Annotated in this window: 45 protein-coding genes and 5 pseudogenes (1 of these 50 only partly in view); 26 read left to right on the top strand and 24 right to left on the bottom strand. The window is 71.6% G+C overall.

The features are described 5' to 3' along the window. Positions 1-192, bottom strand: the 5' portion of a protein-coding gene (locus AB0P17_RS19890; protein WP_365812663.1) for a hypothetical protein. 30 nt of this gene lie to the left of the window's left edge; 192 of the gene's 222 nt are visible here — the first part of the coding sequence; its start codon is at positions 190-192; its stop codon lies off the left edge, out of view. Between the two features lie 310 nt (positions 193-502). On the opposite strand from AB0P17_RS19890, the gene AB0P17_RS19885 reads away from it, so the two are divergent. Together AB0P17_RS19885 and AB0P17_RS19880 are read left to right on the top strand one after the other, a co-directional pair. Further along, positions 503-1,681 carry a cytochrome P450 gene (locus AB0P17_RS19885; protein WP_365812662.1) on the top strand — a complete coding sequence of 393 codons (1,179 nt, stop codon included), beginning with the start codon at positions 503-505 and terminating at the stop codon, positions 1,679-1,681. A gap of 69 nt (positions 1,682-1,750) precedes the next feature. Next, complete coding sequence (locus AB0P17_RS19880; RefSeq protein ID WP_365812660.1) at positions 1,751-2,542, top strand: GNAT family N-acetyltransferase; 792 nt, start codon at positions 1,751-1,753, stop codon at positions 2,540-2,542. On the opposite strand, the gene AB0P17_RS19875 is transcribed toward AB0P17_RS19880, so the two are convergent. Continuing rightward, a complete protein-coding gene (locus tag AB0P17_RS19875; RefSeq protein ID WP_365812659.1) occupies positions 2,543-2,719 on the bottom strand; it encodes a hypothetical protein in 177 nt (58 codons plus the stop codon). It lies immediately after the preceding gene. 230 nt (positions 2,720-2,949) lie between these two features. Here AB0P17_RS19875 and AB0P17_RS19870 point away from each other — a divergent pair, with 230 nt between their 5' ends. Next, positions 2,950-3,306, top strand: coding sequence for a hypothetical protein (locus tag AB0P17_RS19870; RefSeq protein ID WP_365812718.1), 357 nt, complete (start codon positions 2,950-2,952; stop codon positions 3,304-3,306). A gap of 1 nt (position 3,307) precedes the next feature. Here AB0P17_RS19870 and AB0P17_RS19865 read toward each other — a convergent pair. Continuing rightward, positions 3,308-3,615 (bottom strand): annotated as a pseudogene (locus tag AB0P17_RS19865) (hypothetical protein); the annotation flags it as partial. Here AB0P17_RS19865 and AB0P17_RS19860 point away from each other — a divergent pair. Then, positions 3,610-4,509 (top strand): annotated as a pseudogene (locus tag AB0P17_RS19860) (amidohydrolase family protein); the annotation flags it as partial. The pseudogenes AB0P17_RS19865 and AB0P17_RS19860 sit on opposite strands and share 6 nt — an antisense overlap. 193 nt (positions 4,510-4,702) lie before the next feature. Here the strand turns inward: AB0P17_RS19860 and AB0P17_RS19855 are convergent. Beyond that, positions 4,703-5,392: a DsbA family oxidoreductase gene (locus tag AB0P17_RS19855; protein ID WP_365812657.1), complete on the bottom strand. Its 690-nt coding sequence runs from the start codon at positions 5,390-5,392 to the stop codon at positions 4,703-4,705. A gap of 63 nt (positions 5,393-5,455) precedes the next feature. Here AB0P17_RS19855 and AB0P17_RS19850 point away from each other — a divergent pair, with 63 nt between their 5' ends. The 4 genes and pseudogenes from AB0P17_RS19850 to AB0P17_RS19835 all read left to right on the top strand — a co-directional run. Next, complete coding sequence (locus tag AB0P17_RS19850; protein ID WP_365812655.1) at positions 5,456-5,863, top strand: helix-turn-helix domain-containing protein; 408 nt, start codon at positions 5,456-5,458, stop codon at positions 5,861-5,863. A 206-nt stretch (positions 5,864-6,069) separates the two neighbouring features. Then, positions 6,070-7,491, top strand: a complete 1,422-nt coding sequence (locus tag AB0P17_RS19845) for a PQQ-dependent sugar dehydrogenase (RefSeq protein WP_365812654.1) — start codon at positions 6,070-6,072, stop codon at positions 7,489-7,491. Then, positions 7,481-8,425, top strand: coding sequence for a LamG-like jellyroll fold domain-containing protein (locus tag AB0P17_RS19840; protein ID WP_365812652.1), 945 nt, complete (start codon positions 7,481-7,483; stop codon positions 8,423-8,425). The genes AB0P17_RS19845 and AB0P17_RS19840 overlap by 11 nt, the downstream gene beginning before the upstream one ends. Before the next feature lie 22 nt (positions 8,426-8,447). Further along, positions 8,448-8,513: pseudogene (locus AB0P17_RS19835) on the top strand (chloramphenicol phosphotransferase); the annotation flags it as partial. 258 nt (positions 8,514-8,771) lie between these two features. On the opposite strand, the gene AB0P17_RS19830 reads toward AB0P17_RS19835, so the two are convergent. Then, positions 8,772-9,608 carry an IclR family transcriptional regulator gene (locus tag AB0P17_RS19830; RefSeq protein ID WP_365812651.1) on the bottom strand — a complete coding sequence of 279 codons (837 nt, stop codon included), beginning with the start codon at positions 9,606-9,608 and terminating at the stop codon, positions 8,772-8,774. A gap of 168 nt (positions 9,609-9,776) precedes the next feature. Between AB0P17_RS19830 and AB0P17_RS19825 the strand changes: the two genes are divergently transcribed. Then, positions 9,777-11,570: a TIM barrel protein gene (locus tag AB0P17_RS19825; RefSeq protein ID WP_365812649.1), complete on the top strand. Its 1,794-nt coding sequence runs from the start codon at positions 9,777-9,779 to the stop codon at positions 11,568-11,570. Positions 11,571-11,584: 14 nt separating this feature from the next. On the opposite strand, the gene AB0P17_RS19820 is transcribed toward AB0P17_RS19825, so the two are convergent. After that, positions 11,585-14,074: a SpoIIE family protein phosphatase gene (locus AB0P17_RS19820; RefSeq protein WP_365812647.1), complete on the bottom strand. Its 2,490-nt coding sequence runs from the start codon at positions 14,072-14,074 to the stop codon at positions 11,585-11,587. Between the two features lie 303 nt (positions 14,075-14,377). On the opposite strand from AB0P17_RS19820, the gene AB0P17_RS19815 reads away from it, so the two are divergent. Beyond that, positions 14,378-16,591: a SpoIIE family protein phosphatase gene (locus AB0P17_RS19815; protein WP_365812645.1), complete on the top strand. Its 2,214-nt coding sequence runs from the start codon at positions 14,378-14,380 to the stop codon at positions 16,589-16,591. A 7-nt stretch (positions 16,592-16,598) separates the two neighbouring features. Here AB0P17_RS19815 and AB0P17_RS19810 read toward each other — a convergent pair whose 3' ends face one another. The 4 genes from AB0P17_RS19810 to AB0P17_RS19795 form a co-directional block, all read right to left on the bottom strand. Next, complete coding sequence (locus tag AB0P17_RS19810) at positions 16,599-17,492, bottom strand: oxygenase MpaB family protein (protein ID WP_365812643.1); 894 nt, start codon at positions 17,490-17,492, stop codon at positions 16,599-16,601. Positions 17,493-17,516: 24 nt separating this feature from the next. Continuing rightward, on the bottom strand, positions 17,517-18,464 hold the full coding sequence (locus tag AB0P17_RS19805) for a 4-hydroxybenzoate octaprenyltransferase (RefSeq protein ID WP_365812641.1): 948 nt from the start codon (positions 18,462-18,464) through the stop codon (positions 17,517-17,519). Positions 18,465-18,634: 170 nt separating this feature from the next. Beyond that, positions 18,635-20,275 (bottom strand): phosphoglucomutase (alpha-D-glucose-1,6-bisphosphate-dependent), encoded by a 1,641-nt coding sequence (pgm, locus tag AB0P17_RS19800; RefSeq protein ID WP_365812640.1) that lies wholly within the window; start codon positions 20,273-20,275, stop codon positions 18,635-18,637. Between the two features lie 151 nt (positions 20,276-20,426). Beyond that, positions 20,427-21,473 carry a LacI family DNA-binding transcriptional regulator gene (locus AB0P17_RS19795; RefSeq protein WP_365812639.1) on the bottom strand — a complete coding sequence of 349 codons (1,047 nt, stop codon included), beginning with the start codon at positions 21,471-21,473 and terminating at the stop codon, positions 20,427-20,429. 193 nt (positions 21,474-21,666) lie between these two features. On the opposite strand from AB0P17_RS19795, the gene AB0P17_RS19790 reads away from it, so the two are divergent. From AB0P17_RS19790 to AB0P17_RS19730, 13 genes are all read left to right on the top strand, one after another. Further along, complete coding sequence (locus AB0P17_RS19790) at positions 21,667-22,686, top strand: asparaginase (protein ID WP_365812637.1); 1,020 nt, start codon at positions 21,667-21,669, stop codon at positions 22,684-22,686. 136 nt (positions 22,687-22,822) lie between these two features. Next, positions 22,823-23,701: a polysaccharide deacetylase gene (locus tag AB0P17_RS19785; RefSeq protein WP_365812635.1), complete on the top strand. Its 879-nt coding sequence runs from the start codon at positions 22,823-22,825 to the stop codon at positions 23,699-23,701. Between the two features lie 328 nt (positions 23,702-24,029). Then, positions 24,030-25,376: an MFS transporter gene (locus AB0P17_RS19780; RefSeq protein WP_365812633.1), complete on the top strand. Its 1,347-nt coding sequence runs from the start codon at positions 24,030-24,032 to the stop codon at positions 25,374-25,376. Continuing rightward, a complete protein-coding gene (locus tag AB0P17_RS19775; protein ID WP_365812632.1) occupies positions 25,373-26,146 on the top strand; it encodes an SDR family oxidoreductase in 774 nt (257 codons plus the stop codon). The genes AB0P17_RS19780 and AB0P17_RS19775 overlap by 4 nt, the downstream gene beginning before the upstream one ends. A 101-nt stretch (positions 26,147-26,247) precedes the next feature. After that, positions 26,248-27,024, top strand: coding sequence for an SDR family NAD(P)-dependent oxidoreductase (locus AB0P17_RS19770; protein WP_365812630.1), 777 nt, complete (start codon positions 26,248-26,250; stop codon positions 27,022-27,024). A 158-nt stretch (positions 27,025-27,182) separates the two neighbouring features. Beyond that, positions 27,183-27,680 (top strand): hypothetical protein, encoded by a 498-nt coding sequence (locus AB0P17_RS19765; RefSeq protein ID WP_365812628.1) that lies wholly within the window; start codon positions 27,183-27,185, stop codon positions 27,678-27,680. A gap of 138 nt (positions 27,681-27,818) precedes the next feature. Continuing rightward, a complete protein-coding gene (locus AB0P17_RS19760) occupies positions 27,819-28,928 on the top strand; it encodes a LacI family DNA-binding transcriptional regulator (RefSeq protein ID WP_365812626.1) in 1,110 nt (369 codons plus the stop codon). A gap of 477 nt (positions 28,929-29,405) precedes the next feature. Further along, a complete protein-coding gene (locus AB0P17_RS19755; RefSeq protein ID WP_365812625.1) occupies positions 29,406-30,575 on the top strand; it encodes an extracellular solute-binding protein in 1,170 nt (389 codons plus the stop codon). A 16-nt stretch (positions 30,576-30,591) separates the two neighbouring features. After that, entirely contained in the window at positions 30,592-31,593 is a 1,002-nt protein-coding gene (locus AB0P17_RS19750; RefSeq protein WP_365812623.1) for a sugar ABC transporter permease, read from the top strand. A 5-nt stretch (positions 31,594-31,598) separates the two neighbouring features. Further along, positions 31,599-32,426: a carbohydrate ABC transporter permease gene (locus tag AB0P17_RS19745; protein WP_365812621.1), complete on the top strand. Its 828-nt coding sequence runs from the start codon at positions 31,599-31,601 to the stop codon at positions 32,424-32,426. An 83-nt stretch (positions 32,427-32,509) separates the two neighbouring features. Further along, complete coding sequence (yicI, locus tag AB0P17_RS19740) at positions 32,510-34,822, top strand: alpha-xylosidase (RefSeq protein WP_365812620.1); 2,313 nt, start codon at positions 32,510-32,512, stop codon at positions 34,820-34,822. 127 nt (positions 34,823-34,949) lie between these two features. Next, entirely contained in the window at positions 34,950-37,247 is a 2,298-nt protein-coding gene (locus AB0P17_RS19735; protein ID WP_365812618.1) for an MMPL family transporter, read from the top strand. Between the two features lie 79 nt (positions 37,248-37,326). Beyond that, positions 37,327-38,550 (top strand): SGNH/GDSL hydrolase family protein, encoded by a 1,224-nt coding sequence (locus AB0P17_RS19730; RefSeq protein ID WP_365812616.1) that lies wholly within the window; start codon positions 37,327-37,329, stop codon positions 38,548-38,550. 73 nt (positions 38,551-38,623) lie between these two features. Here AB0P17_RS19730 and AB0P17_RS19725 read toward each other — a convergent pair. From AB0P17_RS19725 to AB0P17_RS19715, 3 genes and pseudogenes are all read right to left on the bottom strand, one after another. Further along, positions 38,624-39,835: pseudogene (locus tag AB0P17_RS19725) on the bottom strand (MFS transporter); the annotation flags it as partial. 620 nt (positions 39,836-40,455) lie between these two features. Next, on the bottom strand, positions 40,456-41,079 hold the full coding sequence (locus tag AB0P17_RS19720) for a bifunctional 4-hydroxy-2-oxoglutarate aldolase/2-dehydro-3-deoxy-phosphogluconate aldolase (RefSeq protein WP_365812614.1): 624 nt from the start codon (positions 41,077-41,079) through the stop codon (positions 40,456-40,458). Then, positions 41,066-41,653, bottom strand: coding sequence for an IclR family transcriptional regulator (locus AB0P17_RS19715; protein ID WP_365812613.1), 588 nt, complete (start codon positions 41,651-41,653; stop codon positions 41,066-41,068). Before AB0P17_RS19715 ends, AB0P17_RS19720 begins: the two co-directional genes overlap by 14 nt. A gap of 57 nt (positions 41,654-41,710) precedes the next feature. Here AB0P17_RS19715 and AB0P17_RS19710 point away from each other — a divergent pair. Next, positions 41,711-41,833, top strand: a pseudogene (locus AB0P17_RS19710) (NAD(P)-dependent alcohol dehydrogenase); the annotation flags it as partial. A gap of 136 nt (positions 41,834-41,969) precedes the next feature. Here the strand turns inward: AB0P17_RS19710 and speB are convergent. From speB to AB0P17_RS19655, 11 genes are all read right to left on the bottom strand, one after another. Continuing rightward, on the bottom strand, positions 41,970-42,983 hold the full coding sequence (gene speB / locus AB0P17_RS19705; RefSeq protein WP_365812610.1) for an agmatinase: 1,014 nt from the start codon (positions 42,981-42,983) through the stop codon (positions 41,970-41,972). Between the two features lie 94 nt (positions 42,984-43,077). Continuing rightward, the gene (locus tag AB0P17_RS19700; protein WP_365812608.1) at positions 43,078-44,574 is read right to left on the bottom strand and encodes an aldehyde dehydrogenase family protein; all 1,497 of its coding nucleotides are present in this window, start codon (positions 44,572-44,574) and stop codon (positions 43,078-43,080) included. A gap of 40 nt (positions 44,575-44,614) precedes the next feature. Continuing rightward, entirely contained in the window at positions 44,615-46,051 is a 1,437-nt protein-coding gene (locus AB0P17_RS19695) for an NAD-dependent succinate-semialdehyde dehydrogenase (RefSeq protein ID WP_365812714.1), read from the bottom strand. After that, on the bottom strand, positions 46,051-47,238 hold the full coding sequence (locus AB0P17_RS19690; protein WP_365812606.1) for a CoA transferase: 1,188 nt from the start codon (positions 47,236-47,238) through the stop codon (positions 46,051-46,053). The genes AB0P17_RS19695 and AB0P17_RS19690 overlap by 1 nt, the downstream gene beginning before the upstream one ends. After that, the gene (locus AB0P17_RS19685) at positions 47,231-48,250 is read right to left on the bottom strand and encodes a hypothetical protein (RefSeq protein WP_365812604.1); all 1,020 of its coding nucleotides are present in this window, start codon (positions 48,248-48,250) and stop codon (positions 47,231-47,233) included. Before AB0P17_RS19685 ends, AB0P17_RS19690 begins: the two co-directional genes overlap by 8 nt. Next, complete coding sequence (locus AB0P17_RS19680) at positions 48,247-49,071, bottom strand: aldolase/citrate lyase family protein (RefSeq protein ID WP_365812602.1); 825 nt, start codon at positions 49,069-49,071, stop codon at positions 48,247-48,249. The genes AB0P17_RS19685 and AB0P17_RS19680 overlap by 4 nt, the downstream gene beginning before the upstream one ends. Then, positions 49,068-50,288 (bottom strand): cytochrome P450, encoded by a 1,221-nt coding sequence (locus AB0P17_RS19675; RefSeq protein WP_365812601.1) that lies wholly within the window; start codon positions 50,286-50,288, stop codon positions 49,068-49,070. The genes AB0P17_RS19680 and AB0P17_RS19675 overlap by 4 nt, the downstream gene beginning before the upstream one ends. 50 nt (positions 50,289-50,338) lie before the next feature. Further along, a complete protein-coding gene (locus AB0P17_RS19670) occupies positions 50,339-51,367 on the bottom strand; it encodes a PDR/VanB family oxidoreductase (protein WP_365812600.1) in 1,029 nt (342 codons plus the stop codon). Between the two features lie 59 nt (positions 51,368-51,426). After that, positions 51,427-52,206 (bottom strand): coniferyl-alcohol dehydrogenase, encoded by a 780-nt coding sequence (locus AB0P17_RS19665; RefSeq protein ID WP_365812598.1) that lies wholly within the window; start codon positions 52,204-52,206, stop codon positions 51,427-51,429. Positions 52,207-52,386: 180 nt separating this feature from the next. Continuing rightward, positions 52,387-53,382, bottom strand: coding sequence for an Lrp/AsnC family transcriptional regulator (locus AB0P17_RS19660; RefSeq protein ID WP_365812596.1), 996 nt, complete (start codon positions 53,380-53,382; stop codon positions 52,387-52,389). Positions 53,383-53,525: 143 nt separating this feature from the next. Further along, positions 53,526-54,185: a TetR/AcrR family transcriptional regulator gene (locus AB0P17_RS19655; RefSeq protein ID WP_365812595.1), complete on the bottom strand. Its 660-nt coding sequence runs from the start codon at positions 54,183-54,185 to the stop codon at positions 53,526-53,528. Positions 54,186-54,514: 329 nt separating this feature from the next. Here AB0P17_RS19655 and AB0P17_RS19650 point away from each other — a divergent pair, with 329 nt between their 5' ends. Together AB0P17_RS19650 and AB0P17_RS19645 are read left to right on the top strand one after the other, a co-directional pair. Next, positions 54,515-55,978, top strand: coding sequence for an APC family permease (locus AB0P17_RS19650; protein WP_365812593.1), 1,464 nt, complete (start codon positions 54,515-54,517; stop codon positions 55,976-55,978). A gap of 27 nt (positions 55,979-56,005) precedes the next feature. Beyond that, positions 56,006-57,646 carry an amidohydrolase gene (locus tag AB0P17_RS19645; RefSeq protein ID WP_365812592.1) on the top strand — a complete coding sequence of 547 codons (1,641 nt, stop codon included), beginning with the start codon at positions 56,006-56,008 and terminating at the stop codon, positions 57,644-57,646. Positions 57,647-57,671: the final 25 nt, after the last annotated feature.

Raw genomic sequence — 57,671 nt, 5'->3', positions numbered from 1 at the left:
CTTGAACCGTGTCCCGCCCGACTGGATACCGAGCGTGAACACCCGGGCGCCCCGCGTGCCGGCCTCCGACTCGGCCAGCGGCGGGATCGGCAGCGCCCGGTCGAAGGAGATCCTGCCGACCGTGTCCTGCTGCGCGGCGGCGTAGTAGATGCCGTAACCACCGCCGGCCTTCAGCGCTGTGCGTCGTTTCATGTCGACACCGTCCCGCGCCGGAAGGCGACTTCGCGTCGGTGTGAGTTACCTGGACCGGGCGTTGCGCCGATGGCTCCGCCGACGGTCATGGACGGGGGACGGACAGGAACGTCGCGAGGTAGGTACTTCTTGCCGACGCGAAGGATCCCGACGTCGCGGGAGAGTCCTCCCAGGGGCCCTTCCAAAGGACAGTCCTCGACCCTGCTTTCGTATGTTCCTGAGGAGCCCGTCGGCTTTTCGCGCCTCCTGCCGCGCGGCGTCGGTAAGTTGTCCGTCGCGGTGTTCGCTCCACTTGTTCCCTGGAGAACTGTTGTCCCAGATACCTGTCAGCGACGTCGATCTCTACACCGAATCGGCGCGCATCGACCCGTACGACATCTATGCCGAGCTCCGGGCTCTCGGGCCGGTGGTGTACCTGTCCCGCTACGACCTCTACGCGCTGCCCCGTTACGACGAGGTGCGGGCGGCGCTGATGGACTGGCAGACGTTCTCGTCGGCCCGTGGCGTGTTCATGGATCCGGACGTCAACGCCCAGCTGGAGGGGATCACGCTGTGCAGCGATCCGCCCGAGCACACGGCGATGCGCTCGGTGCTGGGGCGGCCGCTGCGGCCGGAGCGGATGCGTGAGGTGACGCCGCGGATCGAGGCCGAGGCCGACCGGGTCGTCGAACGGGTGGTCGGCCAGGGCCGGTTCGAGGTCGTCACCGAACTGGCGGAGTACCTGCCCATGACCGTGGTGTCGGACCTGGTCGGACTGCCCGATCACGGACGGGAGAAGACGCTGGAGTGGGCCGCGGCCATCTGGAACACCCAGGGTCCCGCCGACGACCGTGCGGCCGCGGCGGGGCCGGCCGTCGAGGAGTTCATGGCATTCGCCATGCAGGACGCCGTGCCCGGAAAGATCGACCCCGACGGCTGGGCGGCGCAGCTCTACCAGGCCGCCGACCGGGGTGAGATCCCGCGCGACAAGTGCCCGGTGATGATGCTCGACTACGTCACTCCCAGCCTGGACACGACCATCCTCGCGATCGCCAACACGGTCGGGCTGTTCGCCCAGAACCCGGACCAGTGGGATCTGCTGCGCAAGGACCGCTCGTTGATTCCGCACGCGATCAACGAGTCGTTGCGCCTGGAGACCCCGGTGCCCCAGTTCAGCCGGGTGCTCACCGAGGACCACGAGATCGGCGGAGTTCCGCTGGCCGCCGGTTCGCGGGTCGCGCTGCTCTACGCCTCCGCCAACCGCGACGAGCGCCATTACCCGGACCCGACGCGCTTCGACATCACACGTCGCCCTTCGGACCACCTTGCCTTCGGGCGGGGCGAGCACGTGTGTGTCGGGATGCACCTCGCCAGGCTGGAAATGAGCGCGTTGCTGGAAAGGCTCGCCGACCGGGTCGCCTGCTTCGAGATCCTCGAACGCCGGCCGGTGATCAACAACGGGTTGCGCGGTCTCGACCACCTGGACGTGGCGATCGAAGCGGCGGCCTGACCGCGCGGTCACCGCGCCCCGCGGAGAAATCCGGTCGTGGGGGAGGGGAACGCACGGCACGATAGGGCCATGAGTGCCGATCTCCCGCTGGACCGGGCCCGGGAACTGTGGACCGAACTGGCCGCGACACCGGTGGAGTTCCGCTCGCCGGAAGGGGTGAGCGTGGTGGTCTCCCCGGACTCGCGGCTGTGTCCGCCGTCGTGGGCGGGGATCGTGGTCCTCGGTGACGCCGGGGTCATCACCGCGCCGAATGTGTGCGTGGCGGAGCTGATGGCGGGCGCGGCAAGGAAACTGTCCCCCGGGGAACTTGTCGTTGCCGGTCGCCTGATGGCGACGCTGCCCGTGGCCGAGGTCATGGGGCTCGCGTTCCTCTCCTACCTCGACCGGGCCCGCTTCCGGCCCGCGTCCGGAGGCGCTGTGGTGGAGGAAGTGCCGGGCGGCGGACTCACCGTAGGCCAGGAGGGCGGCGGCGAACTCACCGCACTCCTGGCCGGCGCCGGCGAGGAGGACGCGGAGGAGAGCGCCTTGGCGGGCATCACCTCGCCCGCATTCGTCGTCCGTGACGGTGGCGACGTGGTCGCCGCGGCCGGTTATCGGGCCTGGCCGGGGTCGGTGGCACACCTGTGCGTCATGGTCGCGCCGGACTTCCGGGGACGCGGGCCGGCCCGGGTCGTGGCCTCCGCCGCGGTGGGGCGTGCCCTGGACTCCGGGATGTTTCCGCAATGGCGGCCACGGCCACACCCGTCACGACGTGTGGCGCTCGCACTGGGATTCGAGGAACTGGGGGCCCGGCTCAGCATTCGCCTCCGCGACAACGCCACACCCGGTGCCCGGGTCCGGGAGTGTGCTTCCGGCCGGTGATCAGTAGCGCGTGTTGCGCAGGTCCGTCAGCCACGCCTGCTCGGGGTGCCGGTCCCAGTGCCCGCGCAGGGCGGTCTCCCGCTCGGCGTAGCGGCCTCGGTGACACAGGCCGGTCGCGCCGCTTCGCAGTACGTACTCAACCGGTTCGTGAGCGGAACTGTGAGGTTCTCCTGACATGAGTGTCGAGCGGCCGTCGGCTCGCCGGAATCGCTTCAGCCTGTTCGGATTCGAGGTCTTCAAGGGGGTGTTCACACCCTTCCCTTCCGGTGTGTTCGACGAGGTCGATGCGGACGTGAGCCGGACGGGCCTCGAAGACATGGCCGCGGACCTGCTGGACACCTCCGTGGTCCCTGTGTACGAAGAGGCCGGTGAGTACCGGGGCGAAACCTGTTGGCACACCGGACCGGATGTCAGGAGCCTGCGTCTGGTCACGTTCGTCCTCCACGACCGGCGACCGGACACAGACGGCGGCGCGCTGTGTGTTCTCCCCGGTTCCCCACCGGAATCCGTCCGCGTACCCCACCGGCATCGTCGCCGCCGCCGGGATTCCCGGTCATGTGCCGGACGTCGGGCCGGGCGACGTCATCGCCCTCGATCCACGGATGTGGCGTTCCGTACGGGGCGGTCAGGCGGGGCGCCGGCTCACGGTCACCTACGCGGGGAGCCCGGACGGACCGGCGGCCCGGCGGGAACTGGAATCGACCCGACTGGCCATGGTGGACCGGACGGTCGCGCCGGTGCCTCAAGGACGGTTGGTCGGATAGCCCCCATGGAGGTGAAGTACTCCGTCGTGGCCAACTCCCGGCCGTCCTCGGTCCGTACGCGGGTGAGGGCCAGGCCGTGATTGCGACCGGCGCGAACGGTCCCGCGGGGTGAACTCGGTCTGCCCGGCGGCGATGAGGTTGAGTGCGGCGATGGTGACCGGGGCGATGAGGCCGACGGTCCTGTGCAAAAGAGGTCCGCAGCGGTGTTCTCCGGTCCGACCGGGACCGCCTCCGGACGATGTCGCCCGCGTCGAGTTCGACGTCCATCATGCGCGCGGTGACGCCCACTTCGGCCTCGCCGCCGAGCAGGACCTGTTGCCGCTGCGTGTGCAGCTCATGGTCTCCGCCGACCGGCTCCGCCCGGTCGCCGCGCACGACGCCGACGCCATCCCCCGCGCCCTCGACCTCGGGCTGCGCACCGGGTTCGGCGGCGACCGCCTCTCCGTGGGCGCGCTGAAGATCTGGACGGACGGCGGCATGATGGCCAGGACCGCCGCACTCGGCGACCCGTACGAAGGGCTCGACCACGCCGGCCAGTTGCAGGACGACCCCGATGTGCTCACGGACACGATCGTGGACGGTCACCGCGCCGGCTGGCAGCTCGCCGTCCACGCGATCGGCGACCGCGCGGCCGACCTCGCCCTGGACGCGCTGGAGCGTGCCCAGCGCGACTGGCCACGCCCCGGCGCCCGGCACCGTATCGAGCACGCCGGCCTGATCCGCCCCGACCAGCTCCCGCGCTTCGCCCGGCTCGGCGTCAGCGCGGTCGTCCAGCCTCATTTCCTGCGCTCCTTCGGCGACGACTACGCGGCGATCATGGGCGAGGGACGGGCCCCGTGGCTCTACCGCGGCAAGGCGTTCCTGGCTCACGGCATCCCCCTCGTCGGCAGCTCCGACCGTCCGGTCGCCGACGGGTCCCCGCTGCGGGCCGTGCAGTTCATGGTCGAGCGCGCCTCCGAGTCCGGCCAGGTGATCGGCCCGGACGAGGGCATCACCGTCGACGAGGCCCTGCGCGCCTACACCGTCACTGGCGCCTGGGCCTGCCACTGGGAGGACACCCTGGGCAGCCTCACCCCGGGCAAGCGCGCCGACCTGGTCGTGCTCGGCGACGACCCCCGGCGCGTCGACCCGTCCCGCATCGGGGACATCGAGGTGGCGGCGACCTACGTGGACGGCAGCGAAGTGGGAACGCGGGCGTTGTGATCGTCGTCGGGCGCGGCCCGTACCCGGCACCCTTACTTCCCCGTCGGAGAGCCGCCAGGACGATCCGCCGGGCCACCGGGTTCGTCGACGTGTCCTTGGCGTCCAGAGCGGCGGTCGCGTCCGGCGCTCCGGCGATCGCGGCGGCCAGGGACCCGTCGCCCGGTCTGCCGCCGGGCCCCGGTCCGGGCGGGCGTCATGCCTCCGGGGGCTCGGCGGTCAGGCGGAGCAGTTGGGCGGCGAGCGTCTCCAGAGGCAGCGCGGCGCTCAGCGACCAGCGGCGGTTCACCACGACCGTGGGCACCCCCATGATGCCCATCCGCAGGGCCAGTTGCTGATCCCGCACCACCTCGTCGGCGAACTCGTCACCGGAGAGGACCTCTCGCACCCGCCCTCCGTCGAGGCCGGTCCTCTCGGCCGTCCCGGCGAGCGCGTCGTGGTCGGCGATCGGCAGCCCCTCGGTCCAGTAGGCGGTGTAGAGGCGCTGCGCGAGCTCGGTCTGCCGGCCCTCCGTCCCGGCCAGGTGGATCAGCCGGTGTGCGTCGGCGGTGTTGCCCGGCCGGGCCCGGTCGGCGTGGAAGGGCAGGCCGTCCGCGGTGGCTATGGCCTTGATCGTGTTCATGGCCGCGCGCCCGGCTTCGCGACTGCCGTTGAAGCGGGCGAGGTAGTCGTACAGATCGCCGGTGGGGCGCTCCTCGGCGGGCCGCGGGTCCAGTTCGAAGCCGCGCCAGCGCAGCCGGAAGAGACCCGGGTCCGGCTGCCGGGCGACCGCCCCGGCCACGCGACGGGTGCCGTAGTAGCAGTGCGCGCAGACGAAGTCGGACCACAGGTCGAGGTCGATCGTCCGGGTTCTGGACGGGTCGATGCTGACATGTCGGGAGCTCATGGGCCGACGGTAGCCCTCATGGCTAACTATTCGAAGGCGCCTACCTGGAGGTAAGCTCCGTCCATGCTGAACAGCTCTCAGCTCACGGGAGGCACGCCGCGAGACCCGTGTGACGCGTTCAACAGCGACTGTCCTGGACGGGAAGTCCTCAACCATCTCACCAGCCGCTGGGGCCTGTTGGTCCTCGTGGCGCTGCAGAGCGGCCCCCTGCGCTTCTACGAACTGCGCACCCTCGTGGACGGCATCAGCGACAAGATGCTGGCGCAGGCCCTGCGCACCCTCGTACGGGACGGACTGCTCGCGCGCGAGGTGCTGCCCAGTGTGCCGCCGAGTGTGCGCTACGAACTGACCCCGCTGGGGCGGGACGCGGCCGAGCCGCTGCAGGCGATGCTCGCCTGGGTGCGGCAGAACGCGCTCACCGTGCTCGCCGCCCAGGAGGACCACGATCACCGCACCGCCGCCGGCCCGTGATCCGCCCCGCGCCCCGGTGGGGCGCGGGCGGATCCGATGAGGCCGGTGGCCGGAATTGGCGTGTGCATCACATTTCCCGTGTCGCACCTCTTGTCGCCCCGGTCCCGGCTTTGTAGCTTGACGCAGGCGCTTGTGGAAGCGCTTTCTACGCCCTGCGAACCGATGAGGTGAGCGGAATGCCCAAGTCGGGCCGGAGCCGGTTGGTGATGTCTGCGGGTGTGCTGCTGATGGCGCTTCTCGCGCCACCGGCCTTCGCACAGGACGAAGCGCCGATCGACGACCCCTTACCGGACCCCGCGGTCTCCCGGCACGGTCTGGTGCTCAAGGAGTTCGCGACGCTCCCGAAGTCGGAGTCGGTCCCGCCTCCCACGGACGACCGGCTGAAACGCTGGGCCCGGATCAACTACCTCGGCGAAGTGCCCGACGGCTCCAAACGGTTGTACGTCCCCGATCTCAACGGCAAGCTCTATCTGCTGGACCGCGACGGCACTCCGCGCGAGTACCTCGACGTAGGGGCTGCGGCGGGGCCCGACTTCTGGTCGCACCGGGGGCTGGGCAGCGGGTTCGGCTTCGTCGCCTTCCATCCGCGCTTCAAGCAGAACGGCACGTTCTACACCGTTCACACCGAGGCGCGCGACGCGCTCACCGACAAGCCGGTGGATCTGCCGGCGCCCGCCACCACGCGCGTGCACTCCGTGATCACCGAGTGGACCGCGGACGACCCCGCGGCCGGTACGTTCAGCGGGACCCGGCGCGAGGTGATGCGCCTGGGGTTCCAGGACGTCTACCACGACATCCAGGAGATCGGCTTCGACCCGAACGCCCGCCCCGGGCAACGGGACTTCGGCCTCCTCCATGTCGCCGTCGGTGACGGCGGGGCGGGCGCGGGAGGCACGGTTCCCCAGGATCTGACCGCGCCGCAGGGCAAGATTCTCAGGATCGACCCCCTCGGCCACGACGGGCCGGGCGGAAAGTACGGCATCCCGCCCTCGAACCCCTTCGTCGGGCAGCCCGGCAGGCTCGGCGAGATCTACGCGTACGGGCTGCGCGACCCCCATCGCTTCAGCTGGGACACCGGCGGACGCCACCAGATGTTCGTCGGGAACATCGGCGAACACCGGGTCGAGTCCGTCTACGAGGTCAGGGCGGGCGACAACTTCGGCTGGAGTGACCGCGAGGGGCCCTTCACCTACCGTAAGGCCGACAACCCCACCTGCGGGGTCTTCCCCCTCCCGGCCGACGACGCCGAGAACGGCTACACCTATCCGGTCGCGGCCTTCGACCACAACCCTCCGGCGGACAGGCCCTGCGCCGACAGCGGGAACGCGCTCATCGGCGGATTCGTCTACCGCGGAGGGCGGATTCCCGAACTGCGCGGCAAGTACATCTACTCCGAGGGGGTGAGCGGGCGTGTCTTCTACTCCGAGGTGCGCGAGATGCGCCGCGGCGGACCGCTCGCCCGCGTCCACCAGCTCCAGCTCTTCGACGCCCAGGGCGCGGTGACCTCGATGCGGACGCTGGCCGGCGACGAGCGGGTCGACCTCCGCTTCGGTACGGACCGGGCGGGCGAGCTCTACGTGCTCTCGAAGGCCAACGGGAAGATCTGGAAAGTGTCCGATGCGCGGTAACCGCGGTGCACGCGCCGCGGGGGCGCTGGCGCTGGCCGTCGGGTTGCTGGGCGCCGCGCTCGCCCCCGCGCAGCAGGCGACCGCGGCCTCCGCCCCCGTACCGGCGAGCCTCCGGCCGAACCTGGTCGCGTACTACGACTTCGCCCATCCCGTACGCGGGAATCCGGACCGGGAACGCGACCGCGGCGGGTCCGGCACCGACATTCAACTCGTCAACGGCGGCCCACGGATGCGCGTGTGGGACCGCGCCCGCGGCCCCGTCCTGCGGACCGGGCAGATCTCGCCCGCCACCGCGGGCAACGACGACTGGAAGGCCGGGGTCTACGATCCGGGCGGCGTCGCCTCGCTGCGCGCGTTCAACGGCGTGCGCGAGACCACCGTCATGGGCTGGTTCAAGATGACCGGCGAGAACCCGGGCCTCAACTCGAACTCCGCCGATCCCACCGACCGTTACGGTGCGGTCGGTCTGGCCGGCGTTCTCTCCGGCACCTCACAGGGCCACGATGTGCGCGCCCTCCTCGAACTCATCACGGTGGACGGCGAGATGAAGGTGGTCGCGCTCGGCCGCCGCCTCGACGACGGAAGCTCGGCGACCTTCGCCGCCGACGCCGACTGGACGACGCTGCTGCCGCGGGGGGAGTGGGTGTTCCTCGCGGCCACCTTCGACTACGACGACGGCACGATGGCGCTCTACCGCAACGGCCGCCCGCTGCCCGGCTTCTACACTGCCACCGGCGACCCCTGGTCCGTCGAGGGCGAACCGGAGCCCGACACCACATCCCCCACCGACCCACGCGGCATCAAGATCGGCGGCAGCTATCCGCAGAACACCAGGGAGGGCAACTCCTGCGACTGCCGCATGGACGACCTGATGTTCCTCGACCGTGCCCTGACCCCGGGGGAGATCCTGGCCCAGTACCGGCGGACCAGGTGAGGAGTGCGTCTACTGTGGCGTGATGGCAACTCAGGTGATCGTGGTGAACGGCGGTTCCAGCTCGGGGAAGTCCGGCATCGTCCGGTGTAGCGGGGTGGCCGCGGGCCGCGAGGTCGCCCGCGGGGACCGGGTCCCGGGAGTCTGTTGTCGCGGAACGTGGTGAAGAGCGTCAAGAGGTGAGGAGGGACCCGGGCGCGGTCCCGTCCGTGCCGAGGGCCGACTCGACCTCCGTGCGCGGAAAGACGGTGCGCCTGCTCTCCGTGAGCGGACGGTCGTGGAACCCGTCCAGGACGACCGCCGCCCGCGCGTACCGTTCGAGGACCGTGGCGATCCCGGCCGGGCCACGTCAGGGCGTTCCGGACCGGTCGCGCGGACTCAGCGGATGGCTGAAGCCCTGCTCCGAGATCAGCCGGGCGACCTCGGTCAGATCGGCGGCGAACCGCTCGATCGCCTCGTACGGGAAACGCTGGCTCGGGCCGCTCAGGGAGAGCGAGGCGATGACGGCGCCCGACCGTCCGGTGACCGGTACGGCCACGGCGGTCAGCCCGTCGTCCCACTCCCCGCTGCTCACCGCGTACCCGCGGCGCCGCGCCTCCTGGGCCGCCGTGCGCAGCCGCGCCATGGCGGGCTCGCCGTCCGGAGAGGCGAGCGCGATGCGCCGCAGCAGCGCGTCCGGCGCGTCGCCGAGCAGGATCTTCGAGGACGCGCCGGCCCACAGCGGCTGTTCGTCGCCCACGTCGATCACATGGCGCAGCGGGTGCGGGCTCTCCTCGTGCGCGACGCACACCCGGCGCAGATCGTGCGCGACGAAGACATTGACCGTCTCCCGGGTCCGGTCCGCGAGTTCGCGCATCAGAGCGCGGGTGCCGCGGGTTACCTCCCACTGGCGGCGCGCGAGATGCGCCCATCGCCACAGCCCGGGGCCCGCGGTGTAGCCGCCCTCGGTGGACCACAGCAGCCCGCTCTGTTCCAGTGTGTGGACCAGGCGCAGCACCGTCGTCTTCGGCAGTCCGGTGGCCTCGGTGATCTCCCGGAGCGAGACGACCGGCCGGTCCTCCGTCAGGAGGGTGAGGATGTCCAGGGCCCGCCGGACGCTGCGTACCCCGCCGCCGGTGTCCCGTTCGCCGGTATCCCGCTCACCGGCGTCCTGTTCGCCGTCGGACCGCCCGGTCCCGTCGTCCACCGCCCACCGCCTCCCGCTCCTGTCGTACGCGCCCCACGGCACCCTATCCCCGCGGCGGTGGGACCCGGTCCCGGTGCGGGCGCGACCCCTTGCCGGTGCCCTTCCCGCGCCCTAGTCTCTCCGCTCAGCGGACCATTTGGTCCGTGGAGTGGACCAACGGAGGTTGTTGTGCGCAAGTCCATCGCCACCGTCTCGCTCAGTGGCTCCCTCGGCGAGAAGCTCGCCGCCGCCGCGCGCGCGGGCTTCGACGGCGTCGAGATCTTCGAGAACGACCTGCTCGCCTCCCCGCTCGCGCCGGAAGAGGTACGGGACCGCGCGGCGGACCTGGGCCTGACCATCGACCTGTACCAGCCGATGCGCGACGTCGAGGCCGTCCCGGCGGAGCTGTTCGCGCGCAACCTGCGCCGCGCCGAGCTGAAGTTCGACGTCATGCGCCGGCTCGGCGCGGACACGCTGCTGGTCTGCTCCAGCGTCTCCCCGCACGCCGAGGACGACGACGCCCTCGCCGCCGAACAGCTCCACGCCCTCGCCGAGCGTGCGCGGGAGGCCGGTGTCAGGATCGCGTACGAGGCGCTGGCCTGGGGGCGCCATGTCTCGACGTACGACCACGCCTGGCGGATCGTGGCGGCGGCCGGGCACCCCGCGCTCGGGGTCTGCCTCGACAGCTTCCACATCCTGTCCCGGGGCTCGGACCCGCGGGGCATCGCGGACATCCCCGGCGAGAAGATCTTCTTCCTCCAGCTCGCCGACGCCCCGCTGATGGCGATGGACGTGCTCCGGTGGAGCCGGCACTACCGCTGCTTCCCGGGACAGGGCGGCTTCGACGTCGCCGGACTGGTCCGCCAGGCGGTCCACGCCGGATACGAGGGACCGCTCTCGCTGGAGGTCTTCAATGATGTCTTCCGGCAGGCGGAGGCGGGACCCACGGCCGTGGACGCGCTGCGGTCGCTGATCGCGCTGGAGGACTCCGCCGGGCTCGCCGGGCTGCCGGGACCCGTCGTGCCCTCCGGATTCGCCTTCGCCGAGCTGGCCACCCCCGACCCCGGACCTGCCGGGGAACTGCTGGGCGCCCTCGGCTTCGCCCGTACCGGGAGGCACGCCACGAAGCCGGTGGAGCTGTGGGCCCAGGGCGAGGCGCGGGTCCTGCTCAACACCGCGGCGGGCGGCCGGCGCGCGTCCACCGCGCTCGCCGCGATCGGCCTGGAGACACCCGACCCCGGCCGCGCCGCCCGGCGCGCCGAGGCGCTTCTCGCACCGGTCCTGCCGCGCCGCCGGGCCGCCGCCGACGTACCGCTGGACGCGGTCGCGGCCCCCGACGGCACCGAACTCTTCTTCTGCGCCACCGGCCGCGCCGGACTGCCCGACTGGACCGGCGACTTCCCCGCCGTGTCCGCCCGGGGCCCGGCGCGGTCCACCGGGATCCGCCGCGTCGACCATGTCGCGCTCACCCAGCCGTGGCACCAGTACGACGAGGCGGTCCTGTTCCACCGCACCGTGCTCGGTCTGCGCCCGCACGACAGCGTCGACATCGCCGACCCGTACGGTCTCCTCCGCAGCCGCGCCCTGACCGGCGGCGCGGGGGAGCCGCGGCTCGTGCTCAACCTCGCCCCCCTGCCGACCGGTGACACGGGCCGCGCGCAGCACCTCGCCCTCGCCACGGAGGACATCGCCGCCACGGCCCGGCTGGTACGGGAGCGCGGCGCGGCGCTGCTGGACATCCCGGCCAACTACTACGACGACCTCGACGCCCGCTTCGCGTTCGCCCCCGGCGAGCTGGACACGTACCGCGAACTGGGCATCCTCTACGACCGTGACGAACGGGGCGGGGAGTTCCGCCACTTCTACACGGCGTCGATCGGCCGGATCTTCTTCGAGGTGGTCCAGCGCACCGGCGGCTACCAGGGATACGGCGCGGCCAATGCCGCCGTCCGGCTGGCGGCGCAGCGCACCGCGGACCACTGAGCGCGGGCCGCCCGCTACACTTCGCCGTTCTCCGGGTGGAGGATCTGCTCCGCCCAGATCGTCTTGCCCGTCGGGTTGTGCCGGCTGCCCCAGCGCTGGGTGAGCTGGGCGACCAGCAGCAGCCCCCGGCCGCCCTCGTCGAAGGCGCGCGCCCGGCGCAGATGCGGCACGGTGGTGCTGGAGTCGGAGACCTCGCAGATCAGCGACAGATCGTGGATCAGCCGGAGCTGGATCGGCGGCGTGGCGTGCCGGATGGCGTTGGTGACCAGTTCGCTGGTGACGAGTTCGGTCGCGAAGATCGCGTCCTCCAGCCGCCAGTCCCGGAGCTGCGCGGTGACGTAGCCGCGGGTCCTGGCCACCTCGGCGGGGTCGGCGGGCACGTCCCAGGTCGCCACGTGCGCGGTGTCCAGCACCTTCGTGCGGGCCAGCAGCAGCGCCACGTCGTCCTGCGCGCGGCCCTCGGGCAGCAGCGCGCTCAGGACCGTGCCGCAGGCGGCGTCCAGGGACGCGGCGGGACGCGTCAGGACCTCGGCGAGCTTCCGTCGGCCCTCGTCGGTGTCGCGGTCGGCGGCGTCCATCAGACCGTCGGTGTACAGCGCGAGCACGGTGCTCTCCGGCAGTTCGAAGTCGATCGACTCGAACGGCAGCCCACCGACGCCGAGCGGGGGACCGACCGGCAGTTCGACGGGGTACGTCCGGCCGTCCGGGGTGACCACGACAGGCGGCGGATGGCCCGCGCCCGCGAGGGTGCAGCGCCGCGAGATCGGGTCGTACACCGCGTACAGACAGGTGGCGCCCACCTCGGCCGACGTCTGCTCGGCGCCCGCCTCGGCGGAGAGCCGGATCACGAGATCGTCGAGATGGGTGAGGAGTTCGTCCGGCGGCAGATCGACATCGGCGAGGGTGCGCACCGCCGTACGGAGCCGGCCCATGGTGGCCGACGCCTGGATGCCATGCCCCACCACGTCGCCCACCACCAGCGCGACCCGCGCGCCGGAGAGCGGAATGACGTCGAACCAGTCCCCGCCGACCCCGGGGTGGGGCGAGGCCGGCAGATAGCGGGAGGCGATCTCCACGGCGTTGGCCCGGGGCAGATGGTGCGGCAGCAGACTGCGCTGGAGCGCGAGGGAGGTGTTCTGCTCCCGGGTGAAGCGCCGCGCGTTGTCGATGCACACTGCAGCCCGCGCGGTGATCTCCTCGGCCAGCAGCACATCGTCGGGGGCGAACGGCACACCGCCCTCGAACCGGGAGAAGACCGCCACACCGAGCGTCGTACCGCGCGCCAGGACCGGCACGGCCATCACCCAGTGGAAGCCGTACTTCCTGGCGTGCGCGGCGCGTGCGGGGATCAGTTCGGCCCAGCGCCGCATGACCGGGTCGGTCATCGCGTTCAGGACGGGACGGCCCGACGCCAGACTGGCCGCCAGCGGGGAGAAGTCCGGATAGACCTGTACGTCGCCCACCTTCACCCAGGCGTCGGGGGCGTTCTCGTCGACGTGGCCCGCCGTACGGGAGCGGTGCGCCACCCTGCGCAGCGGTACGGGGCCGGTGACCGGGCCCGGCGGCGGCTCGGCGCCGTCGGCGAGATGCTCCAGCAGATCGACGCTGACGAAGTCCGCGAGGTGGGGCACGCACACGTCGGCCAGCTCCCACGCGGTGCGGTTCACGTCCAGTGTGGTGCCGATGCGGACGCTCGCGCTGTTGAGCAGCAGCAGCCGCTGCCGGGCCAGCACCTCCTCGGTGACATCGTGCGCGGCCAGGCACACGCCCCGTACCCGGCCCTCCTCGTCGCGCAGCGGGGCGAACCGTGCCGACCAGGCGTGCTCCTCGGCCTCGCCGCCGGTCCGCATGAAGGTACGGGCGTCGAGCGCGGTGCCGGTGGTCAGTGCCTCGCGCATCTGGTCCTCCAGCTCGGCGCTCTGCGGCTTGCCGCCGATCTCGGCGAGGCGTAGGCCGCGGATCTCGTCCTCCGGCAGCCCGATGACCTGGTCCATCGCGCCGTTCACCCGGCGCAGCCGCAGTCGGGTGTCGTACACGGCCAGGGCGCACGGGCACTGGTCGAACGCCCAGCGGCTCAGTTCGGCGTCCTCGGCCACCGTCTCCGCACCGCTCAGCGCGGAGACCAGCAGCCAGCCGCCGGGTGCGTGGTCGGTCGGACCCTGCCGGTGGGCCACGACCCGTACGTCCAGCGGACGGCCGTCCCGGTGCCGCAGGGTGACCGTGCCGTTCCAGCGCGGCTGTCCGCCGTCGGGCCGCAGCCCCTCGGGCAGACCCCCCTCGGGCAGCCCCCGCGCCAGCAGCATCGTGGCCTCGCGGCCCACCGTCTCCGACGCCGGGTAGCCCAGCAGCCGCTCCGCGCCCTCGCTCCACGAGGTGAGCACGCCCCGCGGGTCCACCCTGACCGTGGCGGTGTCGGCGTCGGAGCCGGCGTCGGTGTCGGTGTCGTTGACAGGGCCTTCCGGCCGGTCGCCGGGGCCAGGGGAGGAGCTGCCTTGGCGCGTCATCGTCGACCGTCCCACGTTCGCCGCACTGCCCCCACGCGCGGCTCGGCGCCACGCCGTACGGAACCACCTTTCCCAGCCTGGGGCACCCGGGGCCGCCCAACAAGCGGGGCTGCTCCTTAAGAAAACGTCAGGACGGTGAAAGGGGTGAGTGGAAGGGGGTGGGAGGAAAGCCGAAGGGGAAAACTACAAGAAAGGTACGGTTCGTACCGATTTGTAGTCTTGATCTCCGGGCACCTGGGGCCGACCGGCACCACGGATTGACCGCACGCCTGAAAGGCAGGGGTCCGGCGGGGAGCGAGCACCATGGATGAGACGCGCGAAGCGGCTCTCTGGCAGGCGCTGTCATTCGCCCAGTCCGTCCTGCCCATGGCGGTGTACGACGCGAATCTGCGGCTGCTCCACGCCAACGAACGGATGTGCCGGATCGCCGGCCGCACGGAGGCGGAGATGCGCGGCCGCCGCTCCGGGTTCCTGCTGGACGACGGCGCGGCGGAGGACGGTCCGGACGACGGTGGAGCCGACGGCGCCGTGGCCGGCCCGGACGGCGGACGCCGGGCGCGCGGGAACGGTCCGCAGACACCGGCCGGCGCGCTCGAAGCCGCCCTGCGCCGGGTGGTGCGCACCGGCGAGGCCGAGTCCCTCCAGACCGTCCGCCGGGTGGCGGGCGAGCGGCACCTCCGCTCCTGGGCGCTCTCCCTCTCGCCGCTCAGAAACGCCTCGGGGCGGGTGCACGCGCTCGCCGTGACCGGCTTCGAGAACAGCGCGCAGCGCAGGGCGCGCGCGAGCCTCGCCCTGCTCAGCGAGGCCAGCATGCGGATCGGCACCACCCTGGACGTCACCCGCACCGCTCAGGAACTGGCGAGCACACCGCTCCCCGGATTCGCCGACTTCATCGGCGTCGACCTGCTGGACTCCGTACTGCGCGGCGACGAGCCGGCCCCCGGACCGGTCCCCGGTGACATCCCGCTGCGCCGCGTCGCGCACCAATCGGCCGAGCATCCGGACGCCCCCGAGGCCGCCGTCGCCGTCGGCGACATCGACCGCTACCCCGAGTCCTCGCCCCCGGCCCGCTGCCTCGCCACCGGACACGCCGTGCTCACCGGCCCCGGGGACCGGGCGTACACCGACTGGATGGCGCGCGATCCCCGGCGCCGTGCCCTGGCCGCCGGCTTCGGGATCCGGTCCCTCGTGGCGGCCCCGCTGGTCGCCCGGGGCAATATCCTGGGCGCCGCGCTCTTTACCCGGCACCTGCACCCGGAGCCCTTCACCGAGGAGGACCTCGCCCTCGCCGAGCAGCTGGCGGCCAGAGCCGCGATCTGCATCGACAACGCCCGCCTCTACACCCGCGAGCGGGCCACCGCCGTCACCCTCCAGCGCAGTCTGCTCCCGCGCGGACTGCCCCCGCAGTCGGCCGTCGAGGTCGCCACGCGCTACCGTCCGGCCGACTCCCAGTACGGCGTGGGCGGCGACTGGTTCGACGTCATCCCGCTGGCCGGCTCCCGGGTCGCGCTGGTGGTGGGGGACGTCGTCGGGCACGGCATCCACGCCTCCGCCACCATGGGCCGGCTCCGTACGGCCGTCCGCACCCTCGCCGACATCGACCTGCCTCCCGACGAACTCCTCACCCACCTCGACGACGTGGTGGTACGGCTCGCCTCGGAGAACTTCGGGAGCGCGGGACCGGACGGCGACCCCTGCGCCGCCGCCGACGAGGACATCGGCGCGAGCTGTCTGTACGCGGTCTACGACCCGGTCGCCCGCGCCTGCTGCGCGGCCAGGGCCGGCCACCCGCCGCCGGTGCTCGCCACCCCCGACGGCGCGGCGCGCCTGCTCGACCTGCCCGCGGGACCACCGCTCGGCCTGGGGGACCTGCCCTTCGAGTCCGCCGAGTTCGAGATTCCCGAGGGCAGCACGCTGGCCCTCTACACCGACGGCCTGATCGAGTCGCCGGAGCACGGCGCCGGCACCGGCCGGGGGCTGGGCACCGAGCCCGGCTCCGGTGTGGAGGGCCTCTGCGCGATCCTGGGCTCGCCGTCCCCGTCGCTGGAGTCCACCTGTGACACGGTGCTCGACAAGCTGCTCTCGCCGTCCCGGACCGACGATGTCGCCCTGCTGCTCGCCCGCACCCAGGTGCTCGACGCGGAACAGGTCGTCACCTGGGAACTTCCCGCGGAGCCCGAACTCGTCGCGGACGCCCGTGAACGCATCACCGGCCAACTGGCCGCGTGGGGGCTCGAAGAGCTGACCTTCACCACCGAACTGGTCGTCAGCGAGCTGTTCACCAACGCGATCCTGCACGGCCGGGGCCCCGTGCTGCTCCGGCTGATCCGCGACCGTACGCTCCTGTGCGAGGTCTCCGACCACAGCACCTCCGCGCCGCACATGCGCCGGGCCCGGGTCTACGACGAGGGCGGGCGCGGGCTGCTGCTGGTCGCCCAGCTCACCGGGCGCTGGGGTACGCGCCAGATTCCGGGCGGCAAGGCGATCTGGGCCGAACTGCCCCTCCCGGCGGCCTGACCCGGCGTCATCCCTGCCGCGTCCCCGCCAGCCGCCCCCGTGCGGCGGCCTGGATCCGGGAGGGTCCGAGCCCCCACTGGAGGGTGCGTCCGACAGCCGTCGCCAGGGGCCGGTCCCAGCCGGCGCGGACGGGGACCGGGCGGCGGATGCCGAGTTCGGTGCGGGCCCAGCCGGGGAGGAGGCCGACCGAGGCGTTCGTGAGCAGGCCCACGACCAGCCGCTCCCGTCGGGTGCGTCCGAAGCGGCGGAGGAACAGGACCGAGTCCAACGCGGCGGGTGTGGCGTGGAGTTGGGGGCGCAGGCGGGCCAGGTAGCGCTCGGCTTCGAGGGCCGTGCGCGGTACGTTCCGCGCGCCCAACGCCTCGGCCACGGGGGCGGCCTGGCGGTAGTAGGCGTCGCATTCGGCGGGGGTCAGCCGGAGCGGCCGGGGCGCGTAGGTCTGGTGGCCGGCGAGGAAGCTGCGCACCTCGGCGGTGTGCACCCAGGTGAGCAGGTCGGGGTCGTCCGCGCGGTACGGCCGGCCGTCGGGGGCGGTGCCGTGCACCCGGGTGTGGATCCGCCGGACGAGGTCGATCACCTCGCGGGCGGCGGCCGAGGAGCCGAAGGTGGTCGTGGTGATGAACCGTACGGTTCCGTTCAGCCGCCCGACCGGATCGGCGCGGAAGTCGGAGTGCTGGTCGACCCCCGCCATGGCCAGCGGATGCAGCGACTGGAGCATCAGCGCGGCGAACCCGCCGGTGAGCATCCCGGTGGCCTGCCCGTGGACCCGCCACACCGGGTCCCCCGGCGCGATCCCGAACAGCCCGGGATCACCGGGCGGCCCCGCGTACCGCTCCAGCTTGAGATCCCCGCCGTGCATGGTCGCCGTGAGCTCCGCCGCGATCCGTTCCCGCACTCCCACCAGCACCTCCAGGGTCCGTGTCCCTCAGCCGAGAGTACCGACCCGCCCGGCGAGCACGGCCAGGAGGATGAGCAGTCCGCACAGGGGGTTGGTGGCGAACGCCCGCCCGCAGGCCCCGACGTCCGCCGGGTCGGCCCGCCATACCTGCCATCCCAACTGCCCCGCGACCACGCACAGTCCGGGCCAGTACAGCGGCCCGAGCCCGGCCACGACCCCGAACCGGGCGAGCAGCACCACACACCCCACGTAGGCGCCGCCCACCAGCACCCGGGTACCGCGGCGCCCCAGCAGCACGGCGGCCGACCGCACCCCGGCCCGCACATCGGCCTCCCGGTCCTGACAGGCGTAGATCACGTCCGTCCCCACGGCCCAGCAGATCACCGCCCCGTACAGCAGCACGCCGCCGAGCCCGAGCCCCCCGGTGAGCAGGACGTACACCAGCGGCACCGTCCAGTTGATGGTGATCCCCAGCCACACGTGCGGCCAGTGGGTGACCCGCTTCATGTACGGATACACCGCCGCGAGGGGCGCCCCGGCCGCCGCCCACACCACGGCCTCCACACTCCAGAACCCCATCACCAGCGGAGCGGCGGCCCCCACCACGACACACAGCACCAGTGCCCGCCCGGGTGCCAGCCGCCCGGAGGCGACGGGCCGCCCCGCCGTGCGCGGCACCTGTGCGTCGAACCGCGCGTCCAGCACATCGTTGAGCCCGCAGGCGGCGCCCCTCGACAGCACCCCGTACACCAGGAGCAGCAGCCCGAGCAGGACCCCGTCCCGGGGCCCGGCGATGGCTGCCAGGGCGATCCATCCGGGGACCACCAGCAGCCAGGACCCCACCGGCCGGTCCAGCCGCAGCGACTCCAGATACGGCCGCACCCCGGCGGGTGCCCGCCCCACCAGCCGGGCGGCACACCCTCGGGCCGGGACCTGCGCCGGAACGGGGGCCGGGGCTTGTGAGGCGACGGGCATACCGATTCGGTTCCCTTCCAGGGGGGTTGGCTGCCGATCGGCCCAACCTAGCCCCGGATCGGGCGAGTTCTCCGTCCCTCCGGGGAGATCCCCGGAAACGAGAGTCTTACGGGCAAGGGAAAGGGTCTGTAAGTGCAGGCAGGCCGGACGGCGGCTTCCGGCCGGTGGCGTCAGCCGCCCAGGGCCGCCGAGACCACCGCCCTGGCCTCCTGCTGGACCCGGCCGAGATGGTCCGCGCCGAGGAAGGACTCCGCGTAGATCTTGTAGACGTCCTCGGTGCCGGAGGGGCGCGCGGCGAACCAGGCGTTCTCCGTGGACACCTTGATGCCGCCGATCGGCGCGCCGTTGCCCGGAGCCTCGGTGAGCACTCCGGTGACCGGCTCCCCGGCGAGGCTGTCCGCGGTGACCTGCGCCGGTGAGAGCCGCGCGAGCACCGCCTTCTGGGCCGGGGTGGCGGGCGCGTCGATCCGGGCGTACGCGGGCTCCCCGAAGCGCGCGGTGAGCGCGGCGTACTGCTCGGACGGGGTCTTCCCGGTCACCGCGAGGATCTCGGAGGCGAGCAGCGCCAGGATGATGCCGTCCTTGTCGGTGGTCCACACCGAGCCGTCGCGGCGCAGGAACGACGCCCCGGCCGACTCCTCGCCACCGAAGCCGAGCGAGCCGCCGGCCAGCCCGTCCACGAACCACTTGAAGCCGACGGGCACCTCGACCAGCGGCCGGCCCAGGTCCGCGGCCACCCGGTCGATCATCCCCGACGAGACCAGGGTCTTGCCGACCCCGGCGGCCGCCGGCCACCGCTCACGGTGGGTGTAGAGGTAGGAGATCGCGGTCGCGAGATAGTGGTTGGGGTTCATCAGCCCGCCGTCCGGGGTGACGATGCCGTGCCGGTCCGCGTCGGCGTCGTTGCCGGTCGCGATCGCGAACCGGTCGCGCCGCTCGATCAGCGAGGCCATCGCGTACGGCGACGAGCAGTCCATCCGGATCTTGCCGTCCCAGTCCAGCGTCATGAACCGCCAGGTCGGATCGGTCTCCGGGTTGACCACCGTCAGGTCGAGCCGGTGCTCCTCGGCGATCCGGCCCCAGTACGCGACCGACGCGCCGCCCAGCGGGTCCGCGCCGATCCGTACACCGGCGGCGCGCACCGCGTCCAGGTCGAGCACGGCGGGCAGATCGGCCACGTACGTGCCGAGGAAGTCGTACCGCCCGGTGCCGGGGGCGGCCAGGGCACTCCGGTACGGCAGCCTGCGCACGTCCTTGAGGCCGCCCGCGATGATCTCGTTGGCGCGGTCCTGGATCCAGTTGGTCGCCTCGGACCCGGCGGGGCCGCCGCTCGGCGGGTTGTACTTGAAACCGCCGTCGGCGGGCGGGTTGTGGGACGGGGTGACCACCACGCCGTCCGCGAGGCCCGTCGTACGGCCGCGGTTGTGCGTGAGGATCGCGTGCGAGACAGCCGGGGTGGGGGTGTAGCCGTCGGCGCTGTCGATGAGCACGGTCACGGAGTTGCCCGCGAACACCTCGACGGCGGTCACCTGGGCGGGCTCGGAGAGCGCGTGGGTGTCGGCGCCGAGGAAGAGCGGCCCGTCGGTGCCCTGGAGCGCCCGGTACTCGCAGATCGCCTGGCTGGTCGCGGCGATGTGGTCCTCGTTGAACGCGGTGGCGAGGGACGAACCGCGGTGCCCGGAGGTCCCGAACGCCACGCGCTGGCCCGGCTCCTGGGGATCGGGGTGCAGCGCGTGGTAGGCGGTCACCAGCTCGGCGACATCGATGAGGTCCTCCGGCCGGGCCTGCTGTCCCGCTCGTTCGTGCGGCATCTGCCCATTCCTCCAGGTCGGTCGATCGTTTCGTCGGTTCATCTTTGCGGGTCGCCACCGTGACCGGCGACCGCCCCGCCGGACACCCTGTCAGGTGACCCGGGCGGCATGGCGGTTCCGGTGCGGGACGGTGGGTCCGGCCGGGGTCCGGTCAGTCGGCGGCGACCGTGGACGCGCGCACCATCAGTTCCGGGGTGAACCGGCGCGACCGGGCCGGGCGCCCCTCGACCATCCCCACCAGCGCGGTCGCCGCCCGCTCTCCCATGTCCCGCATCGGCGAGCGTACGGACGTGAGGGGGATGGGGAGTTGGGCGGAGAGCGGCACATCGTTGAAGCCCGCCACCGCGACATCCCGCCCCGGTACCAGACCGGAGGCGCGCAGCGCGCCCATGACCCCGATCGCGGCGAAGTCGTTGACCGCGAAGATCGCCGTGGGGCGGGGCCCGGCGGCCAGCAGCCGGTGCGCGGCGCGCTCGCCGCCGTGCACGTCGAAGGGCGCGTTGACGACCAGCGCCGGGTCCACCGGCAGGCCCGCCTTCGCGTACGCGTCCGTGAAGCCCTTCGTCCGCTCGACCCCGGTGGAGGCGTACGGCTCGCCCGCCACGACCGCGACCCTGCGGTGTCCCAGCGTCAGCAGATGCTCCGCCACCAGCCGTCCGCCGACGATGTCGTCGCAGGTGAACGAGGTGACCCCGCGCAGCCGCCGGGAGACCAGAGCCACCGGCACCCCGCGCGCGACCAGTTCGGAGGCGAGCGTCGTGTCGCCGCGCGCGTCCCCGAGGAGCAGCCCGTCGACCCGCAGCGCCAGCAGCCGCTCGATCTTGGCCCGCTGGACCGCCGGGTCGTCCCCGGTGTTGGCGACGACCGCCTGGTACCCGGCCGCCGCCGCGCCCGCCTCGATGCCCTCGTAGACGGTGGCCAGCACGATGTCGGTGAGCCGGGGGACGAGCACGCCCAGCAGCCGGGAGCGGCCGGTCCGCAGGCTGGACGCGGCGGGGTGCGCGACATAGCCGAGCCGTCTCGCCGACTCCCGTACCCGGTCGGCGGTGGCGGCACCGACCCCGGCCCCGTCGCGCAGCGCCCGGGACGCGGTGGACTGGTGCACACCCGCGTCGGCCGCCACATCGGCCAGGGTCACACCGTTCTCGGCCACACCGTTCTCGCCCGGGGCGCGGCCGGCTGCGGGCTGTCGTCTCAAGGCCGTGGTCCTCGTTCCTGTCCTGCCGTGGGCGCCGGGCCCCGGGATGCGGGCGGCGCGGGAGGCACCGGCCCGGGTGGCCGTATGTCCGGAACCATCATCTTCCATGAAAATCCGATTACGGGGGTTGCCCTCCGGGGTGAGTGTGGAGCATGGTTGCGCAATCGTTCTCGCAATCGATTGTGGAGCTTCTATGCAGCTTCGTCTCATCGGCACGGGTGGCACCATCGCCAGCCGCTCCACGCCCACCGGGAGGGTCGCCTCCGTCACGGTGAAGGAGCTGCTGGACGCCGCGCGTGCCTTCCCCCTGCCGGAGGATGCCGAGGTGACCTGCGCGGAGATGGGCCTGCGGGCCAGCTTCTCGCTCGGTCTCCCCGACCTCGCCGCGCTCGCCGAAGCCGTCGGCGAGAGCCTGCGCGACGGGGCCGACGCGGTGGTTATCACCCACGGCACGGACTCCCTGGAGGAGACCGCCTTCGCGCTCTCCCTCGTGCACGCCGACGACCGCCCCGTCGTACTCACCGGCGCCCAGCGTCCCGCCGACGACCCGGCGCCCGACGGGCCGCGCAACCTCGCCACCGCCCTGACCTGGGCCGCCCACCCCGCGGCCCGCGGCCACGGCGTCAGCGCGGTCTTCGACGGCGCGGTCTGGCCCGCCATCGGGCTGCGCAAGACCGACACCCTGGCACCCGCCGCCTTCGGCGCGCCGGGCCGGGGGCCCGTCGCCCGCGTGGACGACGGCCGCGTCCGGCTGATCGGCCGGCCGCCCCGCCCCGCCCCACTGCTCCGCGCCGACGACCTCGGCCGGCTGCCCCGGGTGGACATCGTCCCGCTCTACGTCGGCTGCGACCCCGCACTGCTCGACGCCGCGGTGGCCGCGGGCGCGCGCGGCGTGGTGCTGTGCGCCTTCGGCGCGGGCAACGCCCCGCCCGACGTCACCGACGCCGTCGCGCGGCTGGTGGCGCACGGCGTCGCGGTCGCCGTCGCGAGCCGGGTGCCGACCGGGGCGACCTCGGCGGCGTACGGCGCGGGCGGCGGCGCCGACCTGCTGCGGGCCGGCGCGGTCTTCGCCGCCGACCTCTCCCCGTGGCATCTGCGGCTGCTCCTGGCCGCCGCGCTGCACCGGGCCGCCGGGCGAGGGCCCACCGGGGCCGCCGCGCTGATCCACGACTGGCTCGCCGACGCCGGGCACCACGACACCCCGAGGCCGTAGCCGGCCGACCGCCGGCCGGGCGCGCCTCCCGCACGGGCGGCCCGTCCCCGCGTACACCACCCGCAGACACCACGCGCACACGTCAACGCGCACCAACCAGCACATCACCAACCAGCACATGTGGAGGAGAACGGACATGGCGAAAGAGATTCTGGTCGCCTACGGAGTCGACGTCGACGCGGTCGGCGGCTGGCTCGGCTCGTACGGCGGAGAGGACTCGCCCTGCGACATCTCCCGCGGCCTGTTCGCGGGCGAGGTGGGCGTGCCCCGGATGCTGGAGCTCTTCCGGCGCCGCGGGATGACCACCACCTGGTTCTGGCCGGGCCACTCGATCGAGACGTTCCCCGAGGAGTTCGAGGCGTGTACGGCCGCAGGCCACGAGATCGGGGTGCACGGCTACAGCCACGAGAACCCGATCGCGATGAGCCGGACGCAGGAGTCCGACATCCTCGACCACTGCATCGACCTCATCACCACCCGCACCGGGCGGCGCCCCACCGGCTATGTCGCGCCCTGGTGGGAGTTCTCCCCGGTCACCAACGAACTCCTGCTGGAGCGGGGGATCGCGTACGACCACTCCCTGATGCACCGCGACTTCGAGCCGTACTACGTACGGGTGGGCGACAGCTGGTCGAAGATCGACTACGACCGTCCGGCGGGGGAGTGGATGAAGCCGCTGGAGCGCGGCGAGGAGACCGACCTGGTGGAGATCCCCGCCAACTGGTACCTCGACGACCTGCCTCCGATGATGTTCGTCAAGGCCAGCCCCAACAGCCACGGCTTCGTCAGCCCCCGTGATGTCGAACAGATGTGGCGCGACCAGTTCGACTGGGTCTACCGCGAGAACGACTACGCCGTCTTCACGATGACCGTGCACCCCGACGTGTCGGGACGGCCGCAGAACCTGCTGATGCACGAGCGGCTGATCGACCACATCAACAGCCACGAGGGCGTCCGCTGGGTCACCTTCGACGAGATCGCCACGGACTTCGTCCGCCGCCGTCCCCGCGGCTGACCTGGCCCATCACCCGCTCGGTACGGCTCACCACGGTCCGTACCGCTCGCGCGGAACGCTCGCTTCCGCACCGCTACCGCTTCCGCTTCCGCACCGCTCCTGCTGTGTCCCTCCCCCTTGCTCAGCGGATCCCCGGCCACCGCGGCACCCCGGCGTCCCACCCGGCCCCGGCAGCCGGTCTCGCGGCGCCGGCCCTCTCCCCGGGGCCGGCGCCGGGACCCGGCCCCGCTCCCCGTCCCGGCCCCGCGCACACCACGCGCCGCGCCGCATCGAACCGCATCGCACCGCACCGTCCCCGCGTTCCCTTCGTACATATCGGAGTCCGCTCGTGCACTCGTCAGCGAAAGCCCCGTCCGTCACCGAGCCCGCCGTCATAACCGACCCGGCGGCCCCGTCCCGCAAGCTCGTCGTCCGTGCCTCGGTCATCTGCTTCCTGGCCTGGGTCTTCAGCGTCTACGACTTCACCCTCTTCGGCACGCTCCTCCCCAAGATCGCCGAGGACTTCGGCTGGTCCACGGCAACTGCCGCCAATGTCGTCACCGGCGTCACCGCGGGCACCTTCGTGGTCTCGCTCTGCGTCGGCCCCATCCTCGACCGGTTCGGCCGCCGCCCGGCCCTGATGATCACCTCGGCCGGAGCCGCCCTCACCTCCGCCGCGACCGCTCTGGCCGGCGGCGCGATCTCCATGGTCGGTATCCGCGCCTTCTCCGGGTTCGGCTACTCCGAGGAGGTCGTCAACACCGTCTACCTCAACGAGATCTACGGCAAGCACCCCCGGCGCGGGCTGCTCTTCAGCTTCGTCCAGAGCGGCTGGCCCGTCGGAGCCCTGGTCGGCGCGGGTGTGACGGCCCTGACCCTGCCCACCTTCGGCTGGCGCGGCAGCTTCGTGATCGCGGCCGTTCCCGCGCTCGTCATCGCGCTGCTGATGCGCACCCTGCCCGAGTCCCCGGTCTTCCTCGGCCTGAAGAAGGCCCGCGCCCTGCGCGCCGAGGGGCGCGCCGCCGAGGCCGCCGCCGTCGAGAAGTCAGCCGGTATCGAGACCGTCGAGGCCAAGCCCGGCCTGCGCGAGGTCTTCGCCCCCGCGCTGCGCCGCCACACGCTCTCTCTCGCCGCCGCCTGGCTGCTCAACTGGATGGGCATCCAGATCTTCTCGGTGCTGGGAACGACCGTGCTCGTCGAGGCCAAGGGCGTCTCGTTCAGCAGCGCGCTGCTGGTCCTCGTCCTCGCCAACCTGGCGGGCTTCTTCGGCTACGTCTTCCACGGCTGGCTCGGTGACCGGATCGGCCGCCGTACGACCATCATCATCGGCTGGAGCTGCGGCGGCGCCGCCATGACGGCCATGCTCTTCGGCCCGACCTCCACGGGGGCCGTGATCGGCCTCTACGCGCTCGGGCTGTTCTTCCTCACCGGCCCCTACTCGGCGATGTTGTTCTACATGAGCGAGTCCTTCCCCGAGCAGGTCCGCGGGGTCGGCTCCAACGTCGCCCACACCATGGGCCCGGTCGGCGCCATCGTCGGCTCCGCGCTGCTCGGCGCGCTGCTCTCGGCCGGCGCCTCGATGACCCTCGCCGCCTTCGCCGCCGGAGCCGTCGGCATCTTCGGCTCCGGCCTGGTGATGCTCGGCGCCCGGGACGTCGACCGGCACCGTACACCTCAGGAGAACGCGACATCATGACCGCAGAACGACAGCGCGGCGCGGCCCTCGTCACCGGCGGTGCCAGCGGCATCGGCCGGGCGACGGCCGTCGCCTTCGCCGAAGCCGGCATCGACACCGTGATCGGCTTCCACCCCGCCGATCCGCACGACCCGGCCGAGACCGTCGACGCGGTGCGCGCGGCCGGCGGCAGATGTCTCGCCGTCGAGGCGGACGTCGCGAGCGCCGCGGGGCCCGAGCGGCTGGCACAGGCGGCCGTGGACACCTACGGCCGGCTCGACGCCGCCGTCGCGGCGGCCGGCATCCTGCGCCGGGCGCCGCTCGCCGAACTCACCGAGGACGCCTGGCAGGACATGCTCGGCGTCGACCTCACCGGGGTGCTGCGCACCTTCCGCTCCGCGGCCGCGCGGATGACGGGACCCGGCGCGCTGCTCGCCGTCTCGTCCATCGCGGGCGGGGTGTACGGGTGGGGCGAGCACGCGCACTACGCCGCCGCCAAGGCCGGAGTGCTGGGGCTGGTGCGCTCCCTCGCCGTGGAGCTGGCGCCGCGGGCGATCCGCGCCAACTCCGTCATCCCCGGGCTGATCGAGACCCCGCAGTCGCTGGACGCGCGCAACTCGCTGGGCCCCGAGGGGCTGCGGGCGGCGGGGGCGTCCATCCCGGCCGGCCGGGTCGGCCGCCCCGCGGAGGTGGCCGCCGCCATCCGCTTCCTGTGCGCGCCGGAAGCCTCGTACATCACCGGACAGCAACTCGTCGTGGACGGCGGCCTGACGGTCCGCTTCCCCGACTGACCTGACTGACCTGACTGACCCGACAGGCCTGTCAGACCTGACTGACCTGACAGGCCTGTCGGGCCCGACCGACCCACCGCCCGACCTCTCACGGAGAACCCATGACCACCGCGCCCCCGACCTCGTCCCACGCCTCCTCTCCCTCCCCGCGCACCGTGCTGATCACCGGTGCGGCCAGCGGCATCGGTGCCGCCGTCGCGGAGGCGTTCGCCCGCGAGGGCGCCGGGCTCGCCCTCGCCGACCGGGACACCCGCCGGCTGGAAGCCCTGCGCGACCGGCTGCCCCGTACCGTTGCCGTCACCCTGCACACACTCGACGTCGCCGACGCCGACCAGGTCAGGGCGGTGGCGGACGACGCCGTACGCCGCCACGAGGGGGTGGACGTCCTCGTCAACTCGGCGGGCATCCTCACCGAGGTCCCGCTGGCGGAGATGGATCCGGCGGTCTGGGACGAGACCATCGCCGTCGATCTGCGCGGTGTCTTCCTGAGCTGCCGTTACCTCCTTCCGCACATGATCGCGCGGGGCGGCGGCCGGATCGTCAACATCGCCTCCCAGCTCGGTCAGAAGGGCGGCGAGGGGCTGACGCACTATTCGGCCGCCAAGGCCGGTGTCATCGGCTTCACCAAGGCGCTCGCCCGGGAGGCCGCCCCGCACAACGTGCTGGTCAACGCGGTCGCCCCGGGGCCGGTGGAGACCCCGCTGGTGGACGGGCTCAGCCCCGGGTGGAAACGCGCCAAGCAGGCGGAGCTGCCGCTCGGCCGGTTCGGGCGGCCGGAGGAGATCGCGCCGACCGTGCTGCTCCTCGCCTCCGACCCCGGCGGCAACCTCTACGTGGGACAGACGCTCGGCCCCAACAGCGGCGACGTGATGGCATGAGGACACCTTCCGGACGGAACGCGCGCCCCGGCGGCACGGATTCCCGTGCGTGCGGACGCCCCGGCGGACCGTCCGCCCCGCCGTCCTCCGGTACGGAGCGGGGCTGACCGGCCGTGTGCGGAGGGTGCGGCCGCCCCGCGACCCGCTGGACGGAACGTGTGGCGCCGCTCGGCCCCGGCGGTACGGTCGCCCGGCACCGTGCCGTACGCCTGCTGCTGGCCGGGACCCGGCTGACCGCCAGCCCCTGGCCGGGCGGCGGCTGGCAACTCGCCGACCGGGGCGGACGCCGGCGCCACTGTGCGGGACTCGACGCGCTCTGGACCGCCGTACGCGCCCTCTCGGGGCCGGTGATCACCGCCGATCCCGGGGACACCACCCGCCTCCACCACCTGCCGCGGGCCCCCGTACTCGATCCGCACGCGCTGGTCGTCTGGACGGCGGCGGCGCTGCGCGCGGGGTCGGTACCGGGGCCGCTCACCGTGCGGGCGGCGGGCTGGTCGCTGACCGGCGGCGCGGACCCGGGCGCGGTTCCGGCGCTCCACCGCGGGGACCCGGATCCGGCGGCCCGCGCGGTGCGGGTCGAGGCCCCGTGGGGCGCCCGGACGCTCGCCGCGCATCTGACGCGGGTGTGCGCCGCCCCGGAGGAGCCGCGCTGACCCCGGGATGAGCCGCGTTGACCCCGGGGGTGGCCGGGAGCGCGCCAGGGACCGGCGCGGCGACCCGTTCGATACGATGAACGGCCAGCGCTGCCGCACGTCCTCCGGCGTCGTTCCCGCATCATCGAAGGGGTCGAGTTGGCTACCATCAGGGACGTCGCCCAGCGGGCCGGGGTCGCGCCCAGCACCGTCAGTTACGTCTTCAATGGCTCCCGCTCGATCTCCGAGGAGACCCGCAGACGCGTACAGGAGGCGGTGGACGCCCTCGGCTACCACCCGCGCGCCAGCGCGAGGACCCTGCGCAGCAGCCGGACCCATGTGATCGCCCTCGCCCTGCCCCGCGCGGCCGGTGAACGGCACGCCGTGGACGGCCGGTTCGCGATCGAGGTCAGCGACGCCGCCAACACCCTCGGCTACGACCTGCTGCTGACGACCTCTCAGGACAAGGCGGAGGGGCTGCGGCGCGTGGCGCTCAGCGGCCTCGCGGACGCGGCGGTCCTGATGGCCGTCGACATGGAGGACGCGCGGATCGACGTCGTACGGGAACTGGTCTTCCCCGCGGCCCTGATCGGGCGGCCCGCGGACGAGGACGCGCTGCCCTGGACCGACCTCGACTGGGAGGAGGCCGCGGCGCTCGCCGTCCGGGAACTCGCCGCCGCGGGCCACCGCGACCTGGTGTATCTCGCGCCCGGCGAGTCGGAGGTACGGGGGCGGCGCAGCTACGCGCTGCGCGGGATCGCCGGCGCCCGCCGGGGCGCCCGTACCACCGGCGCCGCCGTCAGGGTCGTCCACTCCGTCGGCGATCCGGCCACCCTGGCGCGCCGGCTCCGGGCGCTGCTGGGGGGCCGGACGGCCGACGGCACCCGACGGCCGGGGAGCGGCACGGGGGCCGCCGCGGCGCCGACCGCGCTGGTCGTGCAGCACCCCTCCGCGCACCACCACATCCTGGCGTCCCTGACCGCGGCCGGGCTGCGGGTGCCGGAGGACGTCACCGTCGTCGTCATCGGCACGCTCCCGGGCGACCCGTCGAGCCGCCGGCTGCCGCGGATCGACCTGCCGGTCCAGACACTGGCCACCGAGGTCACCCGGCTCGCCGTGTCCGCCGCCGCCGCGCTGCGGGAGGACACCGCGGCCGGTGCGGAGCGGGCGGAGCCGGGCGTGCGGCTGCTCGCCGACTCCGTCGGGCACCTGCTGATCGCACCGGTCCTGCTGCCGGGCACGCGGCCCCTCGGCGCGCCGCGGGGCTGACCCGCCCCGGCGGATTCCGACCTCTGGGGCGAACACGCCCGGGCGGATCCCGCCCCCCGTACCGAAGTCGCCCCGGCCGGATCCGGACCCCCGTACCGAAGACGCCGCCGCGCCCCTTGTCGCCGTTTCGGCGAGCGCCTAACATCGCCGCAGCGCTGAATCGAATCGATTCGACACCCGTTCTCCCGCCCGCCGCTCCGCCTCCCTCCGGCCCCTCCCTCCGGCCCCTCCCTCCGGCCCCTGGCTCCGGCACCCGCTGCCCGTGCGCGCCCCCGTCCTGTCCCGCTCGTCCGACGGCGTATCTCCGTACTCACCGGCTCATCCGCCTGCATCAACGCACAGACACACGCATCCCCGTACAGTCCCGCACATCTCCGTCTCCATACAGCGTTGTAGACCGAACGGAGTTCCCCTCCCATGCACCCGATCCGCCGCCGCCTTCCGGCGCCGGCCGTGCTTCTTACCGTGCTCGTGGCCATGGCACCGCTCGCCGGGTGCGCGCGGCTGCCCGACCCCGGCACCCTCACCGTCCTCAACTCGGCCACCGACACCCACGAACACACCCAGCAGCAGAAGTTCTTCGACCGCTGCGCGAAGCCGCTCGGGGTGAAGGTCAGACAGACCAGCGTCCCCGCCGACCAGGTGGTGTCCAAAGCGCTGCGGATGGCCTCGTCCCGCTCGCTGACCGACATCCTGGAACTGGACGGCTCCGAGCTCCCGCAGTTCGCCGACACCGGGGGCCTCCTCCCGCTGAAGGAGGCGGGCGTGGACGTGACCGGGATGTCGCCCGGCGCCGTCTCCATGGGCAGCTTCCGGGGCGACCAGTACGGCATCGCCCGGTCGGTCAACTCCCTCGCCCTGATCTACAACGTCGATCTGCTCCGCAAGGCGGGCGTCGAACCACCCACCACCTGGGAGGAGTTGAAGGCGACCGCCAAGAAGCTCACCCAGGGCCGGACGTTCGGGATGGCCTTCAGCGCGACCCCCGACGCGGACGGCGTCTACCAGTTCCTGCCGTTCTTCTGGTCGGCCGGTGGCGACGAGGCGCGCCTCGACGACGGCAGGGGAGCACCCGCCCTGCGGCTCTGGAAGGACCTGGTCGACGACAAGTCGGCCTCCAGCGCCGTCGTCACCTGGAACCAGCAGGACGTCAACGACCAGTTCATCGCGGGCCGCGCCGCGATGATGATCAACGGGCCGTGGCAGGTCCCGGTCCTCGGCGAGCACAAGGACCTCGACTGGGCGGTCGCCACGATCCCCGTACCCGAGGCCGGCCGCCCGCCGGTGCCGCCGATCGGCGGCACGGTGATGACCCTGCCCCGCACCGGTGACAGCGGGCGGCAGAAGACCGCCGCGCGGATCCTCGACTGCCTCAACGAGCAGCGCAACCAGATCTCCTGGGGCGAGTCCGTCTACAACGTCCCCACCCGGACGGCCGCCGCGGCCGCGTACAAGGCCCAGAACCCGAAGCTCGGCGCGTTCGCCGACCAGGTCGCCACCGCGCGCTCCCGCACCGACCGGGTCGGCTCCCGCTGGCCGGTCGTCTCCGACGCCCTCGCGGGCGCCTTCCAGTCCGTGCTGACCGGCCGCTCCACACCCGAGGCCGCCCTGAAGCAGGCCCAGTCACGGGCCACGGCCGGTGAGTGACGTGAGGAGACCCGCCATGCGCCCCACCACCCCGGCCGCCGCACCGGAACCCGCCGCGGCCCCCTCGGGGGACACCCCCGCGGCGGAGACGGGTACCACCGTCCCCGGCGCCGCGGCGCCCGGCGCCCCCGGCCGGCGCGGCGCGCTCCTGCGCCTGCTCTTCGTCGCGCCCGCCGTCCTCTACATGCTGGCCTTCTTCGGCTATCCGCTGGTGCGCAACGTCGTCATGAGCTTCCAGCACTTCACCCCGCGCACCTACTTCACCGGCGAGGCCCCCTTCAACGGGCTCGACAACTGGCGCGGTGTCTTCGGCAATCCGCTCTTCACCGACTCGCTCTGGCACACCCTGCTCTTCACCGCGGGCTCCCTGCTCGGCCAGTTCGTCATCGGCCTCGCGCTCGCCGTGTTCTTCTCCCGCCGCTTCCGGCTCTCCGGTTTCGTCCGCGCGGTCCTGCTGCTGCCCTGGCTCGTCCCGATGGTCGTCTCGGCCGTCGTCTGGCGCAAACTCCTCGACCAGGACACCGGCGTCCTCAACACCCTCCTGATGGACCTGCACCTCACCTCGTCCGCCGTGCCCTGGCTCAGCAGCCCGGACGTGGCCCTGCTCTCCGCCGTCCTCGTCAACATCTGGATCGGCATCCCCTTCAACATGGTGATCCTCTACGGCGGGCTCCAGGAGATCCCCCGCGACCTGTACGAGGCCGCGGCCCTCGACGGCGCCGGGCCCTGGCGCACCTTCCGCGCCCTCACCCTGCCGCTGCTGCGTCCGGTGGTGACCGTGGTCCTCATCCTCGGCTTCATGTCCACGGTGAAGATCCTCGACCTGATCCTCGCCCTGACCGGCGGCGGTCCCGCCGACTCCACCCAGACCCTGGGCACCGTCACCTACCAACTCTCCTTCCAACAGCTCAACTTCGGCCAGGGCGCGGTGGTCGGCAACGTTCTCATCCTGATCAGCGCGGTCTTCGCCGTGTTCTACCTGCGGGCCAACCGCTCCGACTTCGGCCAGGGGAAGTGACCGCGATGTCCACCACCGACTCCGCCCGCCGCCCGCGCGGCGGCGGCTCCACCGCCTTCGCGCTGCTGATCCTCGTCGTGCTGCTCTTCCCGCTCTACTGGATGGTCAACATCGCCCTCCAGCCCGGCGAGAGCCTCGCCGCCACCCACTGGCTGCCCACCTCACCCGGCTGGGACAACTTCCAGCGGGCGCTGAGCAGCCAGGGCGGCTCGCTGGTGACCAGCCTCGTCGTCGCGCTCGGCGCCGTCGTGGTCTGTCTGGCGCTGGCCGCGCCCGCCGCGTACGGCCTGGCCCAGCTCGGGCTGCGCGGCAGCCGTACGATGGTGTTCGCCACGCTGATCACCCAGATGGTCCCCGGCATCGTCATCGCCAACGCCCTCTACAGCGCCTATGTCGAGCTCCGGCTCGTCAACTCCCCGTTGGGGCTGATCCTCGCCGACGCCTCGCTCGGGCTGCCGTTCTCCATCGTGCTGCTGCGCGCCTTCATGGTGTCGATCCCGCGCGAGGTCGTGGAGGCGGCGCTGGTCGACGGCGCCAACCGGCTCACCGCCTTCGTCCGGATCGTGCTGCCGATGAGCCGCAACGCCCTGCTCACGGCGGGCCTGTTCACCTTTCTCTTCGCCTGGTCCGACTTCATGTTCGCCCTGACGCTCAACACCACCGACGACGTCAAACCGATCACCCTCTCCATGTACGAGTACATCGGCGCCCACGTCAGCGACTGGGGCGCGGTGATGGCGACCGCCGTCGTCTCCGCCGTCCCCGCCGCGATCCTGCTGGTGGTGGCGCAGAAGTACGTGGCCGCGGGCATCTCCGGCGGCTCCGTCAAATAACGGCCGCCGCACCGTCGAGCAGAGACCATCGACCTGATGGACCACCGATCCGCACCAGCCCCCTCCACAGAGCAGGAGCACTGATGAAGTTCACCGACGGGTACTGGCAGATGCGCCCCGGCGTGACCGCGCGGTACGCGGTCTCCGTCGCCGACGCCGAGGTCACCGACGACCGGGTCACCCTCTACGCGCCGGTGGGGCGGGTGACCCACCGCGGCGACACGCTCAACGCCCCCCTCGTGACCGTCGACTGCTGGTCACCCGCCGAAGGCGTCATCGGCGTCCGCGTCACCCATCACGGCGGACGCGCCCCGAGGACACCGGAGTTCGCGCTCGCCACCGGCTCCGGCACCGGCTCGGGGAAGGTGGTCAGGGAGGGCACCACGATCGAGCTCGCCTCCGGGGAACTCTCCGTGCGGACCGACACCGACGCGCCCTGGCAGCTCGACTTCACGGCGGGCGGGCGGACCCTCACCTCGGTCGGCGGGCGCGGGGCCGGCTTCGCGACCGACGCCGAGGGCCGGCACTTCATGCTCGCTCAGCTCTCGCTCGCCGTCGGGGAGAGCGTGTACGGGCTGGGCGAACGCTTCACCCCGTTCGTCAAGAACGGCCAGACGGTGGACATCTGGCAGGCGGACGGCGGCACCAGCAGCGAGCAGGCGTACAAGAACATCCCGTTCCACCTCACCACCCGCGGATACGGCGTCTTCGTCAACCACCCCGGTCAGGTCTCGTACGAGGTGGGCTCCGAGGCCGTCGGGCGCGTCCAGTTCAGCGTCGAGGACCAGAGCCTGGAGTTCTACGTCATCCACGGCCCCGGCCCCCGGGAGATCCTCGCCCGGTACACCGCGCTCACCGGCCGTCCCGCGCTGCCGCCCGCCTGGTCGTTCGGCCTCTGGCTCTCGACCTCCTTCACCACCTCGTACGACGAGGCCACCGTCAACCGGTTCGTCCAGGGCATGGCCGACGCCGAAATCCCCCTGAGCGTCTTCCACTTCGACTGCTTCTGGATGCGCGAGTACCAATGGAGCGACTTCGTCTGGGACCCGGACGTCTTCCCCGACCCGGAGGGCATGCTCGCCCGGCTGCGCCAGCGCGGGCTGCGCGTCTGCGCCTGGATCAACCCGTACATCGCGCAGAAGTCGCCCCTCTTCGCCGAGGGGATGGCCGCGGGCTATCTGCTCAGGAAGCCCGACGGGGACGTCTGGCAGTGGGACCGCTGGCAGCCCGGCATGGCGCTGGTCGACTTCACCAACCCGGACGCCCGGGTCTGGTACGCCGACAAGCTGCGTGTCCTGCTCGACCAGGGTGTCGACTGCTTCAAGACGGACTTCGGCGAGCGGGTGCCCGTCGACGTCGCGTGGCACGACGGATCCGACCCGGAGCGGATGCACAACTACTACACGCAGATCTACAACGAGACCGTCTTCGAACTGCTGCGCCAGGAGCGCGGCGAGGGCGAGGCCGTCGTCTTCGCCCGCTCCGCGACCACCGGCGGCCAGCGGCTCCCCGTGCACTGGGGCGGCGACTGCGAGTCGACGTTCGAGGCCATGGCCGAGTCGCTGCGCGGCGGGCTGTCGCTGGGGCTGTCCGGCTTCGGCTTCTGGAGCCATGACATCGGCGGCTTCGAGGGCACACCGACCCCCGCCGTCTTCAAGCGATGGGTCCAGTTCGGCCTGCTCTCCTCGCACAGCAGGCTGCACGGATCCAAGTCCTACCGGGTGCCGTGGGACTACGGGGAGGAGGCCGTCGCCGTCACCCGCGACTTCACCCGGCTCAAGCACCGGCTGATGCCGTACCTCTACCGCGCCGCGACCCAGGCCAGGGACACCGGTACGCCCGTGATGCGCGCCATGGTGGTGGAGTTCCCCGACGACCCGGCCTGCCACCCGCTCGACCGGCAGTACATGCTCGGCGACGACCTGCTGGTCGCCCCGGTCTTCACCGAGGACGGCTCCGTCGAGTACTACGTGCCCGCCGGCGCCTGGACCAACATCCTGACCGGCGCCCAGGTCACCGGGCCCGGCTGGCGCCGCGAGACCCACGGCTTCGACACCCTGCCGCTGCTCGCCAGGCCCGGCGCGGTGATCCCGCTCGGCGCCGTGGACGAAGGGCCCGAGTACGACTGGGCGGACGGGGTGACCCTGCGCGTGCACACCCCGGCGGACGGCGCGGAGGTCGTCACCGCCGTCCCCGCGCCGGACGGATCGGGCCCCGCCGCGGTCTTCACCACCCGGCGCGACGGTGACGAGATCGTCGTGGAGACCGGGAGCGCACTGCCCTGGAAGGTTCTGCTGGTGGGCGCGGAACCCACCGGGGACGCCGTCGCGGATCCGCTCGGCGCGCTCCACAGCGCCCCGGCGGGCACCCACCGGCTGACGCTCCGCCTGGCCTGAGCCCCGTCCGCGTACCCCCAGCGGGTCACCGTCGCCACCGTGGCCGCATACGCAAAGACAACCCTGTTTGTCGCATATGGCGTATTGATGATGGTGAGCTGATGTTACGCACCCTCTGGGGGTACGCATGGCCGCACGCGGCGGTACGGACGGAACGGCGGCGGCGAACCGGACGCGGCCGGGCCTCCTGCGGCGCGTCGGCGAGTGGTGCGCCCGTCATGTCGTCGTGGTCGTCGTTGCCTGGCTGGTCGCCCTCGGCGGGCTGCACGCGCTGCAGAACACGTTCGGAGGTACGTACTCCGACAACTTCACCCTCCCCGGAACCCAGTCGGACACCGGTGCCCGGGTGCTCGGCGCACACGCGCCCGGCGTTGGCGGCGTCGGCGCCCAGGTCGTCCTGCACGACGGGAAGCAGTCCCTCACCGCCGTACGGAGCCAGATCGACCAGACGGTCGCCTCCCTCCAGAAGCTCCCGCACGTCCTGTCCGCCGTCAGTCCGCTGCCCGCCACGCCCTCCTCGCCGCCCACCGGAGCGCTCACCCCCGACGGGCGGACCGGCTACATCAGCGTCCGCTTCAGCGCCAACCCCACCTCGTTCCCCCACTCGTATCTCGACCGCGTCGACCAGGCGGTGCGGCCGCTGCGCGCCGCGGGCGTCCAGGTCGAGTACGGGGGACCGCTCGGTGAACTCGCCCGCCCGAAAGCCGCGGACCTGACCAGCGAGGCCATCGGGTTCGCCGTGGCGGTGATCGTCCTGCTGATCGGATTCGGCAGCGTCATCGCCGCCGGGATCCCGCTGCTCACCGCCCTGATCGCGGTCATCGTCGGGCTGGCCTGCCTGAGCCTGATCGCCGCGGCCTTCACCTTCGCGAGCGTCTCGCCCACCCTCGCCACGATGATCGGACTCGGCGTCGGCATCGACTACGCCCTCTTCCTGATCACCCGGCACCGCCAGCTGTCGATGGACGGCGCGGACCCGGTGACGGCGGCGGGCCGTGCCGTCGCCACCAGCGGCCGGGCCGTACTCGTCTCCGGATGCACCGTGATCGTCGCCCTGGCGGGGCTGTACGTCTCCCGGATCGGCTTCATCGGCAAGCTCGGCGCGGCGGCGGCCGTCACCGTCATCACCGCCGTCCTCGGCGCGCTCACCCTCGTCCCGGCCCTCCTCGGGCTCGCCGGCCGCCGGATCGACCGCTACCGGGTCCGCCGCCCGGTGGCGGAGGGCGTCTCCGACCCGGGGTTCGTCCGCGCCGAGCGGCACGGCGGCAGTACCCGGGTCCCCACCGGGACGGGGGGCGGCTGGCACCGGTACGCCCAGCGCGTGGAGCACCGTCCGTGGTGGTTCCTGCTCGGCGGCGTCGTGATCGTCGGCGTCCTCGCCATCCCCCTGTTCTCCATCCGCCTGGGCCACATCGACGACGGGGCCGCCCCCACGAGCTTCACCGACCGGCGCGCGTACGACCTGATCTCCGAGGGCTTCGGGCCCGGTGCCAACGGCCCCCTCACCCTCGTCGTCGACCAGAGCGAGGTGCCGCCGGCCGACCGTTCGGCGCTCGCCGCCAACCTGACGAAGGCGCTCACCGACGTCCCCGGCGCGGCCAGTATCAGCCCGCTCACCCCGGCCGGTGACGGCGAGGTGCTGACGGCCACGGCGCTCTCCCGCACCTCGCCCCAGTCCGCCGGGACGGCGAAACTCTTCCGCCACCTCAAGGACGACGTGCTGCCGCGTGGCGCGGCCGGCACCGCGGCCGCGACCTATGTGACGGGCACGACCGCCGCCCAGGAGGACTTCCTCGACCTCAACTCGGCCCGGCTGCCGCTCATCATCGGCGTGGTGGTCGCCCTCGCCTTCCTCATCATCCTCCTCGTGTTCCGCGGGGTCCTGGTGGCGCTCAAGGCCGCCGTGCTCAACCTCATCTCGATCGCGGCGTCGTACGGCGTCGTCGTCGCCGTCTTCCAATGGGGGTGGGGCGGGCCCGCGCTGGGCGTCAACGGGACCGTGCCCATCGAGAGTTACGTGCCGATGATGATGTTCGCCATCGTCTTCGGGCTGAGCATGGACTACGAGGTCTTCCTGCTCTCCCGGGTCCACGAGGCCTGGCGCCGTACCCACCGCAGCGGGGAGAGCGTCGCGCACGGTCTGGAGATCACCGCGCGGGTGATCACCTGTGCCGCCCTCATCATGGTCAGCGTCTTCGCCGCGTTCATCCTGAGCGACAACATCGTGGTCAAGATGATCGGCCTCGGCCTGGCCGTCAGCGTCCTGATCGACGCGACCATCGTCCGGCTGCTGCTCGTCCCGGCGGTGATGACCCTGCTGGGCTCCGCCGCCTGGTGGACGCCCCGGTGGCTGGACCGGCTCCTGCCGCACGTGGACGCGGAGGGCGTCGAACCGGAGGCGCCCGGCATCCGTGTCATGGAGTGAGGTCACCCCTGGAGGTGGCCCCGTTTTATGTCATGGGCACGACTGTCGTCACGAGAGGCTTCAACCCGCAATGAGAAGTGTGGAGTTACCTCGCCGCGCCCGCCGCGCGGCCGTCGCCCTCGCCCTCGGCGCCCTCGCCTTCGGTGCCGTCACCACCGTCCCGCAGGAGGCCACCGCCGCGCCGGCCGCGCGTACCACCCCCGTCGTCACCTGGGCCGCCAGCGCCGACCGGCTGGACACCGCCGTACCCGAACGCACCCACCGCGTCGTCGTCCGCACCAGCGCGGGCGGCAGCGCGCTGCGGATCCGGCTCTCCAACGCCTTCGGCGAGCAGCCGGTGACCTTCGGCCGCGCCTACGCGGGGGCCGTGGACTCGGGCGCCGCCGTGGTGCCCGGCACCAACCGCGCGCTGACCTTCCGCGGCGCCGCCTCCGTCACCGTACCGGCGGGCGGTTCCGTCTACAGCGATCCGCTGCCGGGCACCGTACGGCCGTACGCGGACCTGGCCGTCAGCCTGTACGTACGGGACGCGTCCGGCACCGCCACCGGCCACCGGATGGGGCTTCAGACCTCGTACATCGCCCCCGCCGGAGACCACGCGGCCGAGGACGCCGGCACGGCGTACACCCAGCGCACGAGCTTCCGCTACTACCTCGACGCCGTGGTGACCGACGCGCCGCGCGGCACCGGCGCCGTCGTCGCGCTGGGTGACTCGATCACCGACGGCGCGAGCTCCACCGCCGACACCAACCGGCGCTGGCCCGACTTCCTCGCACGGCGGCTCGGCGACGACCGGCGGACCACCGTCAAGGGCGTCGCCAACGAGGGGATCTCCGGCAACAAGGTCCTCACCGACGGGGCCGGGGAGAGCGCGCTGAAGCGGCTCGACCGCGACGTCCTGTCGCAGCGCGGCCTGCGGACGGTGATCCTGCTCGAAGGCGTCAACGACATCAAGGCCACCCCGGCGCCCACCGCCGCCGAGATGATCGACGGCTACCGCGAGATCATCGCCCGCACCCACGCCGCGGGCGCCTGCGCGGTCGGGGCGACGGTCATGCCGTACCAGGGCTGGCGCGAGTGGAACGCGGCCGGCGAGGCGGTGCGCCAGGAGGTCAACGCGTTCATCCGGGAGAGCGGCGCGTTCGACGCCGTCATCGACTTCGACGCGGCGATCGGCGACCCGGCGGCCCCGGAGCGGATGCTGCCCGCGTACGACAGCGGGGACCATCTCCACCCGAACGACACGGGCATGCGGGTCATGGCGGACACCGTCGACACCCGCGCGCTGCGCTGCGGAAGGTAGGCCACCGGGGATCCGGCCGTACGACGCGTACCGGCGGCCCCGGGGCAGGCTGCCCCGGGGCCGCCGGGTTCCTTCAGACGGCCGAGGTGACCGCCGTCCGGCCGTTCCCGCCCGCCTCCTCGGAGTCCTCGCGCTCGGCCCGGGGCCGCGGTGAGCGGGCCAGAAGCAGGGCCAGCAGGGTCAGCGCCTGACACACGATGACGAAGGCGATGACCAGCCAGGGTCCGTCCGTGGCGGCCACCAGCGCGGTCGCGATGAACGGGGTGGTACCGCCGAGCACCATCACATTGAGCTCACGGGAGAAGGCGATCGCAGTGAAGCGGTAGCGCGTCTCGAACAGTTCGGACAGGAAGGCCGACTGCGAACCGAGCATGGCGCTCTGCCCGACACCGTAGGCGAGCGTCATGGCGACGACGATGAGCACGGGCTGCTCCGTCTGGAGCAGCAGGAAGTACGGCGGGATGTAGAGCGCCGTGAAGATGGCGCCGCCGGCCATGACCGGAGCGCGTCCCACCCGGTCGGACAGCCGGCCGAACAGGGGCACCGCGACGATGCTGCTGCCCACGGCCACCACCACACCGACCGTCGCCACCGTCGCCGGTACCCCCAGTGTGTTCTTGAGATAGCTGAGCGAGAACGTGTTGACGAGATAGCCGGCCACGTTCAGCCCGGAACCGCACAGTAGCCCCACGATCCGGTGGCGGGGACGCTCCCGCAGGGCCTGCACGACGGGAATCCGGCGGGCCGGGGACTTCTCGGCAGCCATGTCCTCGATGGCCTCCTTGGTCCGGACGAAATCGGGGGTCTCCTCGATACGGCGCCGGATGAACAGGGCCACCCCGAAGATGACGACACTGGCCAGGAAGGGGACGCGCCAGGCCCAGCCGAGCAGGATGTCCTCCGGGATCGTGGCCAGGATCGAGAAGAAGCCGGTGGAGAGCACGAAGGCGAGACCGACCGACGCCTGGGCGAAGGAGGTGTAGAGGCCACGCCGCCGGGCGGGCGCGTACTCGGCGACGGTCGTGACGGCCCCGGCGAACTCGGCGCCCGCGCCGATCCCCTGGAGGATGCGGGTGATCAGGAGCAGGATGGGGGCCCAGACCCCCACCGTGTCGTACGTGGGCAAGAGCCCGACGGCGACGGTGGCCACTCCCATCAGGGTGATGGTGAAGATCAGGACGGGCTTGCGCCCGACCCGGTCGCCGACGTGGGCGGCGATGAGGCCGCCGATGGGCCGGACGAAGAACGCCACCGCGAACACCGCGAACGACGCGAGGGTTTCCCGCCACCGAGCTCTGGCCCGGGAAGAACAGCGGGCCGAAGACCAGGGCGGACGCCACGCCGTACAGCGCGAAGTCGTACCACTCGATGACCGTGCCGATGGAACTCGCCACGACGACGCGTCTGACGGCCTTCGGGTCGAATTCGGATGAGGAAGGTGTGTGTGCCATGAGGACTCTCTTCAGGATCGCCTTGCTGATTTCGCCGTTGAAGTGCAGCGCGACGCCCCTGTACGGGGTGTGCGGCTCTTGGCGCGCGCCGGGAAGGGGTGGGCCGGCGCGGCGGGGACGCTGTCGGTGGAGGGGATCGCGCGGGGAACGCCGGGAGGGCGTGCCGGGGGCCTCTGCGACAGACGGGAAAGGGTGTCATGGCCGTCGGACCGCTGTCGTACGGCCGTGCGGACCGGTCTCCGGGCAGGAGGGCCCGTCGGTCGGTGTGTCGGTGTGTGCCGGCTCCGGTGCGACGCGATGCGCCGTGCCGGAGTGCGGCGTTGTGTTCTCTCCGGCCGCGGCGGAGACGTGGAGGTTCCGCGGCTCAGGGAGCGGGGGACTTCGGGGAAGCGGTCCGTGTGTCACGTGGGGCGACGCGCGGCGTGGTGCGGGCGGGGTCGTTGGACGGTGTGGGTCAGCGCATGGGACTCACCGCTTCCCGTAGCCGGGGAAGAGCGGAGGGATCGGCCAGCGCGGACCCCACGGCGACCGCCGCGCACCCTGCCGACAGGAACTCGGCGGCGTTGTCGGCGCTGATGCCGCCGGTGGCGACGAAGCGGACGTCGGGGAACGGACCCAGCTGCGCGGTGATCCAGTCGGCACCGAGCTGCTGCGCGGGGAACGCCTTGAGCCAGGTGTGGCCCGCGGCCTGGGCGGTGGCGATGTCGGTGGCGGTGGCGACGCCGGGCAGGTGGGGCAGTCCGGCGTCCGCGGACGCGTCGACGACTTCCCGGTGCAGGCCCGGCGCCACGGTGAAGGCCGCGCCGATCTCCTGGACGGCCCGCAGCCGCCGCACGGTGGTGACGGTGCCGGCCCCGACCTGCTTGCCGTGGTCGCGGGCGGCTTCGACGGCGGCTCTCAAGGAGGGGAGCGCGGCGTCGGACTGTACGGGGATCTCCACGAGTTCGACGCCGAAATCCCAGGCGCGGCGGCACAGTTCGACCGTGGCGCTCGGATCCTGGCCGCGGAAGATGCCCATCACGGGGCTTGCGGACAGGTGCCGGGCGAAGAAGCCGGCACTGACATCAGTGGCGGTCATGAGTGTTTCCTTTCCAGCCCAGCTCGGTGCTGATCCGCTGGGCGGCCGAGCGGAACTCGTCGAGGTGGGTGCGGAGTTCGGTGAGCGGGGCGACGGCGGACAGCGCGGTGACGGAGATCCCGTGGGTGACCTTGCCGCGGGCGTCGAAGACCGGCAGGGCGACGCAGTTGATGTATTCCTCGTGTTCGCCGTTGTCCTCGGCCCAGCCGCGGGCGCGGGCCTCGCGGAGTTCCTCGACGAGGGAGTCCCGGGTGGTGTGTGTGGTGTCGGTGTAGCGCTCGAAGGTGGCCTGGCCGAGGATGCGTTCCTGGGTCGCCGGGTCCTGGTAGGCGGTGATCACTTTGGCGACACCCGCGGTGTGGGTCTGGGCCGGGAGGCCGATACGCGATCCCATGGCGACACTGCCGCGGCCGTCGATCTTGTCGACGTAGACGATGCGGTCGCCGACGAGTTCCCCGAGGTGCACGGTGTGACCGTGGCGCTCGCCCAGCTCCTGCAGGACGGGATGGGCGAGGGAGCGGGCCTCGACCTGGTCGAGTGCGAGCTGGCCGTAGGCGATGAGCTGGAAGCCCATGGCGTAGAGTCCGCCCGCGTCCTTGCGGACGAAGCCGGCCTCCTCCAGCGTCCGCAGGTCTGGCGGGAAGGCCGGTTCCCGTTCGACCGGCTCGTCCGCACCTACCCGCTCGCGGAGGTCAACGCCGCGGAGGCCGACTCGTTGTCAGGTAGGACGATCAAGCCGGTTCTCATCCCCTGAACCCGTCAATCCAGTCCGCGATCCGACCGGCTCGTGTTCGCGGTGCCCCTGTACGAGCTGCATTCCCTGTCAAGTCCTACGGCTTGAACCTCTACAACCCTCCCGAGCCCTCGCCCGGTTGCCGAGCCGGCCGCAGTCAGGCTCCGCGCGTCGTGTCGGGCGCTCGCCCCGGTGTCGGCTTGGGCGCCCAGGCGGAGAGGAGTTCGTAACCGACATGGGCGGCGGCCACGCCGGTGATCTCGGCGTGGTCATAGGCGGGGGCCACTTCGACGATGTCCGCGCCCACGACGTTCAGCCCACTCGTCGCGCGCAGCATCATGAGCAGTTCGCGGGAAGTGAGCCCGCCGGACTCCGGCGTACCGGTGCCCGGCGCGAAGGCGGGATCCAGGACGTCGATGTCGACCGAGATGTAGACCGGGCGGTCCTGGAGGCGGGCGCGCATCCGCTCGATGGTGTCCCTCACGCCTATGTCCTCGATCTCCTCGCAGCGGATGGGCACGAATCCGAGGGCGCGGTCCTGCTTCATGTCACCCGGGCCGTACAGGCCGCCGCGGATGCCGACGTGCATGCAGCCCTGGGGGTCGAGCAGTCCTTCCTCGGCGGCTCTGCGGAAGGGGGTGCCGTGCAGGTAGGGCGAGTTGAAGTAGGTGTCCCACGTGTCGAGGTGTGCGTCGAAGTGCAGGACGGAGACCGGCCCGTGCTGGGCGTGCAGGGCCCGCAGGACGGGCAGGGCGATGGTGTGGTCGCCGCCGAGGACGAGCAGCTTCCCGGCGCGTTCGAGAACGGCGCGGGTGCCGTTCTCGATGGTTGTGATGGCGGCCGGGATGTCGTACGGGTGGGCGGCGATGTCGCCGAGGTCGACCACCTGCTGGCCGAGAAAGGGCCAGGCGTCGGCCTCCGGGTTGTACGGCCGTAGCAGACGGGAGCTGATGCGGATGTGCTGCGGGCCGAAGCGGGCGCCGGGACGGTAGCTCACACCTGCGTCGAAGGGCACGCCGACGACCGCGACGTCCAGGTCTCCGGTTTCGTGGGGGCGGGGAAGAGATGCGAACGTGGTGGGTCCGGCGAAGCGGGGGACCTGGGTGAAGTCGACCTGGCCAACCACTTGGTCGAGGTGGACCCGTGGCTGCGAGGGCAGGGGGAGGCTCACTGCGCTGTCCTTTGTGTCGTGGGGATGCAGGGTGCGGGCGTGCGCGGGGGGCCAGGTGTGGCTGGTGACGACAGGCGGCCGACTGCGGGGTGGGCTACAGACCGATCACGGTGGTCTTGAGTTCGGTGTAGTGGTCGACGGCGGCCGAGCCGAGCTCACGGCCGAATCCGGACGCCTTCACGCCGCCGAAGGGCAACGTCGGGTGGAAGATGCCGTAGGTATTGGCCCAGACCGTGCCGGCGCGCAGGCCGCGGGCGACGCGGTGCACCCGGGAGACGTCCTTGCTCCACACTGAGGAGGCCAGGCCGTAGGCGGTGCCGTTGGCGAGGCGGATCGCCTCTGCCTCGTCGTTGAAGGGCAGCACGCTCAGGACGGGCCCGAACACCTCCTCCTGCTCGACGGTCTGACCCGGGCGGACACCGGTGACCAGGGTCGGGGCGACGAAGAAACCGTCCTCCGCCGGCAACGAGCAGGCGGTTTGTACTTCGGCGCCCTCCGCGACGGCCTTCGCCACCAGCGTGACGACATGGTCACGCTGCTTGGCCGAGATGAGCGGGCCCATGGTCGTGCCGGGAGCCAGACCGTGGCCGACCGAAGTCGCGCCCGCCGTCCGCCGCAGGAGCTCGGTGACGAACTCGTCGTGGATGCGGCGGTCGACCAGCAGGCGGCTGCCGGCGATACACACCTGGCCGGCGTTGGTCCAGATGCCGGCCATCACGCCCTCGATGGCTGCGTCCATGTCGGCGTCCGCGAAGACGATCTGTGGGCTCTTGCCGCCGAGTTCCAGGCTCACTCTGGTCGTCGTGGTGGCGGCGGCGCGCATGACCGACTGGCCGGTGCGGGTCGAGCCGGTGAAGGCGATCTTGTCGACGCCTTCGGCCGCGGTGAGGGCCGCACCGGTCGCGCCGGCACCGGGTACGACATTGACCACACCGTCCGGGATGCCGGTCTGTGCGCACAACTGGGCGAAGTACGCGGTCGACAGCACCGTTTGTTCGGACGGCTTGGCGACGAACGTATTGCCGAAGGCGAGTGCGGGCGCGAGCTTGTACATCAGGATGGGCAGCGGATAGTTCCAGGGCGTGATCGCTGCGCACACCCCGAGCGGCTCGCGGGTTCCGGTCGCCAGGAAAGCGCGAGGTGCGGGATAGACAGCACCCTCTACCTTCGTGGCCCAACCCGCGTAGTAGCGCAGCACTGCGACGGCCTCGTCGACGTCCAGTCGGGCCTCGGCCAGGGTCTTGCCCGTGTCCAGCGCTTCGAGCTGGGCGACGGTCTCCGTGGTCCCTTCCAGCAGGTCGGCCAGGAGGCGCAGCTCGGACTCCCGCTGCTCGGGGTCGAGTTCACTCCAGCGGCCGTCGTCGAAGGCGGTGCGAGCGGCTGCCACGGCGTCGTTCACGTCCTGGGCGGACGCGGCGGCGTACTCGGTGAGAGGTAGTCCGGTGCCCGGGTCGATCACCGCGATGCGGTCGTCGGAGCGGGCAGTGCGGAAGGAACCGCCGATGAACGGCTCCAGCGGCGGCTTCTCCAGCCAGGCGCGGGTGGAGGCCAGGAGGTTGTCGCGCACGACAGGCGCGAGACGGGTGGTCATGGCTGTTCACTCTCCGGTGTCGATGACGGAGTCATGGCCGTCACCACTGGGTGGCGATGTACTTGGTCTCCAGGAACTCGTGGATGCCGTGGCGACCGCCTTCGCGGCCGATGCCGCTCTGCTTGACCCCGCCGAACGGAGCTGCGGGGTCGGAGAAGACCCCAGTGTTCAGGCCGACCATGCCCGACTCCAGCCGCTCCGCCACACCGAGTCCACGACGCAGATCCTGCGTGTATACGTACGAGCCCAGCCCCATCTCGGTGCTGTTGGCCATGCTGATCGCCTCGTCCTCGGTGTCGAAGGAGACGATGGGAGCGACCGGACCGAACAGTTCGTGGCCGAGCACGGGGGCGGTCGGCGGGACGTCGTCGATCAGGGTGGGTGGGAAGTAGTAGCCCGTGCCATCTGGAGCGCTGCCACCCAGGACGACCCTGCCTCCCGAGTCCACGGCGGACTGCACCGCCTCGCCCAGCGCGTCGCGCGCGGATGCGGATGCCATCGGGCCCACTTGCACGGAAGGAACGGTGCCGGGCCCGACCTCCAGGGCGGAGAGGCCGTCGGCGAGGCGGGAGACGAACTCGTCGTGCACGGATCTGTGCACGTAGAACCGGTTGGCCGCGGTGCACGCCTCGGCATTGTGACGCATCTTGGCGACCAGCGCTCCGGCGACCGCCGCGTCGATGTCCGCGTCCTCGAAGACGAGGAACGGGGCGTTGCCACCCAGTTCCATGGACGTCTTCAGCACGCGCTCGGCGGCCTGCGCGAGCAGGGCGCTGCCGACCCGGGTGGATCCGGTGAAGGACAGGGCTCGCACCGGGCCGTTGGCGACCAGCTCGGCGGTCACTGTGACGTCACGGGAGGTCGGTACGACATTGACCGCTCCGGCGGGAACGCCTGCTTCGGCGAGCAGCCTGGCCAGGAACAGCGCGGTCAGCGGTGTCTGCCAGGACGGTTTGACGACGACCGAGCAGCCCGCGGCGAGCGCGGGTGCAACCTTTCGCGTGACCATGGCGGCCGGCAGGTTCCACGGAGTGAGCAGCAGGGACACACCGACCGGCTGCGAGATCTCGATGATGCGCTTGTCACCGGCCGGCGACAGGCTGAGGTGACCGTCGATCCGGACCGCTTCCTCGCTGTACCAGCGGAAGAACTCCGCCGCGTAGACGACTTCTGCCTCGGCATCCGCGCGGGCCTTGCCGTTCTCGGCGGTGATGAGCGCCGAGAGCTGCTCCTTCGCGCCGATCACCAACTCGTAGGCACGGCGCAGGATCTCAGCGCGCTCGCGGGGAGGACGCCGGCTCCAGGCCGGGAGCGCGGCGGCGGCTGCCGCGGCGGCTGCCTTGGCGTCCTCGACATCCGCGTCGGCGACTTCGGCGATGACCTGTTGGGTGGCGGGGTCCTCCACCTGGAAGGTGCCGGCGTTCGCGGCCTTCCGCCAGGTCCCGTCTATGAAGAGGTCGGTGGGAGTGGTAGGGATCACGAGGACACCTCTGCGGGATGGTTCGGGCGGAACTCGTCGTTGTCGGAGCCGAGTCGGGGCACCGGCCCTGGTCGCGCTCCCTGGCCGTCGAAGAGCAGGGGCAGGCGTGGCAGGCTGAGAACCGATCCGTCCGGGCGCCGGGCGCGCTCGTCGTCGATGGGGGCGAACAGGCCGCGGTGGGCGAGCTGTGCACAGGCGCGGACGTCGGCGACGGTCTGCACGACTCCGGCCGGCTGACCCGCGGCACGCAGCGCCGCCGCCGCCTCGTGGCGGTTCATGTCCTTGGCCCACTCCTCCAGCAGCGGGACGATGCGGTCCGCCATGTGTTCCGCGCGCTTGAGGGTGGTACCGAGCTCAGGGTCCGTCTCCAGCTCCGGATTCCCCAGCGCGGCGCAGCAGCGCCGCCACATCTCGTCGGTGGGGATGACGATGGACACCCACGCTCCGTCGCCGGCCCGGAAGGCACCGACCGGGCTGAAGCGGTCGATGCCGCGCGTGGGCACCTCACCGGTGTACTCGTGCAGCGTCAGGGGGCGTTCCAGGAAGGCCGCGCCGATGTCGTACATCGCGGCGTCGACATGGGAGCCCTGACCGGTGGCGGCCCTGCCGACAAGGGCGGTGAGGATGCCGATGGTGCCGTAGATGCCGGACATCAGGTCCATCGTGCCCATCGGGGCCAGACCAGGCGGGCCGTCCTGCTCACCGATGAGGCTGGACAGGCCGCTCATGCCCTGGATGACTGAGTCGAAGGCCGGCCACTGCGCGTACGGCCCGCCAGTCGTGCCGAAGCCGGAGATCTCACAGATCACCAGGCGGGGGTGGCGCTCGCGCAGCACATCGGGTGCCAGCCCCTGCCGGGCGAGGGAGCCCGGGCGCAGGTTGCTGACCAGGACGTCGGCCGTCCTGAGGAGTTGGTCGAAGATCTCCCGGTCGTCCTCGGCACTCAGGTCCAGCTCGACGGACTTCTTGCCGCGGTTGTACGAGGCGAAGCCGCCGCTGATGTAGTCGTCGTCGGGTCCCACCTTGGGGTCGTACCAGCGACGGGGGTCCCCCGACCCGGGCCGTTCTACCTTGATCACCTCAGCGCCCGCGTCGGCCAGCATCTGCGTGCAGTACGGGGCGGCGATGAACTGCTCCAGCGACACCACACGGATGCCGTCGAGCAAGTGGAGTCCGTCAGACATGGGTCCCTCCAGAAGTGCCGGCGACCAGCGCCACAGGGCGGAAGTCGAGGACGTCTACCGGCTCGGCCTCGGGCCCCAGGGTCCGTCCCCGGAGCCGGAAGCCGATGAGCGCACCGTCAGTGACCGGCAGGATGTCTTCGAAGGTCAGGTCGAACGACAGCAGGTCGTCTTCGAAACAGGGGGCGAGGTGGTCGCACGAGCGCCAGCCGACGACCGCTGCCAGCCCCGGCACCAGCCGGGACAGTGACGCCTGGGCGAGTGCGACAGTGTGCCCTCCGTAGACCAGCCGTCGGCCTCGCTGCCCGCGGGCGGGATCGCGATGGGCGGCGGCTTGGTTCTGGGTCAGGCGTACGAGGTCCAGGGCGCCGCTGATCGAGTCGCGCAGCGGATCGGCCGCCTGGAAGCCCTCGGCGGGCAGCGGAGCTCGCGACAGCCGGGCGAGATCCCAGTGCCCGGGTACGGCGGGCAGGAAGTCTGTGAGGGGGCGGGTGGAGTCGGCGCTGCCGATGTCTCCGGCCTCTTCCAGGCGGCCCTGGTCGCGCAGGGGCAGCAGGGCCAGACGCTCCAGGGAGGCGACCAGGGCACCGTGCTCGTCACGCGTCTCGATGGAGAGCAGGACCTTGGCCCGTCTGCCCTTGCCGTTGTCGCGTGTGAAGGCACGGGCGACGGGGGTGACGGTCGAGGTCACCGTCGCTCCGATGTGCAACTGTCGGTGCAAGGTGACGTCGCGGTAGAAGAGGTTGGCGATGACGATCTTCGTCGCGACGGTCGACTGACCGATGGCGACCTGCAGGGCGAGCGCCGAGTTCACCACTCGCGCGTCCGCGCCGGTGACCGCGTGCGACAGCGGTGTACTGAGGGAGAGCCGGGCCGGGTCACCGCTGAGGGCCTGGTACAGGGCGGCGGTGCCCTCGTCGATGGTGATGGCCGGCGCGTTGGGCAGGGGTTCACCGATGACGAAGTCGTCGCCGTAGGGGCCGTCCCAGGGGTGGGCTGTGTTCTGTTCGCTCATTGCCGGCCTTCCGCGAGGATGCGACGGGCGCGGTCGACGACGGGTTTGTCGACCATGGATCCGTCCACGGCGATCGCGCCGTCGGCGGGTGCGTCGGCCGCGGCGGTCGTCACGCGGCGTGCCCAGGCGACCATGTCGGCCGAGGGAGCGAACGCCCGTTGTACGTGCTCGAGTTGAGCTGGGTGGATACAGAGCTTGCCGGTGAAGCCGAGGTCGCTCTGTCGTTGGCAGTCGGCCCGGAGCCGGGGCTCGTCCTCGACAGCGGCGGTGGGGCCGGCAATCGCCGGGATGGCGGCGCAGGCCGCCGCGTTCACGATACGCGCCTGGGCCCAGGAGGTGTCCTGGGCGCGGAGCCCGCCCGCCGCGGCGAGTTCCGCACGGTAGTCCAGCTCGCCGAACATCACGGCCCGTACGGCCGGGTGGGCAGCGATGGCGCGGGCGTCCTCGACTCCGTCGGGGCTTTCGACAAGCGCCACGATCGGCAGGTCCGTGCGGGCCGCGATCTCGCGCACAGTGTCGGGGGTGGCTTTGGGCAGCACGAGAGCGTCGAGGTGTTCTCTCTGCGTGTTCGCGAGGGTGAGGTCTGCGGCCAGGTGTGTTGAACCGACCGCGTTGACGCGCAGCCAAAGCCGTCGTCGTGCCGAGGCGAGCGGGCGTGCCGACGTGCGTACCAGCGAGCGCGCTTCGTCCTTGCCAGTGGCGGCGACGCCGTCCTCGAGGTCGACCATCAGGACCGAGGCGGTGGAGGTCCGGGCCTTGTGCAGGAACCGCTCGGAGGAGGCGGGCACCGCCAGCACGGTCCGGGGAAGGAGCACGCTCATGCCGGGCTGAACCTCACCGGGAGGGAGGCCAGACCGTTGACGAAGTTGGAGTGCAGGCGCACCGGTTCGCCGCTGACCTCAATGTCCGGCAGGCGGGCGAACAGTTCCTCGAAGAAGATCGTCATCTCCTTGCGGGCCAGTACCGCCCCCAGGCAGAAGTGGGGGCCGCCGCCGCCGAAAGCCACGTGCTGCTCCTCCGGCCGTTCGAAGTCGAGCTCACCGGCCCGTTCGAACGCGCGCTCGTCGCGGTTCGCGGAGGTGTACCAGAGCACGACCTTGTCGCCCTTGGCGATCGGCTGCCCGGCGATCTGCGTGTCTCGGGTCGCGGTGCGCCGGAAGTACATCACCGGGGTCACCCAGCGGACGATCTCCTCCACCGCGCGCGGCGCGAGCCGATGGAAGTTCCCCTGCCAGCTACGCCGCTGCTCGGGGTGGAGCGACAGGGCGTACATGCCCTGCCCGATGCTGGTCGCCGTCGTTTCGATGCCGGCGGTCACCAATAGGGCGAAGAACACCGCGATCTCGTGGTCGCTCATCCGCTGCCCGTCGACCTCGGCGGCCAGCAGGCGTCGCAGGAACGAGGCCGAGTCGTCGACCTGTTCCCGTGCCCGCGCGACCAGTTCCTCGGCGTAGGCGATGATCTCCAGCATGGCGTCGTACGCCTCGGCGGTGCCGTACGCGGACAGTGCGGTGCCGGTGAGCGCGACGAGCCGGGGCCGGTCGTCGGCGGGGACGCCGAGCAGCTCGCAGATGATCTGCGCCGGGAAGTCACCGACGATGTCCTGCATGAAGTCGCACGAGCCCTTGTCGGCGACGCGGTCGATGCACCGGCGGGCGTGTGCGCGGATCGTGTCGCTGAGGGCCTCGACGGTGCGGGGGGTGAGGACGCGGTTGACGATGGCCCGGTGGTGGGCGTGCGCGGCGCCGCTCATGTTGAGCATCCCGCCGAAGATGTGGACCATCTCCGGCGTCATGTCGACGATTTCGGTGCCGTGAGCGGAGGTGAAGGTGTCCTGGTCGCGGCTGACCTCGACCAGTTCCTGGTAGCGGACCACCGACCAGAACCCCCGGCCGCCCTCGGGGAACCAGGAGGAGGGCGGTTCGTGGTGCCAGTGCACGGCGCCTTCCTGGCGCATCGCGGCGAACGCCGCCTGCGGATCCGGTTGTGTCCAAAACTCCGGCAGGGCCGGGTTCGTGGGTGTGTCTATGTCATGCATGAGGTTCGGCCTGTTCTGCTGGCTGTGGGAAGGGAGGGGTGCCGAACGGCTCAGAGGTCGAGGACGAGCTTGCGGGACAGGCAGCGGCCGACGCAGATCATCATCGTCTCGTTGCTGTCGCGCTCCTCCGGGGTGAGGACCTGGTCACGGTGGTCGGGCGTGCCGTCGAGGACCGCCGTCTCGCAGGAGCCGCAGTAGCCCTCTTCGCAGGAGAAGGGGACCTGCGGGACGACTTCTCGGACCACGTCGATCAGCCGCCTGTCCGCCGGAACGGTCAGTGTCCGTGCGGAGCGTGCGAGTTCGACCTCGAACGAGGTGTCGGTGTCGGTTCGCCCGCTGTCGGGCACGGGCTTGGCGCCGAAGCGCTCCAGGTGGAGCGTGCCGGCGGGCAGCAACGTTTCGCTGAGTGTCTCGGCGGCCTGGAGCATCGGCTCGGGACCGCACGCGTAGACCGCGGTTCCCTCGGGCAGGTCGGCGAAGGCGGCGGCGAAGTCCGGATGCCCCAGCTCGTCCTGCGGCACCAGCGCCACCTCGCCCCCGGAGGAGGCGGCCAGTTCGGAGAGTTCGTCCGTGTAGGCCATGGACGACCGGGTCCGCCCGCCGTAGATGAGCGTCCAGGGAGTCCCCGCGGCGGCGGCTCGCCGCACCATCGCCAGGATCGGAGTGACACCGATGCCGCCGGCCAGGAAGAGATACCGGTCGGCCTCGGCCAGGCGGAAGTGGTTGCGAGGTCCGCGTATGGACAGCAGTGAGCCCTCGGTGAGCCGGTCGTGTACTTCGGCGGAGCCGCCTCGCCCATCCGCCTCCCGGAGCACGGCCACGACGTACTCGTCGGAGCGTTCCCCGGGCCCGCACAGGGAGTACTGCCTGACCGTTCCCGACGGCAGGACGAGGTCGATGTGCGCGCCGGGCTCCCATGCCTCGAACGGCCCGTCGGCCGTTTCGGCCGGTACGAGGGTCAGCTCCACCACGCCCTCGGCCGCCTCACGCCGGCCGGCGATCCGCACTTGCCGGCCCCCGGGGCTCGACGTCTGCTCTTGCGAACTCACCGGTCGGTCTCCGGCAATGCTGGTGCTCATGACCCGTGTCTCACTTTCTTTCTGATCGTCCGCCGGCGAACGCCCGGACACCCCACCGGTCAGGCGGCGGAGTTCTGACGAAGGGCGAACGCCATCTCGGCTCCTGCGTCAGCCACGACATCGGTGCCGTTGACCCACGTGGCCCGGTCGCCGGCCAGGAACTCGACGACAGCGGCAATCTCGTCGGGACGCCCATTGCGTCCTCCGGCGAGCTCCGTCAGGGGGTCCAGCTCCGCGTGTCCCATCGACGCGTAGAACGAGGGCAGGAGGGGAGTCTCGACCGCACCCGGACTCACGGTGTTGAGGCGCACGTGACCGCGGTAGCGCTGGGCGGCGAGGGAGGTCCACACGATGAGGGCCTCCTTGCTGCGCGCATAGGCGTCCTTGCCGTCGCGGAGCAGGGCGGCGCCTGTGTCGACGCCGCTTCGGAAGTCGGGCGTTTCGATCAGCCGGGTCACCTCGGCGAGGTGATCGCGCCAGTACCAGCCGGCGGTGGACGCCACGCTGACGACGGCGCCGCCCTCGTTCATGCGCGGCACCAGCCGGTCGGTCAGGTGGCGCAGCCCGAAGAAGTTGACGCCGAGGATCAGCGGGACCGGGGAGGCTCCGGAGACCCCGGCCACGTTGCACAGGACATCGGCAGGCCGGTCCAGCGCGTCCACGGCCGTGGCGATCGACGAGCAGTCGTTCAGATCGGTCTCGACGAAGTGAACCGGGGAGCCTGGCTTCCTGCGGTCGAGAACGATGACCTCGTCCCCCCGCGCCGTGAAACGACGGACGACGGCTTCACCGATGCCCGACGCCCCTCCGGTGACCACGACGGTGCGTGACCTGGTCATCGACTTCCCCTTACGAACCCGCGGCAACTCACTGCTGCGCCGTAGGGGCACGGCAGCGTCGGACGCCCTCACAATGACATGAGGAGACTGGTTCGGCAAGGGAATCTAACGAACGCGTGCAACTTGAGGCGCTAATTTTGCAGATCTACCTCACCGTGGAAGCCTTTTTCTCGCGGGGTTTTACAGGGCGGACCAGGTGTACGGAAGCTTGTGGATGTCGATGTAGTTGAAGGTCTCCGTGGTCAGCACCCCCGGGATGCCGCGCAGGACGCTCCCGGTCAGGCGGTACAGATCGGCCCTGTCGGCGCAACTCACCTCCAGCAGGAGGTCGTAAGGGCCGATCGTGGCGGCCACGACATCGATCTCCGGCACCTGACGCAGTCGCTCCACGACCTCGGGCAGGGGGCCCTGCACGCGTACTCCCACGCCGGCCTGCACCCGATGGCCGTAGCGGAGTTGGTTGGTGATGGTGACGATCTGCACGAGGCCGTTGTCGAGGAGGCGCAGCACCCGCCGGCGCGCTTGGGCGTACGGGACGCCCGACTCCTCGGCGAGTTGGCGGTAGCTGGCGCGCCCGTCCCGCTGCAGTATCCGGATCAGCGCCCTGTCGGCCTCGTCGAGTTCATCGGCGGAACGACGGGGGACCGGGGGGTGTTGCCGCGCGCCGCCGAGGAGAACGTGATGCGACCCGGCGGGCTCGTACTTCTCCACGGAGAGGTACTGCATGGTCAGGCACTGGGCGACGCCGGGCAGCGTGCGGACCGATTCATCGAGGATCCGCAGCAGGTCGCGGTCATCCCGGGCCACCAGCTCGGCGACGATGTCGAACACCCCGGCTGTCTGTACGACGAGATCGGCTGCCGGGAGCGCGTTCAGCGCGCGAGCGATGGGCAGGGCCGGGCCGCTCACCGTGATGCCGAGCAGTGCGAAGCTCTCCAGCCCGAGCAGGGGGGCGGGGATGCTCCCCACTACCTGGATGACATCTTCTGCGATCAGGCGCTTGAGCCGCTCACGGACCGCGTCCCCCGACAGGTCCACACCGGCGCCCAGTTCCGCATACGCGGCCCTCCCGTTCGCCGTGAGAAGTCTGATCAACTTCTCGTCCACGGAGTCAAGGGCCGCCCCGGATTTGGGGGCCTCCGGATCGGCGCTCCGGTCATCGTGCTGCCGTGGCATGAGCAATACCTCCGCGTGTAGGACCCCCGAGGGAGGTCCGCACACTACACTTCGAAACCAGGGAATTTTGCAATCTGGTTCGGTGCGCCAGCGTTTTGGACATGTGCCCTGGGGTGCGGCGGTTCACCTACGGTCGGCAGGGATCAGTCGCGGACCTCGGGACTCGGTACATCTGAGCCGGAAGGCGAGGGCAGGGACGCGTCCCGCGTGGCCGTTCCGTGCGGACTCCAGCTCTGGAGGAAGCCCCGCACCTCCTGCTCCAGCCGGGCGGAGGAGTAGGTGGCCGGGTCCAGGGCGGCCATGACGCCGAGGCCGTCGACGAATGTGGCCAGGGTCAAGGCCGCGCGGGCCGCCTCCCAGGGCGGGACAAGGATTCCTTCCTCGATGCAGGACTCGACCAGTCCCCGTATCCGGCCTTGATAGTCCTGGTGGTCCTCCAGTACCGCCTCGGCGAGCGCCGGATGGTCCGCCACTCGCCCCATGAACCCGAGCCAGATTTTGAAGTCCAGTCGCGACTGGGCATCCACGGGGAGCGCGCGGAGAAGAACGCCGACGAGGCGTTCGAGTGGGGGTGTCTCTGACGTCGGGCCCAGCTCCTGCTCGCGCTGGAGAGCCAGCCTGTAGGCGAACAGGAGCAAGTCGTCACGGTCGCGGAAGTAGTGGGCGATCACACCCCGCGTCCACCCTGCCTCAGCGGCCACGGAGCGGATCGTGGCCCCCTCGATGCCCTCGCGTTCCACCACCGCCCACAGGGCGCGGGCGAGATCCTTCTTGCGCTCGCCGTGGTCGACGATCTTGGGCACGCTTCCTCCCGTGTTACGCCTGACTCGGCGACTGTTGCGACTGCCCTGCTCCGGTGCTGGTCAGAGCCGTGCCGGAGGTCGGTGGTCGCCATTTTTGCATTCACCCTCTTGACGCCGCCCCAGCTCCGGGTTTTTATGACACCGTCATGTTAAAGCGGGGTTGTCGTCACGCCCCGTCGTCTCCGCGGCGCCCATGCCGTCACTCCATTGCCCTCGCGCGTCCGTCCCGCCGTCATCAACAGGCGCAGCCGGACACCGGGCGGACCGTATCCCGTCACTTGCTCTGCCTTCCGGTTTGTCCGCCCTTACCTGCCCGAAGGGAACCCCCGATGCCACCGACTGCCGACGGCACCATCGAAACGAACTCCGAGCGTGGAAGCACGGACAGTCACGTCCACACCCTCAAAGCGGGTGTGCTCGGGGTGACCGCGGTGGCCTTCCTCGTCATCTCAGCCGCCGCCCCGCTGAATCTCCTGGCCGGCTACGGCCCTCTGGGCTACATGGTCGGCGGGCTCGGTGCCCCGGCCGGGTTCGTGCTCGCCGGCCTGGTGCTCGCCACCTTCGTCGCCGGTTTCATGGCGATGACCCGGTACATGCACCGCCCGGGTACGTTCTACGCCTACGTCGAGCGCGGGCTGGGCAAGGACCTGGGCCGCGGGGCCGCCGCGGTGGCGCTGATTTCCTACCTGGCGATCCAGGTGGGCGCGATGGGCATTCTGGCTACGGTCGCCCAGTCACTGATCGACAACTTCTTCGGCCTCCACGTCCACTGGGCGATCATCGCTGTCGTCCTTCAGGTGATCATCTGGTACCTGGGGCGGCGGGGCATCGACATCGGCACGAAGGTCCTGGGAGTCCTGCTGTTCGCCGAAATCGGCATCCTCGCCGTCATCGCCGTGTGCGTGCTGGTCGAGGGAGGCAGCAGCGAGGGCATCCACGCCGGTTCGTTCGCCCCGTCGAACGTCTTCACCTCCGGCATGGCGGCGTCGTCCGTCGTCTGGTTCGGCGCCTTCCTCGGTATCGAGTACACCGCGATCTATCGAGCGGAGACCAGGAACCCCGAGCGCACCCTCCCCCGCGCCGCATATGTCTCCCTGAGCTTTCTGGCCGTCTTCTACTGCTTCGTCAGCTGGGCCATCGTCCAGGCTTTCGGTGACTCGGCCATCGCGACGGCGGCCGGTGACCACCCGACGGACATGATCTACCTGGTCGCCGAACGCTACGTCGGCACTTGGGCAGGCGACGTGACGCAGATCCTGATGGTCACCAGCAGCATCGCCTCCGGCCTGGCCTACTTCAACGCCATCAGCCGCTACGGGCACAGCATGTCCAGCGAGGGCATGCTGCCCAAGAGGATGTCGCGCGTGCATCCCGTGTACCGCTCCCCGAACAACGGCAACCTGCAGGCCATCATCACCGTCGGCGCAGTCTTCCTGTTCACCGCAGTGGGCCTCGACCCCTACACGAACATGACGGTCTGGATGAGCACGCCCGGTGTCCTCGGCATCATTGTGCTGATGACCCTGACGGCGGTAGCCGTCGTCGTCTTCTTCTGGCGCAGGCAGCAGTCCTCGCGCGACCGCTGGGTCGTTGCGGCGTCCTCCGTCTCCGCACTCCTGCTCGGGACTGTGACGTACCTGCTCATCGACAATGTCGCGCTCATGACCGGCAGCACGGGAGCCGTCAATGCCTTCGCCGTCACCCTGCCGTTCGCCGCCCTGCTCCTCGTGGCGGTCGTCAGCCGCCTTCGACGCGGGCACGGTGCCGTCGCGGCCGCCGACACCGACGCCTGACCCCGAGAACCGAAAAGAGCCACACTCATGCACGCTCAAACCGTCTTCCTCGGTGGCCCCGTCCATACCGTGGACGCCGCCCGTCCCTGGTGTACCGCGGTGGCGGTCCGCGAGGGCCGCATCGCCGCCGTCGGTCAGGAAAGTGATGTACGGGAACTCATCGGATCGCGGACCGAAGTCGTCGACCTCCAGGGCAAGCTCCTGCTTCCCGGCTTCCAGGACGCCCACGTGCACCCCGTCTTCGCCGGCCTCCAGCTCCTTGACTGCGACCTGGGCTCTGCGCGGAGCGCAGACGACTACCTTGCAGTCGTCGCGGATTATGCGGCGAGCCACCCCGAACGGTCCTGGATCAGGGGTGGGGGCTGGACCTTCACCGCCTTCGGCACCGCCATGCCCACCAGGGAGCAGCTGGACAGCGTGGTCAGCGACAGGCCGGTCTACCTCTCCGTACGTGACGTCCACAGCGCCTGGGTCAACAGTCGCGCCCTGGAACTGGCCGGCATCGACGAGCGCACCGACGATCCCGTAGGCGGCCGGATCGAACGCGACGCGAACGGCCGCCCCTCCGGGGTCCTCCACGAGCAGGCCATGGAGCTGGTGGCACGGTTCCTCCCGGAGCCGACCATGGACGACCTGCGGGCCGCTCTCGCTACCGCGCAGCGCCACCTCCATGCTCTGGGCATCACTGCCTGGCAGGACGCCCTCGTCGGTTCGTTCGGCGGCCAGCCTGACCCACTCGACGTATACCTCGACGGGGCACGCTCCGGCCTGCTGACCGCCCGGGTACGCGGCGCCCTCGGGTGGGACCCGGATCGGGGCCTCGAGCAGGTTGGCTCGCTGATCGAGCGCAGGGAACGCGGCCAAGCCGGCCGGTTCACGGCGGCCACCGTCAAGATCATCCAGGATGGAATCCCCGAGAACGGGACGGCAGCGCTCACCGATCCGTACCTGGACAAGTGCGGCTGTCCCACGGCCAACCGCGGCCACTCCATGGTGGAGCCCGAACGCCTCAAGCGTGCCGTCACGCAACTCGACGCCCACGGATTCCAGCTGCACTTCCACGCCATCGGAGACCGGGCGCTCACAGAGATCCTTGACGCCCTGGAACACGCTCGGAAGACCAACGGCGACACCGGGCTGCGTCACCACATCGCCCACCTCCAGGTCGTACGGCCCGAAGACGTCTCCCGCTTCCGAGCACTGGACGTAGCCGCCAACATCCAGCCCCTCTGGGCCGCCCACGACGACCAGATGGACGACCTGTGCATTCCGGTCCTGGGCGAGCAACGCGCCGCCTGGCAGTTCCCCTTCGGGGATCTTTGGCGCGCCGGCGTCACCCTCGCCGCCGGCAGTGACTGGGGTGTCACCTCGGCCGACCCCCTCCTGGGCATCCACGTCGCGGTCAACCGCGTCCTCCCCGAAGTACACGGCAAGCGTGAGGTGTTCCTGCCCGAGCAGCGCCTCGACCTGGCCACCGCGATCCGCGCCTACACGTCCGGCAGTGCCTACGCCAACCACTTGGACGACACCGGCTCCATCACAGTCGGCAATCGCGCCGACCTGGTGCTCCTCGACCGCAACCCCTTCGACGGACCACCCGAGCACATCGCTCACACGCGAGTCCTGCGCACCTACATCGAGGGCACCCTCGTGCACGCCGCCAGCTGACCTGCAGATCAACACCGCACCCCAA

Origin of the sequence: Streptomyces sp. NPDC088124 (genome assembly GCF_040685895.1) — a bacterium.
GTDB lineage: Bacteria > Actinomycetota > Actinomycetes > Streptomycetales > Streptomycetaceae > Streptomyces.
Note: the sequence above shows the minus strand (reverse complement) of the source record. Positions and strands in the feature narration are given on the sequence as shown.

Bases quoted from the DNA above. Each gene is read 5' to 3' on its own strand.
- AB0P17_RS19670 (WP_365812600.1), bottom strand. From the start codon at position 51,367: ATGAGCACCAGCATTGCCGGAGACCGACCGGTGAGTTCGCAAGAGCAG.
- AB0P17_RS19785 (WP_365812635.1), top strand. From the start codon at position 22,823: ATGGCGAAAGAGATTCTGGTCGCCTACGGAGTCGACGTCGACGCGGTC.
- AB0P17_RS19745 (WP_365812621.1), top strand. From the start codon at position 31,599: ATGTCCACCACCGACTCCGCCCGCCGCCCGCGCGGCGGCGGCTCCACC.
- pgm (WP_365812640.1), bottom strand. From the start codon at position 20,275: ATGCCGCACGAACGAGCGGGACAGCAGGCCCGGCCGGAGGACCTCATC.
- AB0P17_RS19665 (WP_365812598.1), bottom strand. From the start codon at position 52,206: ATGACCAGGTCACGCACCGTCGTGGTCACCGGAGGGGCGTCGGGCATC.
- AB0P17_RS19845 (WP_365812654.1), top strand. From the start codon at position 6,070: ATGTCTGCGGGTGTGCTGCTGATGGCGCTTCTCGCGCCACCGGCCTTC.
- AB0P17_RS19650 (WP_365812593.1), top strand. From the start codon at position 54,515: ATGCCACCGACTGCCGACGGCACCATCGAAACGAACTCCGAGCGTGGA.
- AB0P17_RS19770 (WP_365812630.1), top strand. From the start codon at position 26,248: ATGACCACCGCGCCCCCGACCTCGTCCCACGCCTCCTCTCCCTCCCCG.
- AB0P17_RS19685 (WP_365812604.1), bottom strand. From the start codon at position 48,250: ATGAGCGAACAGAACACAGCCCACCCCTGGGACGGCCCCTACGGCGAC.
- AB0P17_RS19790 (WP_365812637.1), top strand. From the start codon at position 21,667: ATGCAGCTTCGTCTCATCGGCACGGGTGGCACCATCGCCAGCCGCTCC.
- AB0P17_RS19850 (WP_365812655.1), top strand. From the start codon at position 5,456: ATGCTGAACAGCTCTCAGCTCACGGGAGGCACGCCGCGAGACCCGTGT.
- yicI (WP_365812620.1), top strand. From the start codon at position 32,510: ATGAAGTTCACCGACGGGTACTGGCAGATGCGCCCCGGCGTGACCGCG.
- AB0P17_RS19715 (WP_365812613.1), bottom strand. From the start codon at position 41,653: ATGGGCTTCCAGCTCATCGCCTACGGCCAGCTCGCACTCGACCAGGTC.
- AB0P17_RS19815 (WP_365812645.1), top strand. From the start codon at position 14,378: ATGGATGAGACGCGCGAAGCGGCTCTCTGGCAGGCGCTGTCATTCGCC.
- AB0P17_RS19750 (WP_365812623.1), top strand. From the start codon at position 30,592: ATGCGCCCCACCACCCCGGCCGCCGCACCGGAACCCGCCGCGGCCCCC.
- AB0P17_RS19775 (WP_365812632.1), top strand. From the start codon at position 25,373: ATGACCGCAGAACGACAGCGCGGCGCGGCCCTCGTCACCGGCGGTGCC.
- AB0P17_RS19645 (WP_365812592.1), top strand. From the start codon at position 56,006: ATGCACGCTCAAACCGTCTTCCTCGGTGGCCCCGTCCATACCGTGGAC.
- AB0P17_RS19875 (WP_365812659.1), bottom strand. From the start codon at position 2,719: ATGTCAGGAGAACCTCACAGTTCCGCTCACGAACCGGTTGAGTACGTA.
- AB0P17_RS19700 (WP_365812608.1), bottom strand. From the start codon at position 44,574: ATGACCACCCGTCTCGCGCCTGTCGTGCGCGACAACCTCCTGGCCTCC.
- AB0P17_RS19880 (WP_365812660.1), top strand. From the start codon at position 1,751: ATGAGTGCCGATCTCCCGCTGGACCGGGCCCGGGAACTGTGGACCGAA.
- AB0P17_RS19720 (WP_365812614.1), bottom strand. From the start codon at position 41,079: ATGACCGCCACTGATGTCAGTGCCGGCTTCTTCGCCCGGCACCTGTCC.
- AB0P17_RS19690 (WP_365812606.1), bottom strand. From the start codon at position 47,238: ATGTCTGACGGACTCCACTTGCTCGACGGCATCCGTGTGGTGTCGCTG.
- AB0P17_RS19675 (WP_365812601.1), bottom strand. From the start codon at position 50,288: ATGCATGACATAGACACACCCACGAACCCGGCCCTGCCGGAGTTTTGG.
- AB0P17_RS19805 (WP_365812641.1), bottom strand. From the start codon at position 18,464: ATGCCCGTCGCCTCACAAGCCCCGGCCCCCGTTCCGGCGCAGGTCCCG.
- AB0P17_RS19680 (WP_365812602.1), bottom strand. From the start codon at position 49,071: ATGAGCGTGCTCCTTCCCCGGACCGTGCTGGCGGTGCCCGCCTCCTCC.
- AB0P17_RS19735 (WP_365812618.1), top strand. From the start codon at position 34,950: ATGGCCGCACGCGGCGGTACGGACGGAACGGCGGCGGCGAACCGGACG.
- AB0P17_RS19840 (WP_365812652.1), top strand. From the start codon at position 7,481: ATGCGCGGTAACCGCGGTGCACGCGCCGCGGGGGCGCTGGCGCTGGCC.
- AB0P17_RS19660 (WP_365812596.1), bottom strand. From the start codon at position 53,382: ATGCCACGGCAGCACGATGACCGGAGCGCCGATCCGGAGGCCCCCAAA.
- AB0P17_RS19870 (WP_365812718.1), top strand. From the start codon at position 2,950: ATGTCAGGAGCCTGCGTCTGGTCACGTTCGTCCTCCACGACCGGCGAC.
- AB0P17_RS19755 (WP_365812625.1), top strand. From the start codon at position 29,406: ATGGCACCGCTCGCCGGGTGCGCGCGGCTGCCCGACCCCGGCACCCTC.
- AB0P17_RS19855 (WP_365812657.1), bottom strand. From the start codon at position 5,392: ATGAGCTCCCGACATGTCAGCATCGACCCGTCCAGAACCCGGACGATC.
- AB0P17_RS19820 (WP_365812647.1), bottom strand. From the start codon at position 14,074: ATGACGCGCCAAGGCAGCTCCTCCCCTGGCCCCGGCGACCGGCCGGAA.